General features: G+C 54.3%; 52 protein-coding genes (2 of these 52 only partly in view). 7 read left to right on the top strand and 45 right to left on the bottom strand.

From position 1 onward, the window contains the following. The 7 genes in view from KP806_RS09060 to KP806_RS09090 are tightly spaced (at most 35 nt apart) and all read right to left on the bottom strand, a layout consistent with a single transcriptional unit that may run on beyond the window. A protein-coding gene (locus KP806_RS09060) for an ABC transporter permease (protein WP_224723260.1) crosses the window boundary here: on the bottom strand, positions 1–146 show its 5' portion. 667 nt of this gene lie to the left of the window's left edge; the window shows 146 of its 813 coding nt (coding positions 1–146); the start codon lies at positions 144–146; its stop codon lies beyond the left edge, outside the window. Positions 147–149: 3 nt separating this feature from the next. Further along, positions 150–959 (bottom strand): ABC transporter permease, encoded by an 810-nt coding sequence (locus tag KP806_RS09065; RefSeq protein ID WP_224723261.1) that lies wholly within the window; start codon positions 957–959, stop codon positions 150–152. After that, positions 956–1,939 carry an ABC transporter ATP-binding protein gene (locus tag KP806_RS09070; protein ID WP_224723262.1) on the bottom strand — a complete coding sequence of 328 codons (984 nt, stop codon included), beginning with the start codon at positions 1,937–1,939 and terminating at the stop codon, positions 956–958. The genes KP806_RS09065 and KP806_RS09070 overlap by 4 nt, the downstream gene beginning before the upstream one ends. 35 nt (positions 1,940–1,974) lie before the next feature. Next, entirely contained in the window at positions 1,975–3,144 is a 1,170-nt protein-coding gene (locus KP806_RS09075) for a radical SAM protein (protein ID WP_224723263.1), read from the bottom strand. Beyond that, positions 3,125–4,228, bottom strand: a complete 1,104-nt coding sequence (locus tag KP806_RS09080) for a hypothetical protein (RefSeq protein WP_224723264.1) — start codon at positions 4,226–4,228, stop codon at positions 3,125–3,127. The genes KP806_RS09075 and KP806_RS09080 overlap by 20 nt, the downstream gene beginning before the upstream one ends. Next, complete coding sequence (locus tag KP806_RS09085) at positions 4,221–5,549, bottom strand: hypothetical protein (protein ID WP_224723265.1); 1,329 nt, start codon at positions 5,547–5,549, stop codon at positions 4,221–4,223. The genes KP806_RS09080 and KP806_RS09085 overlap by 8 nt, the downstream gene beginning before the upstream one ends. Then, positions 5,542–5,790, bottom strand: a complete 249-nt coding sequence (locus tag KP806_RS09090) for an acyl carrier protein (RefSeq protein WP_224723266.1) — start codon at positions 5,788–5,790, stop codon at positions 5,542–5,544. Before KP806_RS09090 ends, KP806_RS09085 begins: the two co-directional genes overlap by 8 nt. Positions 5,791–5,879: 89 nt before the next feature. Here KP806_RS09090 and KP806_RS09095 point away from each other — a divergent pair, with 89 nt between their 5' ends. Then, entirely contained in the window at positions 5,880–6,701 is an 822-nt protein-coding gene (locus tag KP806_RS09095) for a PIG-L deacetylase family protein (RefSeq protein WP_224723267.1), read from the top strand. A 32-nt stretch (positions 6,702–6,733) separates the two neighbouring features. On the opposite strand, the gene KP806_RS09100 is transcribed toward KP806_RS09095, so the two are convergent. The 6 genes from KP806_RS09100 to KP806_RS09125 all read right to left on the bottom strand — a co-directional run bounded on the left by KP806_RS09100 (position 6,734) and on the right by KP806_RS09125 (position 15,113). After that, positions 6,734–7,000 carry an acyl carrier protein gene (locus KP806_RS09100; RefSeq protein WP_224723268.1) on the bottom strand — a complete coding sequence of 89 codons (267 nt, stop codon included), beginning with the start codon at positions 6,998–7,000 and terminating at the stop codon, positions 6,734–6,736. 36 nt (positions 7,001–7,036) lie between these two features. Further along, on the bottom strand, positions 7,037–8,062 hold the full coding sequence (locus KP806_RS09105) for a hypothetical protein (protein ID WP_224723269.1): 1,026 nt from the start codon (positions 8,060–8,062) through the stop codon (positions 7,037–7,039). A 557-nt stretch (positions 8,063–8,619) separates the two neighbouring features. Further along, positions 8,620–10,236, bottom strand: a complete 1,617-nt coding sequence (locus tag KP806_RS09110; protein ID WP_224723270.1) for a response regulator — start codon at positions 10,234–10,236, stop codon at positions 8,620–8,622. 5 nt (positions 10,237–10,241) lie between these two features. Then, the gene (locus tag KP806_RS09115) at positions 10,242–12,026 is read right to left on the bottom strand and encodes a cache domain-containing sensor histidine kinase (RefSeq protein ID WP_224723271.1); all 1,785 of its coding nucleotides are present in this window, start codon (positions 12,024–12,026) and stop codon (positions 10,242–10,244) included. A 29-nt stretch (positions 12,027–12,055) separates the two neighbouring features. After that, positions 12,056–13,390: an ABC transporter substrate-binding protein gene (locus KP806_RS09120; protein WP_224723272.1), complete on the bottom strand. Its 1,335-nt coding sequence runs from the start codon at positions 13,388–13,390 to the stop codon at positions 12,056–12,058. A gap of 457 nt (positions 13,391–13,847) precedes the next feature. Beyond that, a complete protein-coding gene (locus KP806_RS09125; RefSeq protein ID WP_224723273.1) occupies positions 13,848–15,113 on the bottom strand; it encodes an MFS transporter in 1,266 nt (421 codons plus the stop codon). 531 nt (positions 15,114–15,644) lie between these two features. On the opposite strand from KP806_RS09125, the gene KP806_RS09130 reads away from it, so the two are divergent. Continuing rightward, positions 15,645–16,256, top strand: a complete 612-nt coding sequence (locus KP806_RS09130) for a 3'-5' exonuclease (protein ID WP_224723274.1) — start codon at positions 15,645–15,647, stop codon at positions 16,254–16,256. Between the two features lie 27 nt (positions 16,257–16,283). On the opposite strand, the gene melA is transcribed toward KP806_RS09130, so the two are convergent. From melA to KP806_RS09200, 14 genes are all read right to left on the bottom strand, one after another. Further along, complete coding sequence (melA, locus tag KP806_RS09135) at positions 16,284–17,795, bottom strand: alpha-glucosidase/alpha-galactosidase (protein ID WP_224723275.1); 1,512 nt, start codon at positions 17,793–17,795, stop codon at positions 16,284–16,286. Between the two features lie 124 nt (positions 17,796–17,919). Next, a complete protein-coding gene (locus tag KP806_RS09140) occupies positions 17,920–18,840 on the bottom strand; it encodes a helix-turn-helix domain-containing protein (RefSeq protein WP_224723276.1) in 921 nt (306 codons plus the stop codon). Further along, positions 18,837–19,568, bottom strand: a complete 732-nt coding sequence (locus KP806_RS09145; protein WP_224723277.1) for a YwaF family protein — start codon at positions 19,566–19,568, stop codon at positions 18,837–18,839. Before KP806_RS09145 ends, KP806_RS09140 begins: the two co-directional genes overlap by 4 nt. 112 nt (positions 19,569–19,680) lie before the next feature. Then, on the bottom strand, positions 19,681–20,574 hold the full coding sequence (locus tag KP806_RS09150) for a carbohydrate ABC transporter permease (RefSeq protein ID WP_224723278.1): 894 nt from the start codon (positions 20,572–20,574) through the stop codon (positions 19,681–19,683). Positions 20,575–20,598: 24 nt separating this feature from the next. Next, the gene (locus KP806_RS09155) at positions 20,599–21,510 is read right to left on the bottom strand and encodes an ABC transporter permease (protein WP_224723279.1); all 912 of its coding nucleotides are present in this window, start codon (positions 21,508–21,510) and stop codon (positions 20,599–20,601) included. Between the two features lie 102 nt (positions 21,511–21,612). After that, on the bottom strand, positions 21,613–23,244 hold the full coding sequence (locus tag KP806_RS09160) for an ABC transporter substrate-binding protein (protein WP_224723280.1): 1,632 nt from the start codon (positions 23,242–23,244) through the stop codon (positions 21,613–21,615). A gap of 311 nt (positions 23,245–23,555) precedes the next feature. Next, positions 23,556–25,823 carry a helix-turn-helix domain-containing protein gene (locus tag KP806_RS09165; RefSeq protein ID WP_318153537.1) on the bottom strand — a complete coding sequence of 756 codons (2,268 nt, stop codon included), beginning with the start codon at positions 25,821–25,823 and terminating at the stop codon, positions 23,556–23,558. Positions 25,824–25,931: 108 nt separating this feature from the next. Next, the gene (locus KP806_RS09170; protein WP_224723281.1) at positions 25,932–26,405 is read right to left on the bottom strand and encodes a MarR family winged helix-turn-helix transcriptional regulator; all 474 of its coding nucleotides are present in this window, start codon (positions 26,403–26,405) and stop codon (positions 25,932–25,934) included. A 153-nt stretch (positions 26,406–26,558) separates the two neighbouring features. Continuing rightward, on the bottom strand, positions 26,559–27,440 hold the full coding sequence (locus tag KP806_RS09175) for an urease accessory protein UreD (protein WP_224723282.1): 882 nt from the start codon (positions 27,438–27,440) through the stop codon (positions 26,559–26,561). Next, positions 27,440–28,168, bottom strand: a complete 729-nt coding sequence (ureG, locus tag KP806_RS09180; protein WP_224723283.1) for an urease accessory protein UreG — start codon at positions 28,166–28,168, stop codon at positions 27,440–27,442. The genes KP806_RS09175 and ureG overlap by 1 nt, the downstream gene beginning before the upstream one ends. Before the next feature lie 42 nt (positions 28,169–28,210). Then, entirely contained in the window at positions 28,211–28,903 is a 693-nt protein-coding gene (locus KP806_RS09185; RefSeq protein ID WP_224723284.1) for an urease accessory protein UreF, read from the bottom strand. Positions 28,904–28,938: 35 nt separating this feature from the next. After that, positions 28,939–30,654 carry an urease subunit alpha gene (gene ureC, locus KP806_RS09190; protein WP_224723285.1) on the bottom strand — a complete coding sequence of 572 codons (1,716 nt, stop codon included), beginning with the start codon at positions 30,652–30,654 and terminating at the stop codon, positions 28,939–28,941. Then, positions 30,638–31,021, bottom strand: a complete 384-nt coding sequence (locus tag KP806_RS09195) for an urease subunit beta (protein WP_224723286.1) — start codon at positions 31,019–31,021, stop codon at positions 30,638–30,640. Before KP806_RS09195 ends, ureC begins: the two co-directional genes overlap by 17 nt. A gap of 40 nt (positions 31,022–31,061) precedes the next feature. Continuing rightward, complete coding sequence (locus KP806_RS09200; protein ID WP_224723287.1) at positions 31,062–31,367, bottom strand: urease subunit gamma; 306 nt, start codon at positions 31,365–31,367, stop codon at positions 31,062–31,064. 407 nt (positions 31,368–31,774) lie between these two features. On the opposite strand from KP806_RS09200, the gene ilvD reads away from it, so the two are divergent. Next, positions 31,775–33,460: a dihydroxy-acid dehydratase gene (ilvD, locus tag KP806_RS09205; protein ID WP_224723288.1), complete on the top strand. Its 1,686-nt coding sequence runs from the start codon at positions 31,775–31,777 to the stop codon at positions 33,458–33,460. A gap of 118 nt (positions 33,461–33,578) precedes the next feature. Here the strand turns inward: ilvD and KP806_RS09210 are convergent, their stop codons facing one another. Both KP806_RS09210 and KP806_RS09215 read right to left on the bottom strand, forming a co-directional pair. Continuing rightward, on the bottom strand, positions 33,579–34,646 hold the full coding sequence (locus KP806_RS09210; RefSeq protein WP_224723289.1) for an anti-sigma factor domain-containing protein: 1,068 nt from the start codon (positions 34,644–34,646) through the stop codon (positions 33,579–33,581). Between the two features lie 171 nt (positions 34,647–34,817). Then, complete coding sequence (locus KP806_RS09215) at positions 34,818–36,215, bottom strand: polysaccharide deacetylase family protein (RefSeq protein WP_224723290.1); 1,398 nt, start codon at positions 36,213–36,215, stop codon at positions 34,818–34,820. A gap of 166 nt (positions 36,216–36,381) precedes the next feature. Here KP806_RS09215 and ytvI point away from each other — a divergent pair, with 166 nt between their 5' ends. Continuing rightward, positions 36,382–37,560, top strand: coding sequence for a sporulation integral membrane protein YtvI (ytvI, locus tag KP806_RS09220; protein ID WP_224723291.1), 1,179 nt, complete (start codon positions 36,382–36,384; stop codon positions 37,558–37,560). Between the two features lie 78 nt (positions 37,561–37,638). Here the strand turns inward: ytvI and KP806_RS09225 are convergent, their stop codons facing one another. The 15 genes from KP806_RS09225 to cymR all read right to left on the bottom strand — a co-directional run bounded on the left by KP806_RS09225 (position 37,639) and on the right by cymR (position 53,685). Continuing rightward, positions 37,639–39,573 (bottom strand): peptidoglycan D,D-transpeptidase FtsI family protein, encoded by a 1,935-nt coding sequence (locus tag KP806_RS09225; protein WP_224723292.1) that lies wholly within the window; start codon positions 39,571–39,573, stop codon positions 37,639–37,641. 181 nt (positions 39,574–39,754) lie between these two features. Beyond that, positions 39,755–41,935 carry a methyl-accepting chemotaxis protein gene (locus tag KP806_RS09230; protein WP_224723293.1) on the bottom strand — a complete coding sequence of 727 codons (2,181 nt, stop codon included), beginning with the start codon at positions 41,933–41,935 and terminating at the stop codon, positions 39,755–39,757. Positions 41,936–42,129: 194 nt separating this feature from the next. Further along, positions 42,130–43,392: a peptidase U32 family protein gene (locus KP806_RS09235; RefSeq protein WP_224723294.1), complete on the bottom strand. Its 1,263-nt coding sequence runs from the start codon at positions 43,390–43,392 to the stop codon at positions 42,130–42,132. 21 nt (positions 43,393–43,413) lie between these two features. After that, positions 43,414–44,346 (bottom strand): peptidase U32 family protein, encoded by a 933-nt coding sequence (locus tag KP806_RS09240; RefSeq protein ID WP_224723295.1) that lies wholly within the window; start codon positions 44,344–44,346, stop codon positions 43,414–43,416. A gap of 43 nt (positions 44,347–44,389) precedes the next feature. Next, a complete protein-coding gene (mltG, locus tag KP806_RS09245; RefSeq protein WP_397376373.1) occupies positions 44,390–45,502 on the bottom strand; it encodes an endolytic transglycosylase MltG in 1,113 nt (370 codons plus the stop codon). 272 nt (positions 45,503–45,774) lie between these two features. After that, entirely contained in the window at positions 45,775–46,086 is a 312-nt protein-coding gene (locus KP806_RS09250; protein WP_224723296.1) for a DUF1292 domain-containing protein, read from the bottom strand. Next, positions 46,086–46,382 carry a DUF1292 domain-containing protein gene (locus tag KP806_RS09255; protein ID WP_224723297.1) on the bottom strand — a complete coding sequence of 99 codons (297 nt, stop codon included), beginning with the start codon at positions 46,380–46,382 and terminating at the stop codon, positions 46,086–46,088. The genes KP806_RS09250 and KP806_RS09255 overlap by 1 nt, the downstream gene beginning before the upstream one ends. Positions 46,383–46,390: 8 nt before the next feature. Beyond that, a complete protein-coding gene (gene ruvX / locus KP806_RS09260; RefSeq protein ID WP_224723298.1) occupies positions 46,391–46,807 on the bottom strand; it encodes a Holliday junction resolvase RuvX in 417 nt (138 codons plus the stop codon). A 28-nt stretch (positions 46,808–46,835) separates the two neighbouring features. After that, entirely contained in the window at positions 46,836–47,093 is a 258-nt protein-coding gene (locus tag KP806_RS09265; RefSeq protein WP_224723299.1) for an IreB family regulatory phosphoprotein, read from the bottom strand. Positions 47,094–47,131: 38 nt separating this feature from the next. Beyond that, complete coding sequence (alaS, locus tag KP806_RS09270) at positions 47,132–49,765, bottom strand: alanine--tRNA ligase (protein WP_224723300.1); 2,634 nt, start codon at positions 49,763–49,765, stop codon at positions 47,132–47,134. 348 nt (positions 49,766–50,113) lie between these two features. Next, a complete protein-coding gene (locus KP806_RS09275; protein ID WP_224723301.1) occupies positions 50,114–51,184 on the bottom strand; it encodes an AI-2E family transporter in 1,071 nt (356 codons plus the stop codon). A gap of 148 nt (positions 51,185–51,332) precedes the next feature. Further along, positions 51,333–51,530, bottom strand: coding sequence for a hypothetical protein (locus tag KP806_RS09280; RefSeq protein WP_224723302.1), 198 nt, complete (start codon positions 51,528–51,530; stop codon positions 51,333–51,335). A gap of 3 nt (positions 51,531–51,533) precedes the next feature. Next, the gene (locus KP806_RS09285; RefSeq protein WP_224723303.1) at positions 51,534–52,079 is read right to left on the bottom strand and encodes a PRC-barrel domain-containing protein; all 546 of its coding nucleotides are present in this window, start codon (positions 52,077–52,079) and stop codon (positions 51,534–51,536) included. A 17-nt stretch (positions 52,080–52,096) separates the two neighbouring features. Next, the gene (locus KP806_RS09290) at positions 52,097–53,251 is read right to left on the bottom strand and encodes a cysteine desulfurase family protein (RefSeq protein ID WP_224723304.1); all 1,155 of its coding nucleotides are present in this window, start codon (positions 53,249–53,251) and stop codon (positions 52,097–52,099) included. A gap of 14 nt (positions 53,252–53,265) precedes the next feature. Continuing rightward, complete coding sequence (gene cymR, locus KP806_RS09295; protein ID WP_224723305.1) at positions 53,266–53,685, bottom strand: cysteine metabolism transcriptional regulator CymR; 420 nt, start codon at positions 53,683–53,685, stop codon at positions 53,266–53,268. A gap of 164 nt (positions 53,686–53,849) precedes the next feature. Between cymR and mnmA the strand changes: the two genes are divergently transcribed. Then, entirely contained in the window at positions 53,850–54,980 is a 1,131-nt protein-coding gene (mnmA, locus tag KP806_RS09300; RefSeq protein ID WP_224723306.1) for a tRNA 2-thiouridine(34) synthase MnmA, read from the top strand. A gap of 71 nt (positions 54,981–55,051) precedes the next feature. Here mnmA and KP806_RS09305 read toward each other — a convergent pair whose 3' ends face one another. Further along, positions 55,052–56,395: a hemolysin family protein gene (locus KP806_RS09305; protein ID WP_224723307.1), complete on the bottom strand. Its 1,344-nt coding sequence runs from the start codon at positions 56,393–56,395 to the stop codon at positions 55,052–55,054. A 358-nt stretch (positions 56,396–56,753) separates the two neighbouring features. Between KP806_RS09305 and KP806_RS09310 the strand changes: the two genes are divergently transcribed. Both KP806_RS09310 and KP806_RS09315 read left to right on the top strand, forming a co-directional pair. Beyond that, a complete protein-coding gene (locus KP806_RS09310; protein ID WP_224723308.1) occupies positions 56,754–57,335 on the top strand; it encodes a copper resistance CopC family protein in 582 nt (193 codons plus the stop codon). Next, positions 57,332–57,671, top strand: partial view of a copper resistance D family protein gene (locus tag KP806_RS09315; protein WP_224723309.1) — the 5' portion only. 755 nt of this gene lie beyond the right edge of the window; the window shows 340 of its 1,095 coding nt (coding positions 1–340); it begins with the start codon at positions 57,332–57,334; its stop codon lies off the right edge, out of view. The genes KP806_RS09310 and KP806_RS09315 overlap by 4 nt, the downstream gene beginning before the upstream one ends.

Genomic DNA, 57,671 nt, shown 5'->3' on the forward strand with positions numbered 1-57,671 from the left:
AGCAGCTTGGAGAACAAATAGGCGATTTCAACCGCAATGCCCAAAATAAAATTCGTGCGGTATTCCATTTGCGCGATAAAGCAGTTTTTGATAAACCGCAAATAAATTTGCAGATAGCTTTTCATTGTGCCGTGCCACGCTTTCAACGCTTAGCCCCCCAAGCCCAAATACTTTTTCAAGCCGATCCGCCATACCGCTTTCGAGACGAGCAGCATCGCCGCAATCCAGAACGCCTGCATCAGCATCCCTTCCAGCACTTCATTTATCGCGAGCTTGCCGTTCAAGACGTTGGCCGGAAAATAAATCGTATACTTGAACGGCAGGCAGCTTAAAACCGCATTCGCCGTTTTGCCGAACACCTCGACCGGAAACACGCCGCCGCTTAGTATGATGACAAACAACCCCGTCATCTCGAAAAAATAAGATATTTCAGCCAGCCAAAAGGCGATAGCCGCGATCGTGTACGAAATGAGGAAATTCAGCACGAGCGACAGCGCGAGCACCCCCGCAAAGCAAGCCAAATTCGCCGCCGGAATGCGGATCTCGTACAGAGCGGAACAGTAGAACAGAACGGCGAATAATATGACAAGCATCACGCTGAAAAAGAACATTTTTTGCCCCAGCAGGGAAAAAAGCTTCAGCCCGAAATAGTCGGCCGGCTGCACCAGATGCTTGTTCAGCGAGCCGTTCTTAATGTCGGAGGCGATGACGTGATCCATATTGGTGGCAACGATTTTGGTCACGACGGCCGCCATGATCGTATATAAAATCATCTCTTCGTACGTATAGCCGAAAAACTCGCCGTTATCCGATTGCCCGTAGACGGCCGTCCAGATGTAATATTGGATCATGATTGGAAAAAAAGCGCTGACCAGTGAAAAAATAAAGTCCGTCCGGTACTCCAGCGAAGCCTGAACGCCCAACTTGAATACGCGCGTATATTTCATATAGAAGCTCATACAGGAATCTTCCTGTCGTAAAGCGAGACGATCACTTCCTCGATCGGCTTCTCTTCAATCGTGATGTCCTCAACCGGGAACAGCTCCAGAAGCTCCCTGGATATCGCATTGATTTGCCCCTTGGCGATTTCAAGCGTCGCCTGATAGCCGTCCGACTGCCTGACGGTTCCGAATGCTCCGAGACCGTCCGGATCGACGTAATCGGCGAATTTCAGCTTCACGATTTTGGAGCCGGCCGACGCGCCGTTTACCTGATTCAAGCTGCCGTCGTACACAAGCCGGCCGTCGTTAATAATAAGCGCTCTTTGACATAAATCCTGAATGTCCTTCATGTAGTGGCTCGTCAAAATAATCGTCGTGCGGTGATGCTCGTTATAGTAAGCCAGAAATTCACGGACGCGCTTCTGTGTCACGACATCCAGCCCGATCGTCGGCTCGTCCAGAAACAGCAGCTCCGGCTTATGAATAAGCGCGGCGATCAGCTCCATTTTCATCCGCTCGCCCAAGGACAGTCGCCTGACCTGCACGTTCAGCACATGCGAAACGTCAAGCAGCTCGACCAGCTCATCCAGCGTACGGCGGTAAGCCTGCTCCTCCACCTGATATATATACCGGTTCAGCAGGATCGATTCGGCCGCAGGCAAATCCGCCCACAGCTGGCTCTTCTGGCCCATGACGATCGCAAAACGTTTCTTGAACTCCTTCTTCCTCTCGTAAGGCTTATATCCGAGCACGGACAAATGGCCGCCGGTCGGATGCAGAATGCCGGAGAGCATTTTCAGGGTCGTCGTCTTGCCCGCCCCGTTCGGCCCGAGAAACGCGACCATTTCCCCTTGGCCGATCGAGAACGAGATGTCCCTGACCGCATGCTTCGTCAACGTTTTACGATATACGAGGTTCTTGAGCGAGTTCAGCACCCCCACTTCCTTCGTATAATAAGTGAAATCCTTCGTCAAACCTTCCACTCTGATCGCTTCCAAGCGCCTCATCGCCTCCCTTTGATGGAATTCCGGCATTATCTGCCGTAATGATAGAGCAGGCCGCAGCGCGAGCAGACCGGCATTAAGCCGCAGGACAGCAGCTCGCGGTGCTTGCCGTAATTTTCACCGTGCCAGACCTCTTTGACCGGCGTCTCACTAATATTGCCGACGGCGAGCTCGGGGAAAAACTTGCAAGGAGTCACGCTGCCGCCCGGAAGCACGTCCATTCTCGTCGAAATCGCCAGGCATTCCTTCCGGTTCATTCCCGTCCTCTGGATGCCCAGGACGAAATCCGAAATTTCGTCCTGCTCCAGCGCAGGCATGAACCGGACCCGGCTGCTCCATGTATGCTCCGAGACGCGCCTGACCTCCTCCTTCAGCAGTTCGATATTCTCCGGCGAAATCCGATAAGTGAACGAGTGCCAGCTGCAGCGCCCTTGCGGGAGCGGATCCAGCCAGCTGAATTCCTTCATATACAGCTCGTCCATTTCCGAAGCCGAATCGGGTGAAATATACCACGGATATACAAAGTAGACGGAATCTATACCCAGCTCCTCGAAAAACTTCATGAAGTCAAACAGCTTCGTAGTCATCCCGTCGTTCATCGTGAGGCTGACCGATACCTTCCCTTTGAAAATGCCCTGCCGCTGCAGCTCCAGCAGCCGCTCGACGGCCTGAACGACCTTCCTGTAGGTTCCCTTGCCCCGAATCGCATCGTTCTCCGCTTCGAAGCCCTCCAGGCTGACCAGGATAACGAGCCCTTCGCCGATCTTCAGCAGCGAATCCAGATTCTTCTCCAGCAGAACGGCGTTCGTGCAGATCGTAACTGTACGTTGATCCTTTTCCAGCAAATCCGCAAGCTGCGGAAATTGGCTGTAATAGAGCGGCTCTCCTCCCCAAAGATACAGCTTCGATTTTTTCTCACGGGTGAACGCCAGCAGCTTCTCGATCAGCTCGATCTCGATTTCCTTCTTCTGCTCCTCCTTCGCCATCGCATGGTGGAAGCCGTCCTCGTTCCATTCGTAGCAGTGCTTGCAGCGCAGGTTGCAGCCGTTGTTCAGCTTGATCCCGATATCCTCCGGAACCTCCATCGCGTAACGCTTGTCCGCAGCCCGCTGCCGGCTGGCGCGGGACATGTTCATGATCGTGCGTTTCAGGTCGTGAAACACGCGCTCGTCGAACGTTTTAGTCGTCTTTGGCTGCATCGCCAATCCCTCCGTATTCGATCAAATAATGGTTTGCCCGTACCAGATTTTCGTGCAAGTCCTCGAGCATATCGACCGCAAAGCCCCCGTCCTTCCAATCCTCGTACCGGATGCCGAAGCCCTGTTTGATCCAGTAATCCGCGTTGCTCGCTTCATGCTTGCCGAACGGCTCGAGGAAGACGAGCGGAGTTGCGGCGGCGAGCGATTCCATCAGGGAATAGCCTCCCGGCTTGCTGATAATCGCGGCCGAACGGCGGATGACATCGAATAGGGGCGGGTATTTCTCTTGATTCCCGTAGCTTGGTGCATGTCCGTCCGCCAGCCGGGCAAGCGGCGGGAACTGCATGCGGCCCTCCTCATTCTTCACCCACGGGCTCCAGTCGGGATCGTTTCTGAAATATTGAATCTGCTCGTGCGGAATAATGTCTTCGTCGTAATAGGCGAGCATATCCAGACGTTTGCCTGCCTCCAGCAGCTCGCGGGCGGCCGTCCGGTACGTGCCGATCCCCCAGCCTCCGCCGTGAATCAAATACCGCTCCTCCCGCTCGCCCAACGGGATCGGCGCCTCTTCGGTAATCGCGATGCGCCGGGACATCCCGCCGCCCGAAGGGTCATAGAACCAGACATGTCCGAACCCGCCGCCTCTGTCCCCGTATACCGAATAAGAAGGAGTAAGCGAAGCGTCCAGATGTAAAAAATCAACCGACAGCCGCGTTTCTCCGGCTTCGCGCTCATACTGCTCGAGCACGGGCAGCCAAAAGCCCGTCGCGGAAATGAACCGGGTCCGCTTCTCCCGCTTCCACGTATCCAGCAGCAGCCTGACCTTGGACGGATCCAGGCAATCCGAAATGTCGCGGGCCAACTGGGCTCCTTTCCTGGCCACAGCAAAGCTGTCATGGAACGCTTTTTTGTACACGGCCACCTTTTGTTTAATGGGATCGAAATACAAATCCTCCAGCACGTTTACCTCCGAAGGGATGCCTCTACGGCCGAGCCGGCGGCTCAGCTGTACGACGGGCACATAGACGCCGAGCGAATTGCCGGAGCCGAGCAGGGTGACCGTTTCTGCTGCCCCGTTAGTCATACCATCTCCCCCCTTTACGCTCGAAGCTCATCTTCATCCGCTCCAGGTAAGCGTCCGCTTCCGCGTCGTCATCGGCGACGACCGACATGTACAGCCTGCCTTTGCATAGGCCGCCGCCGGGCTCCGGGAATGCCGGTTCATAGGAATGTGCGTTCACGAGAAGAGTCGCAGAGGACAGCGGAACGATCCCGTTCCCCTTGCGGTTTGGGTACAGCAAATGCTCCCGCTTCAGCTCGCTCAGCCATGCCTCGTAATCAAACGGGAGGCGGAAGCCGAGAGAGCGGAAGGTCAAAAAGCCCTTTTTCCCGCTGTCCGCAAGCACCCTGTCCAATCCGTGATTGATAAAACCCATCGAATGCCGGGCATTGACCTCCACGATCGGCACGACCGTCCCGTCCCGCAGCGACATCGAATCGATGCATACCGGACCGAAATAGCCGTCGCGGTACAAGCCGTCCGCCGCCTGCATCATCACGTCGAAGTACCCCGTCCGCTTCAAGGACTCCAGCTCCTCTTCCGTCGCCGATACCGAGCCCAAATAAGCAAACTGTCTATTCACCATCTTCTGTATACTGACGAACCGGAACCGGCCGTACGCATCGATTTCGAATTGGCAGGAAAAATCTCTTTCCACAGGCAAATAGGGCTCAAGGACAAAGGCGGTGCTGCAGCCCGCTTCTTCCTGCCTCCATATATAAGCGGCCGCACGGTTCAAAGCTTGTATCGATTGAATGAGCATATTGCCTTTGCCCGATACGCCGTAAGGATCCTTAATCAGCAGCGCTCCGTATTGCTGCAGCAGCTCGCCGCCCGCAGCCTTCAGCTCCTGTGAGGAATAGACAGGCTTCCCGCGGGTTTGTCCGAACATCGTAAGGTTCAAGCGGGTCGAATAGATTTTGGAATTGACAAGCTTAACCGCTTCGAGGGAAGGAAGCTCAGGTCCCCATCCGTATTTGGCGGCGGCCTCAAGGGTCCCCGGAACAACCGAGAAAGGGATCAGCCGGCTGTACACCGCAAGCTCCTTCCCGCGAACGTTATCGCTTGCGAGAGCCTCGAACACATGGCCCCCGGTCTCCTCCGCTTTCAAGCTGTAATGCATGAACGGGAAGCCGATGCGCGCCAAATAAGCTTTATGTGCCTCCTCCATCGGGAATCGGGTAACCAGTGCATCGCCTTCGGAGCATAACGGAAACAGAAGCTCGTCCATGGCCGCAACGATCCTCTCCCTCTCCCGGTCATGGAGGGCGGGTAGACGCGACATCCGGACGTCTCTCCAATGAGCTTCCGAATCGAATGTTCCGGCTGCAAGCGCGTTAACCAACCTTTTTCTCCATGCCGTTTAGAAAGGCCATGAACTTGTCTACGGAAAGCAAGCAGCTGTAGTCCAAATCCTCGTAGACGATTTCCACGTTGAAGCGGTCCTCTACCTCAAGGATAAAATTGATCATTTGCAGCGAATCCAGCCCGACCTCGTTAATCAAGTCGCTAGCCGGCGTAAGGGTTTCCCGGTAAGCTTCGTTTTCCTTTACGCTTACAATAATGTCTTTAATAATTTCAAACATAATGATTATTCCTCCTAGGAAAATATTATTTTTCATATTAAAGTCAATATAGTATATTATTAGAAATTAAAATTCATAGAGGTGTTCGAATGAATCATCATTATTTGTTTATTTCCGCGCATTTAGATGATGCTGTGATAAGCTGCGGCGACTATATTTACGGGCTTGTTCAACATGGGAGCAAGGTTACGATCGCAACGGTATTCACGGGCATGGGCTCGGAATTATCTATGCTGGCCAGAATCATCCACAAAAAATTCGGGCTCGGAGCGGATACGATGGGCGTACGTCGATTGGAGGATATTCGTGCTGCGGAAGCGCTCGGCGCAAGCGTCCTGCATTTGGGATTGCTGGAATGCATCTATCGGAAAAACAAGGATGGCAGCCCCGTATACGGCAAGCTGCACAATCTCTTCGATACGGATTGGAGGAATGAAGCCGGGGTGCTGGAAGAGATCGTTAAGGTCATGACGGAACAGATTGGCTTTAATCGCTATGATGCCGTCTTCGTGCCGCTTGGCATCGGCAGGCATGTCGATCACCGCCTGGTGCGGGAGGCTGCCGAGCAGGCCCGGCTCAGATCGGGATTCCATGCGCAAATCGACTTTATGTACTATGAAGATTTGCCCTACTTGTGCTACAAACGGGACATAAGCTGGCAATCCGAGCTTGCCGGCGGTCTGCATGCCAGAAATGTCTTGCTGACAAGAAACGGCCTGAAGGCGAAGATCCATGCCGTTCTGCACTACCGCTCCCAGATCGGCCTGCTGTGGCCGTCAAAATATGGCATGCTGAAGATGCTGGCGGGACATGCCAGGTCCAAAAGAGAGAACGAATCCGGTTCCTATTGGATGACCTTATACGCCTCAGGCGCCGGGGATCCCGTCCCTCATTTCGGGAGCGTTAAGTAATCGGATCGGACGTCTCCCTTACAATGCTCTCGTTATGTGGGCTGTTCATTCGACTCCCTCGCGATTGTCTCGGCCAGAGTCGCTGCCGTTATCCCGTCATCGTCGATATGGCCGAGCAGCTCGTCCGGCAGCGTAATTCCGAAGCGCCCTTCGAGCTCGACGATCAGCTCGACGACCTGGACGGACTCCAGCTTCAGCCATACTTCGCGGAGCGGAGTATCCGGCTTGACGGACGCTCCGTCTGCAGCCTTACTCTCTATCATGCGGATTACCTCCCCGATAACGTTTAAGTCTCCCATGAATGCGTCACCTCCTTTTTTTCATAGACTCGGAATCTAGCCTACCACTAATTTGGATAATAAAATTTCAATTAGCTCTCTTTCGTTGTTTATGATATTTCTTATGTTTGCCATCATTTTGTCAATGATGGCGGTCTGATTCGAGAGCGTATATTTAATCAGCAGGTTCCGGCAGAGAAGAGCGTCGTTCTCCAAACGCTGGTACCGCTCCGCCAGCCCCGAGTCCCCCTCCAAATAACCTTGACGCTCCAAATACAGGATGCGGCGCACCATCAATGCCTTATGGTCGCAAATGACGTGAAAGGGCCTGTAATCGGGCTCGTGCCCGCCGGCCTTAATGCGGACCAGATCCTCGATCAGCTTCTCATAAACGGCAAGGCCGGATACATAAGGACGGGTCCGATACGACATTTCGCGCATTTTCTCGAAGCAGTTGCGGCCGGTCAGGAAGCCCTCCAGCTGTTCGATCACATTCCCGAGGTTGAAATCATAGCCGGCGGAGGCGTTAAAGCTGAGCAGCGACAAGCCTCCCCTGCCCAAATACAGCCAGTCATCCCACGGCTGAATCGCCCGGTAAGCCTTTTCCAGCTGATCGAACGAAACCTCCGCGAACGAATATTTTCCCGTAAACGTAAAATCGGCCGCATGGAATACCTTACGCTCCAGATCATAGCCGTAAATAAAGAGATCGTGAGGCAGCCAGTCATGCCCCTCCAGAAAATGAGCCTGGTTGAACACTCCGTACACGTAGCTGCCTTGATGAATGGCGTCCGTAATAAACGAGCATATATCCGGATTGAAGTACTGGACCGTGTCCCTCTTCAGATGCTGATGGAACAGCCACGGGCAAAACTCGAACGTCGGCGTGCGGTAAAAATCCACATAGGAGCTGCCTTGATTCAAGGTGAGCTGAAGCTGGATAAAGTGGCTCATGATCCACGGCTCCGTCTCCGGGTAACATTCGAGCACGGCGAACGCATTGGCCTGCCACTGCCACGACGTCACGGTCGGATATTGCATTGGCAGTATTTTTTTGCTGAGCTTAACCTCAAGAATACGCATCGCTTCCCTTCGCTTTGGTTTCGTCCAAGTCCGTCAGTTTTGTTCACTGACGTTTTGTAAACGCTTGCTAAATGCTGAAGACCAGCACCTCCTTATATCATATTTTGGACATTACAGGTTACCGTACGTTTTAATTATTATGCAAACGATTAAGCAAACGTTTACGTGGAATAGTTTAACATATGCCCCGGTGGCCAGCAAGACAATATAGGACGGCAAAGCTCTCATCCTTCAAAGATCTAAAAACCCGTCTCAACAGATGATTGCATCCTATATCCTCCTGGTCATTCAACTGGATTACGTGCTGTTGTTCTCCAATATTGGATATCATCTTGTAAAATAACTGGAATTACTGCAGATAAACTGGCGGTTCTCCCCTCAACCGGCCTGATCCTGCGAAATAGATACAACAATTCCAGTTATTTCTCGTAAAAGCTGCATGCTGCAGGAAATAACAGCATTAATTTCATCTATGCTCAGCACAGCCGCCACTATAACTCTCTCGGCTGTACTCTTACGGCTGTTTTCCCGCCGAGCTCGACATCGCTCACCGCGCATCAAACCTGCGACTGCCGGCGCTCGCGGTACTCCTTCGGGCTCATGCCGTAAAATTTTTTGAACGAGGTGCTGAAGTAGCTCGAGCTCGAAATGCCGACCAGCATCGCGATATCGGTCAGCTTTAGCCCGCTTTCCGCCAGCAGCTCCCCCGCCTTCTTCATGCGCAGGCTCGTAATATATTCGCTAAAGGTGACGCCGGCATGCTGCTTAAACAGGCCTGACAAGTAAGTCTCGTTCAGGTGGAACATCGAAGCCAGGGAGGCCAGCGTCAGCTCGTAAGCGTAATTCTCGTCGACGTATTTGCGTACGGCCGTCACGATCGGCTGGCCGCTTGCGCTCCGCGTCTTGAGCGCCTCCTTCATGACGAGCCGGGCCAGCTCGTCCAGCTGCCCGATAATTTGTTCGCGCGAATGGAAGTCGCCGATCGTCATTTGGCAGTCCCAAAGCCGCTTTTGCAGCGAGGTATCGCCGGACTCGTATTTTTTTGCGACGGAATACAGCAGCAGCAGGATGCGGGAGGCGATAAACGTGAACGAAAACATCGGGTAATCGACTCCGCCCGGCACGATCCGCTCCATTAAAGCGGCATAACCTTTGGCATCCCCATTCTCGAGAGAAACGGCGAGCTGCCTTTCGACATCCGGGGAGAACGCCGCCATCAAATCCTGTACGGATACCTCGGCCGGCGCATTCGGTCCGTGTGCCGTGCTCCGGCTCCACGCGAGCATGCTGGAGGAATATCCGTTCTTATATTGCCGGATTCCCCTGACCGCCTCGCCTGCCCCGATGACGCAATCCAGGTTCAGGAAATGCCTGATATTGTGCCGCACCTTCCGGGAGAATGCGTCGGCTTCAACCGTGCTGCTTCCCGGTACATCCCCGCCGAGCAGAAAATGCATCATCGCCGGATGGCTCGCATCGTAAAACGGGTGGATGCTGCCGGTGCCCTCCGCCGTTTCCCGGCATACCATCCGAAACGCCATTTGAAGCAGATCGAGATGCTCGCGCTCTTTGCCCAAACGCCCCGCCGGTACCCGCATTTCCACGGTAAGGAACCGTACCGGCCTCTCTTCGTCCAGCAGATCAGCAAGCTGCAGCTGCTCAAGCCTTTCCTTCATGATCAGCAGGCTGTGATGATCCTCTTTGACCAGACGGAGCAGCATTTGCTCCTGTGCCTCCTGCAGCTGCCGCTCCCGCTGGAGCCGTTCGGCCATTTGCCGCTGCTCGCCGCTTTGCTCCGCCGCAATTTCGCCGGACAGCCTCTCGAGCAGCGCGTTCAGCTCTCTGCGGCCGACCGGCTTAAGCAAATAATCTTTGACGCCTGCCTGAATGGCTGCCTGCATATAAGCATAATCCGAATATCCCGACAGGACGACGAGCTTCAAGCCGGGAAACTCCCGCTTGCATTCGTTGATCAACTCGATGCCGTCCATCTGCGGCATACGGATGTCAGTGAGCAGAACGTCGGGAAGCGGCTGCCCGCGCAGCAGCGACAGCGCTTCCTCGCCGTTCCCCGCTTCCGCCGTCACGCGAAAACCGGCGGCCTGCCAATCGATTTTTGCCTTAATGCTGTTTCTTACGCCCGCTTCGTCATCGACAATCATGATGCTGTACATTTCTCTCACCCTTTCGATGCCGGAATGCTTAACGAGATTTTTGTACCCTTGCCGCGTTCCGATTCGATGCCGACCTTCAGCTGCTCGCCGTAATAGAGCCGGCAGCGCGACAGCACGTTGCGGAGGCCGATGCTGTCCCCGCCGCTGTTCAGGATGTCGACGGAATCGCTGTTATGAAGCTCGGACAGCAGATGTCCGATGAGCTCTTCGTCCATGCCGATTCCGTTGTCGGCTACGGAAATATGCAGCCGCTCCCCGTCCGTATGAACCTTGAGCGACAGCTTCGCAACGCCGCTCTCCTCAAAGCTGTACTTGACCGCATTCTCGACGATCGGCTGCAAGATGAACTTGGCGATCGTCAGCCTGCCCGAAGCGGCATCCTCTTCGATCTCGACCTGCAGCCTGTCCTCGTAGCGCAGCTGAAGAATAAACAAATAATCGCGGATATAATTCATTTCCTCTTTCACCTTGACCAAATCGCTGTTCAAATTAAGCGAATACCGCATCATTTGGCCGAGCGCCTCCGTCGCGTCCATGAGCTCCTCTTTGCGGTTCATCGCTGCAAGCCCGCCTATAATCTCTAAAGTATTATTGAAAAAATGCGGGTTGATTTGCAGGAGCAGCGCTTTGTATTCCGCGTTTTTGCGGCGCAAATTCGTTTCGAACTCCGTTTCGATCAAACGCCTCAGCCTCATGGTCATCGTCTCGAACACTCTGGTTACGTATCCGACCTCGCTGTGACCGGCGCGCACGGCCGGCATCATGGCAAGCGCCTGCGCAAATTCGCCGCGCTCGACATGCTTCATCGCGCGGGCCATCGACGACAGCGGCCTCGTAATGCCATAGGACAGCCAATAGGCGGCCCCGATGATCAGCAGCAGCAGCACCAGGCTGATGAGCAGCATCGTGCGGCGGATCTGATCGATTTTGACAAACAGCTCCTTCTCCGGCACTTCCCCGATCACATACCAGTCCTGCGCCTCGAAATACCGGTAGAACAGCAAGTAGGTTTCGCTGCCGCTTTCGATCGGGAATACGCCGCTTGTGCCCGCCCGGCCGGAAGCCTTGATCCGCTCCAGTCCTTCCTGCAAAATCGGGGAGCCGTCATCCGGAATCTGCTGCTTCAAAATGCTCGTCCCGTCGGACGCGAGCAGAAACGCCCGGCCGGTTTTGCCAAACCGGATTTTCTCGATCGCATCGCGCAGGACGGAAGTCGGATAGTTGATTTTGACGAAGCCTGCTTTCGTAAACGACTGCAGTTGAACAAGGGGCAGCATATAGCTGTTCACCAGTCTGGCCTTCATGATCGCATCCGCCTGATCCGGATCCGAATGCGCCTTCGTAAAGCGGATATCCTCGTCGGTAAACCGCTTGTACCATTCCTGCTTCAAATACGAGCGGTCCTGCGTCCATAAGCCTCCTCCGTAATCGGAAAAAACGCCGATCGAGATGCCGCTCGAATTGTTGATCGAATAGGAAGATACGTATTCCACCAGCTTTTGCTTAGCCAGCAGCCGCTCCTCCATCGTGCTCTCCGGGCTCATTTGCGAAGTAATCCATTCCTGCGTAACCCGGTTGCTCATCACCTGATTGCCGATTTCCTCCACCTGAGTCATGAACGTATTCACGTGCGAGCCGAACTGCTCGATCGTCTGCGAAGTGGAAGTCTCGATCGATTGCCGGATCAGCTTGGCCGACTCTTCACTGATGCCGAAGACGAGAGCGATGAACGGAACGACGAGCAGCAGGGAGAAAGCCGCCATCAGCCGGCTCCGCAACGAAAAAAACATAAGGCAGCTCCTCTCTCTCGCAAAAACGATTATTGGCTTATCGCCTTCGAATCCGCATACGCCTTGTCTATTTTGCCGATCGCATCCTCCAGCGCGTCATCGAGATTGCGCTTCTCCAGCGTCACATCCTCGAACAATTCCTTGATGACCTCCGACACCTGCGGGAAAATCGGCGTAATCGGGCGCGGCCGGCCGTACTTCTGGTTTTGGACGACAAAAATATTTTTCGGATATTCGTTCAGCTCCGAAAATTCCTTCGCCACCGAATATCTGGCGGGAATGTCGCGCGTAATGCTGCTGTACAGCTTCAAGCCCTCGTAGCCGGTCACGTAATGAATGAACTGCCACGCTTCCACCGGATGCTGCGTTTTGGCCGATATGCCAAGCCCCCAGCTGCCGTTCGCAACGGCCTGCCGGACGCCCTTCGGGAGCGGCGCAACGTCGTAATCCTCGCCCAGCTTGAAATCCGGGAAATTTTCCGCCAGATGCGCCAGTGTCCAAGTACCGTCGATCGTAATGCCCAATTTTCGGTTAGGAAACGCGTCGACCGGATACTCGAAGGAAGCCACTTTATATTTCGTAAACAGCTCCTTGTAAAAGATCAGCGCGCTCCTGGTTTCGGGAGAGTCCAGGTATCCCCTGGCCGAGGTGCCCTCCGGGTTCATCACGTCCCCGCCGAACTGCCAAATGATCGGATACTTGAAGTATGCGGTCGCGCCCGCATTCTGGAAGCCTTGCGCCGGATCGATGCCGTAGACGCCTTTCTCCGGATCGTTGATTTTGACCGCCGCATCCAGCACCTGTTCCCAGGTCCATGCTTTGTCCGGATCGCTCGGGGGCAGCGGAAGGCCGGCGGCCTCAAACATTTTTTTATTATAAAACATGGCGATCGACGATTCGGTCATCGGCGCCAAATAAATGTCGTTTTGATACGTATAACCCTCGATCGTCGTCTTCGGAATATCGTCAAGATCGCCGTTTTTCTGGAAATTATCCGTCAATGGCAGCAGCGCATCCGCCGCAGCATAGGAGGCAAGGTTCGGCGCGTCGATCGTCATCATATCGGGAGGATCGCCGGCCGCAACCGACGTGCGCAGCTTCGTGTCGTAATCGCTGTAAGGGAACGGCGTCATCTGAATTTTGATATGCGGATGCTTGTCCATAAAAGAGGAGATCAATCGGTCGTAGGCGGCATTCTCCGCATTGTTGCCGGAATTCCGCCAAAAAGTAAGCGTAACCGTTTCTTCGGCTTCAAAGTCTTCATCCGGTACCTGATCGTCAGCACCGCCGCCGCCCTTCATGCAGCCTGTAAGAAGCAGCAAAGCCGCCATGATGATGAAACGTTTGGACTGTTTTTTTCTCACGCCCGTCTCTCCTTTCAGTTTATAAGTGTGGCGAGCCCGCCGCTCAGATCATTTGATTCTATCGCCCATCGTTCAGCAACGAGCTCCCTCTGCCAATTACCTTCCACACGGCTTACGAACTCAGTAACTCTTATATGCTCAAAACATACGGTTTTGAAAGTGTAAGGAACTCCTTAATCGCTATTTCCAGTTTTGGAACGTACTTCGACCTCATTCAAGCGCAATAAGGCCGATCGAGTTCGTTAAAGTGACAATAGGTCCATTTTCTCGCTAATAAGCAGGGTAGGATTCGTTAGAAATAACCTATCATGAATCAACTTTTCATCCATTCAGAATAACAGAAACCGGCAAGCCGCACTTTCTATTTTTTCTGGTCTTCTTTTTTAAAATTCTCTGGTTTATAAAAATATAACAAAAAAACCGGCGCCGCAACTGCGGGCCGGTAAATGGACGCCGGTTATTCCGGCTGCACTCCCTCTTCCGTCTGTTTTTCCTTGATGCACAGCACAAGCAAATACTGCAGCACGGCCATGCCGAACAGCACGACAGGCAGCCAAACCGACTGCATGTCCTTAGCCAGCGCAATGAGAAGCGTGATCGAAACGACCCTGCCGATATTGAGGAAAAGCTCCCGCATCACGACGGACTCGACGCGCAGCTGCCCTTTCAGCGGCAGCGTGCCGATCAGGCGGTAATAATAGGAGGTCAGCGTGTTAACGGCCAGCGGATTGCAGATTGAGAACAAAATCATGTAGATCGCCACCGACCAGAACTCCACCTGGATAAGCAGCAGCGCCGAGCCCAGTGCGACGCCCGTCGTCGAAAACAGCACATATTTTTGGACATGCTCCTTCTGCGCCTTCCTGGAAATGACATACCCCATCGCTACGGTCAGTGAAGAGAAGAACACCCCCAAATAACCGACCCAGTCCTCGCGCCCGACCGTCTGAAACAGCAAAATGCTGGGCAAAAACAGCATGATGCCCTGGAACAGCCCCAGTATAAAAAAGCTGTACAGCGCCTTCAGCCAGCGTTTGTTCTTGTGCATCACCAGCCCCATAAACTTTAAGTAATAAGCTTTGTGATGCGACTGTACCATCGGAATGCGGAAGCTGACGAGCGCCGCGATCAGAAACATGACGAAGGCCAGCGTAAAAATGAATATATACCCCTGCAGCCCTTCGCTGCGCTGGATGACGAAGCCCGCCAGCGCCGGGCCGGCCAGACCGGCCGAATTGAATACGACCAGATTGATCGCCAAAAACCGGATCCGGTTCGCTTCCGTCGAGACGTCGTATTGAATGACCAGATAGCCGGTCCAATACAGTCCGGCCGCTATACCGTTAAAGATAGCGAACGCTATATAATAAACGGCAACCTGCTCCTGTGCGATAACAACCATCAAATAAAATAATGCGATCATAAAAATGCCGAGCCGGTACGTGACCATCCGGTCCTTCCGCTTCGCGATCCAGCCCCCGAGCGCAAATGCGGGCGGCGTAAGCACAAACACAATAATGTTGTAAATCCCGTTGACGACCAGATCCTCCGTCAGCCGCCACAAATACAAGTTGAGGAATAAGCCTGACATCGATGCGCCGAATTGAAAGCAGCAATGAATGATCAATGCGGTTACCGCATCCTTGCCCAGCCTTTGCTCCGCGGGCAGCGGCGGGCTTTTGAGATAAGCCAGCCTCTCCCTTAACCCGATCCCCGTTCGCATCCTCATCGTCCCCCATTGTCTGTCTACCGGCAATGCTGCCTTTTTGTTCATTTTATCACAGGCGGCGTCAATGTCCGTGCGGAAAGAAAGCGTTCTCTCCCCCAAAATAGCCGCTCTGCTCCGAAATGAAGACTGCCAGGAATCGTATCCTTTGATTTTATCCTTAGTTCGCCCGATTAGGCCTATATTCTGAGCTTGAAGGATTAGGTCGTCCGTGAATAGACAAGTCCCCGTTCTTCACAAACTACAATCACCGCTTATACGAAGGAGGGATTACCGTGGCAAAGCAGCAGGGTCATGCGACCAAAAACACGAAGACGAAGTCATCCGACAAAAAAGGCAACGCATCCGGCAACAACCACTAGCCTAAAGGCAGCCGTACTGGAAAACGCCAAAAAAGACCCGTTATCGCCCAAAAGGAGCGTTAACGGGTCTTTTTGCGTGGTAATAAAGGGTATTGGCGTTATTTATCGAATTATAGCAATCAGAACGTTCATCTAATTTATTTCGAAAAAAGTGGTGAATGCCCTTATGTCCAACCTCTGTTATACCGTAATCGACTTTGAAACGAGCGGCCTCGATCCCGTCAAGGACCGTGTCATCGAAATGGCTGCCATCCGCTGTGTGGACGGTCAAATCGCCAGCGAATTCAGCACGCTTGTGCGCTACGACGGCAAGCTTTCCCCGAAAATAACCGAACTGACTGGCATTACGGATGAGATGACCGCAACCGGCATGGACGAGGATACCGCGTTCCGCATCCTGAACCGGATGATGGGCGATCATATTCTGATCGCGCATAACGCCGCGTTCGATCTCAGCTTTCTTCATTACTCCCTTTTGCGAATCGCCGGCCGTTCGTTCCCGAACCGCTTTATCGATACGCTGACGATAAGCCGCGACCGGCACGTCTATCCGCACACGCTCAAGGATATGAGCGACCGCTACGGCATTCCGCTGACGCGCGGGCACCGGGCGCTGAACGACGTCATCGCCTGCTGGGAGCTGTTCCGCAAGATGGACGAAGAAGCGCCCGTCCGCGATTACATGAACACGCTCGGCTACCTCCGAAAGTTCGGCCCGCCTGCCTGGAGCCCGCCAGATGCGATTTTAACACCGATCGAGCTGAAATATGCTCGTTAACAAGCGTGCATCTCACCCGCTCCGCCGTTATTCGGCAGCCAGCTTTGCGCGTTCCTTCCCCTTGTCCGACTCCCCGGCGTTTTTATTCGCGGCCTCGCGGTCCTGCTGCATTTCCTCGACGGACTTGACCTTCAGGCGGGCCGCCCCCTTGTAATCCCGGGTCGGGAGCAGCGGGCCTTCCTCCAGCCGCTTCCTCGCTTCGGAAATGGCTTCCGTATACTGCGGAAGCCACGCTTCCTGCGCAACCAGCATTTCGTCGACCAGCTGCCAAATCTCCTTCGGATTGCAGACCGCTCCGACGAGCGGATCCATCATGAAAGCCTGGCGGAGCAGCTTGTCATCCCCATGGATTGCCGCTTCCACAGCCAGACGCTGAACGGAAATGCTGACGCTGCAGACGGCTGCGGGGCCAAGCGGGAGGTCGCCTACCAGCGGCATCGAAATGCCGTTCCGATCGACGTAGCCCGGCGCTTCAATAATGGCGTCCGCCGGCAGATTGGCGATCACGCCTTTATTCTCGACGTTAAAGTGCCCCCGGTATACGCGTCCGGTTTCCAGCCCCTCGATAATGTAGGAGCCGTGCTCATGGCTGCGCTTCTCGCTCTTGTATTCAAAAGCCGGGTCCTTCATCCAGTTCGGAAAATCCGTCTCGAACCAGTTGCGCCCCTCCGTGCACACCCGCAAATAACCGCCCGTCTCGCCGTTGATCCAGGAGCCCAAATCGATCCATTCATGGATTTCCTCCGGACGCTTGCGGTACCAGGGCACGTATTCGCTCAAATGGCCGTTGGATTCCGTACTGTAATAGCCGAAGCGGCGCAGCATATCGATGCGTACCTTCTCGGTCCGGCTGAAATCGGCATGGTTCTCGAACGCCTCGAGCAGCTTGCCCGTCAAATCCTCGCCGTTGTGCTTGATCTGGATATACCAGGTTTGATGGTTAATACCGGCGCAAATAATGTCGACTTCCTCCTGCTTCAGGCCAAACGCTTCGGCAATTTGCCAATGTCCGCCCTGAACGCCGTGGCACAAGCCGATCGTGCGGACGCCGCCGTACTTGTTGCAAGCCCAGGTCAGCATCGCCATCGGATTCGCATAGTTCAGCAGCAGGACGTCCTTCGACGCCACCTCGCGGATATCCCGGCAAATATTCATCATTTCCGCGATGCCGCGCTGCCCGTACATGATGCCACCGGCGCTCAGCGTATCTCCGACGCATTGGTCGATGCCGTATTTGAGCGGGATGTCCACGTCCGTGGCGAACGCCTCAAGGCCTCCGACTCTTATCGTGCAAATCACGTATTTGGCGTCCTTCAAAGCCTCGCGCCGATCGGTCGTCGATTGGATCTTGATGGAAAGGCCGTTCTCGTCGATATCCCTTTGGCAAAGAGCCGTAACCATTTCCAGATTATGAGCGTTAATGTCCGTAAAAGCGACCTCGATACCGCGGAATTCTGGCACCGCCAGCAAATCGCGGAGCAGCCCGCGCGTGAACCCGATCGAGCCCGCGCCGATAAACGTTATTTTAAAAGCAGACATGATAAATCGCCTCCGATTGTTCGTTTTGGTGTAAAGTCGTGAGATCTCCTCTACATTGTAGCAACGAAAAATCGGAGGCGTTATCAAAATCGTGACATGATAAGCGACGAGGTGTAAGAAATCGTCACTTTAGTTCAAAGTAACCCTTCTCGGCGTTATCTCCTCTGGCGTTGTTTCCGGCCCGGTATTGGACCGGCGTAACTCCCGCGTTCTTCTTGAACCAGGCGTGAAAATATTCCCGGCTGCCTACGCCGATATATTCGCAGATGTCGGCCGCCGGAATGTCCGTTTGCCGAAGCAGCATCTTCGCTTTCTCCAATCGCAGCTCGGTTAAATATTCGGTGATGCTCTGTCCGAGCCGCGCCCTGAAAATCCGGTGCAAATAACCGTGATTGAGGTTGACCGCCGCAGCGATATCTTTCACCTGAATATCCCGGTCATAGTTGTGGTGGATGAATTGCAGACACTTGTTCATGTACAAATCGTGCTGCTGGGGGCCGTTGTAGGCGGACTGCCGGTAAATGCGGGCAATTAGAACGAACAGCTGGTGAAACAGCAGGCCGACCATGACCCCCGGTTCCTTGCTCAGACTGTCCAGCTCGAGCACGAGCATTTTGAGCGTATGATACACCTCGCTGGAATCCTTAAGCACCAAATACGGGTCCGTTACGCACAGCAGGCTTTGCAAATCCCGGTCCTGCCCGGCCAGCTGCTTGACGGAGGCGGCGCCGTCCGGCTCCTTGCCCGCTTTGAACTCTACGTTCAGCATCCGGCACGGCGAATCGGGTTCGACGATCAATCGGTGCAGGACATTCCCGTTCAAGATGACGAATTCGCCTTTTTTCAGCTCGACCTGCGCGTGCGGAAGATCGTCCCTCTGGATTTCGATCCGGCATACGCCGCTTATAACGTACATAATTTCAACCGCGTCGTGGCGGTGAAAGGGCATATCGAAATTTTCCCATTGCTTGAAGTAGTAAGCGGTGGCAGCTGCGCAAGCATCCCGCTCCAGCCATTCCCGCTTGAACAATCCCGTTTGCGTCATCGTCCGTCCGCTCCTTTCCGCCGTTTAAAGAAGAACGCGTACATCAGCACAAACAGAACAAACGCAAACAGCTCCTCGACAAGCAAATAATACGGATACGGACCGAAATAATCCAGGAAGGAAAAGGAGCCCGGCTTGCGCATCAGAAACATGTAATTGGCATCCAGCACGGAATTGGCCCACCAGACAAAGGCTGCGACAAGGTTAATGCCCAGCATCGAATAGGACAGTGATTTCCAAGTCGGCCTGTAATCCTCGATCCAGGTCATATATAACGAAGCAAGAATAATAGCCGCGTGCGCAACAAAAAATAGAAAAAAGCGGAAATGCGGGAACGCGTAATCCAGGCTGGGCGTCAGCAGCGCGATCGAAGCGCCGGCGATTCCCGCAAAGTAGAGAAACGGATAAAGCAGCCTGCTGCGGGTAGTCAGCATAATGATGGAGAGCAGCAGCGTAATCCCGCAAAGCTCCAAGGGCAGCGACAGCCCGGAGCGCCATATGCCTTCGGACACGTACCAAAGCTGAAGCAGCGCTTCCGAAGCAAGCAGCACGGCGACCAGCGACCAGCGTACGCCCCTGCGCAGGCTCTCCCGCCCGCGTATAGCTTTTCTCGACCGATAGAGCATGAAACATAAGAAAATGACAACGATAAGACCTATCCAATGAGAGGCCGAGAACATGATGAAGGAAGCCTCGTAATCGCTGTCAAAATAAGATCCGAAATGCATAGACGCCTCCTTGGGAGACCAGCGCCTCCTGACGGTATACGTCTATATTCGCTCAAATCGGCCGAAAAGGAAAGACCCGTTTGTTCGCACGTATCCGTGCCTAACTCATGGCTTAACCTTTAACGGAGCCGATCATAACGCCTTTCTCGAAATATTTTTGCAGGAACGGGTACAGCACGAGAATCGGCAGCGTCGATACGATAATGACGCCGTATTTGATCTGATCGGCATACTTCTGCGCGTAGCCGCCCGACGCTCCGCCGGTGCCCGCGCCGCCTGCGAACACCTGGTTCGACAGCAAAATATCGCGCAAAATGATTTGCAGCGGCTTCAAATCGTTATCCCGGATATAAATGAGCGCAGTGAAAAAGTCGTTCCAATGCCCGACCAGGTAATAAAGCCCGACAACGGAAATGAGCGCCTTGGACAAAGGAAGAGCCACCTTCAGGAAATAGACGAAATGGGAGCAGCCGTCCATCGCCGCCGCTTCATACAGCTCGGGCGGCAGGGAGGCTTCGAAAAACGTCCGCGCAATAATCAAATAAAACACGTTCACGCTGAACGGAACGATAAACACCCAAAACGTATTCGTCAGATGCAGATCTTTCATGAGCAGGTAAGTCGGGATCAGGCCGCCGTTAAAAAACATCGTGAATACAAACGCGAACATGATAAAGCGCCTGGCTTTAAATTCCTTCCTCGACAGCACATATGCCGCAGGCAAGGTGAACAGCAGATTGATGAACGTGCCGGCAAACGTATAGAAGAGCGTATTCCGGTACCCCGTCCAAATCCGCTCGTCGCGGAAAATTTCGTTGTACCCGAAGAAGCTGGTCCCTTTCGGAAATAACAATACCTTGCCGGTAGACACCATCGTGGAGTCGCTTATCGAAGCGATAACGATAAAGTAAAGCGGATAAGCGACCGCCAAAAAGATGAGAGCGCATAACGCGAATAATACGGTCCGGAAAACGATTTCGCCGCCGCTGAGCCGATGACGAACCATGGCAACTCCTCCTTCATTAAGCCCCTAGAACAAGCTTGTATTGGAAACCCGCTTGGAAATGGCGTTCATCGCGAACAGGAAAATAAAATTAATGACGGTATTGAACAAACCGATGGCCGAAGCCATGCTGAACTGGTTGGACACGATGCCGATCTTGTACACATACGTCGCGATGACCTCGGACACCGGCAAATTCAGCGCGTTTTGCATCAGGAATATTTTCTCGAAGCCCGTGCTGAGAATGTTCCCCATGCTGAGGATGAACAAAATGATGATCGTCGGAACGAGCGCCGGAAAATCGATATACCGGATCGTTTGCCATCTGTTCGCTCCGTCGATTTTGGCGGAATCATACAGCTGCGGGTCTACGGTCGACAGCGCTGCCAAATAGATGATGCTGTTCCAGCCGCAGTGCTGCCAGATGTCCGAAATGACATAAGTCGGGATAAACGTGGACGTTGAAGCAAGCAGGTTGATGTGCCCGAGTCCTATGGATTTCATCATATGGCCGACGATTCCCGTCTCCGGCGACAGCAGCACGTTCAGCATCCCTACGAGCACGATTACCGAAATGAAGTGAGGCAGGTATACCGTCGTCTGCATAAGCTGCTTCGCCTTTTTTCTGCGGATCTGGTTCAGGATAAGCGCCAGAATAATCGGAGCCGGAAATCCGACAATGATCGTCGTTAAGCTGATGAAAAACGTATTTTTCATCAAATCGCTGAACAAGTAGCTGTCAATGAATTGCTTGAAGTAATACAGGCCCTGCCATTCCCCGCCGGTAAGCCCTTTGCTGAAATTGTAGTCCCGGAACGCCAATTGCACCCCGTACATCGGGATATAGCTGAAAATAAATATGACAGCGATGGCGGGCAGCACCATGATCCACAATTGATAGTCGCGTTTAAGCGTGCTGAGAACCGTTCCAGAGCGCATAGAAATCCCCCCTTGAGGAAGAAGCCGCTTCGCCTGCAAAGTGCGGAGCGGCTTCTTTCTTCATATAATTTTATTAAAATACAGGAGTTTAAGAGTCAGTTATTACTTGCTCTTGTATTCGTCGTAGTACTTCTGCATAATTTCCAGGTTCTTATCCAGGCCGGCCTTTTTGCTTTCATTTACGTAGGAGTCCCACTCGTTCTCGATACCGCCTTTTGTAACCCACTTGGCAAAGCTTGCGTTAGCCAAATTCATAACGTTCGTATTGTTAAGGCTCATCGTGTTATTGTCGGCCGTCTCGTATTTGATGAACATAGCCGGGTAGACGTCGGTTGCCGGATCGACCTGCGCAAGCACATCCTTCAGCGGCTCCGAATGCGTCAGCACCTCCTGCATGTCTTTGCCGAGCGTCAATTGCGTCGAATCGGAAATATAGAATGCGCCGTTATCGGCCCATGTGGAGGTCCACTTCCAGGTGCCTGGGTCCATCTTCGCATCCTGCGGCGGCAGCACGGCATAGGTTCCGTCGCCGTTGTCCTTAATGTTCGGGCCGATCGAGCCGAACAATACTTGAATGCCTACCTTCGGATTGTACAGCTCGTTGATAAATCTCATCGCCGCTTCTTTGTTTTTGGTATTTGCCGACATCACGATATGGTTGGTGCCGAAATTCAAAGAGTAGTAGTCATAGCTCCAGGACAATGGACCCGTATAATCGGCTTTCGCTTTAAGCGGCGGCAGCGATTCGTACTGCGGCGCTACCTGCTCGCCGAAGCGGTCCGACGCAACCCAGCCCCAGGTGAAGCCGACCTTCGCCTTATCCCCTTCGCCGCGGGCAACCGATTGAAATTTTGTATAGTCGTGAGTAAATACCTCGGGGTTGATCAAGCCTGCCTTGTACAGCTTGTTCAGGAACATGACCATTTCTTTGTAGCGGTCGTCGGTAAGGAAGTTTTTTACCTTGCCGTCTTCGACGAAGTAGCCCTGTCCGCTTATTTCCGAAGCAAGCGTAACGCCCATGCCTCCGAGAAGCACGGCCGGATTGAAATACCCGCCGATGCCGCCCGGCCAGTCCATTGGAATTTCGTCGCTCGGATCCCCGTTGCCGTTTGCGTCTTTTTCCTTAAACGCCACCAGTACATCGTACAATTCGTCCCATGTCGTAGGCGTTTTGAGGCCGAGATTATCCAGCCATTGCTGGTTAATGTATTGTCTGTTAACGGTATCCGGCCAGAACGCCTGATATTTCGGCAAGCCGTAAATATGGCCGTCCCTTTGCGTTGCGATCGCTTTCGTCTCCGGCTTTTCCTCGAACATTTTCTGTACGTTAGGCGCTTGCTCGACCAGCTCGGACAAGTCCTGGAACAATCCTTGGAATTGGGCGAAATCGGCATCCGTAATGACGTTAGGCCCGACGAACAAATCCGGGACGTCGCCGCTTGCCAGCATCGTGCCTTTTTTCTGTCCCCAGTCGGCCGTAATTTCCTGCCATTCGATATCGACGCCCGCGGCGTCTTCCACCTGCTGCAGCCATTCCATTTCACCAAGCGGCTTCGTGAGCGCATGCTTCGTAATGACCGCCGTCAGCTTCACTTTTTCGCCGCTGCCTCCGCCGTTGCCGGAAGCTCCATCGGTGCTTTCGTTTACGTTCTCGCCGCTTGAGCCTGAACAGCCTGCCAAAACGGTGGACACTACCATCATGGTCGACAGAAACAAATGAACTCTCTTCTTCATTGCGCTACCCCCATTATTCTTTGGTAAGCAAAATCGATTTGGCCTGATGACGTTGTCCGGATGTTTTTTGTCCGATTTCGCTTTGCCCCCTCACTCTACCCCCTCATCCGGAGCTGCGTAAACGGGCATTTTTTGAGCGGTCGCCAATTTTTGAAAGCGCTTATACGGAATTTATGAAAGCGATTGCAAATTGAGTGTTTTCGCGGCTTCGAAAAACTGTATATGTTCAAAAAATGCCTCTAGTGTGCGTCAAAAAACCGCTGCCGCCTGACGGCTGCGGCAGCGGCCGAGCTTGGATTGAATTATGCCGTTTACGCTTGCCGATGCGTATCCCTGTACTGTCCGGGTGTCGTGCCGACTATTTTCTTAAAGGATCGGATAAAGCTGGACGTGTTCGAATAGCCGACCTGCTGCGCGACCGAATCGAGAGTATCGCCGGTTCCCCGCAACAGCTGAATCGATTTTTGAATGCGCAGCCTGTCGATGTACTCCTTGAAATTTTGCCCCATCGTTTTTTTGAAATGATAGCTGAAGCCGGACAGCGACATGCCGAAGTGATCGGCCATCGTCTGCAGGGAAAAATCGTGGTCCATGCCTTTTTGATCGATAACCGCCAAAATATCCTCCTGCGACGCCGATCCTGAAGACGGCAGCGTAAGACGGATAATGTCGCACAGCTTACCGCAGCTTTCCCGCATGATCCCGGCCATCTGCTCGATCGTATAACGCTTCTGGAAGGCCGCATCCGTCAGCATGATCAGGCTGCCGTCATCGTGGCGGAACCGCTGAAGACCGTTGATCACGACGCTTATCGTGTTCAGATAGACCGTTCTCACCATATGGTGCGGCATCCCGTCGCTGCCGAAATAGTCGATGATCCGGTCCATGACCGATTCGACTACGCTGACGTCGTTTTTCAAAATAGCCATTTCCAGCGATTGCAGCAGCTCGGCGAAATAGGAAACGGTGCCTGCTTGCGAAACCTCGATTTCATCGAACGCCAGTATCGTATATTGCTTCCGTATACGAAGATGCTCGGCCGTACGCACGGCTTGCAAATAAGACAGATGAACGCCCTCCGGGCGGACAGAGCTCTCCGGCGCGCCGATGCCGACCAGGGAGTGAATGCCGTTCCGGGCGGCCAGCTCCCGCTGAAACTCCTCCAGATAAGCTTTTATCGGGAAATCCGCAGCATGGCTGCAAATAAAGATCGTTTCCTGCTTATAAATGCTTTTGAAAAAATAACCGTCAATCCCCTCCGGCAGCCTCTCCTCCGCCATCCGGCAATACTCCGTCACGCCGCCGGCATCCGCGCCGTCCCGCTCAAAGGCGATAACGGCCGCCGTCACAAGCGGTCCGCCGATGGTCACTCCGTATTCGGCGGCTTCCCGCTGAAACGTTTCCCAATCCTCGAAATGGCCGCTTGCGAGCTCGAACAGCAGATTATCCCTCATAATCGGCAGCGTGCGCCTGACGCTTTCGTCCAGCTTGCTGTTGGCGGTGGACAGCCGGTCGAGCGCGTGCTGGATCGTATCGATTTCATTCATCCGTTTCGGCTCCTGCGGCTCGAACACATCCAGCGCAAGGCCGACCAGCCGCTTGATCGGATGATAATTTTTGCGGATGGAAACGTAAATGACGATGCCCTCCGCCAGCAGGATCAGCAGCACCAGCACCACGGTATTCCTTTGGATCGTGCGGATGCTTTCCAGCGAGTCGGACACGGGCAGCAGACTGACGTACTGCCATCCGTTTTTATCCGATACGTTGTAGGATACGATGACGTCCTGCCCGCCGATCTCGTGGATGCCCGAACCCTGACCGCTCTTGCCCAAACGGGACACCAGCGCCTGAACTTCACCCGAATCCCCGTAGGAATCGGCATCCGAAGCAACAAGCCGGTTTCCGTTCTCGTCGAAGATGAAGAAATCCCCGCTGTACGACTCGGATACGGACTTCATCATGCGGATGACCGTTTCCTCCTTGACCAGAATCAGAACCGCCCCGGGCGAGTTTTCCCCGCCGAGCGGAAGCGGAAGCAGGAAAGTGAGCATCCTCAGCCGGTTATTGCCGGGAACGATAACGTCCTCGGCCGGTCTGACGGCAGGCAGATCAAGACGGTCCAGCTGATCAAACATCTCCTCGTGCGGCCAGTTCTCATAATAATAGCCGACCCCGCGCCGGGCGAAATCGTCTACATTGTAAACGCTTCCGGTTTTGGCGAAAAGATAGCCGATACTTTTGACATACAGCAGCGTATTGTCGATAAATGCGTCGGTTGCGTTGTATTTTCTCATTTCGTTTGCAATGACGATCCGCTGGTAGTCGTTTTCCGCCGCCGAATACATCTTGATATCCCGGTTCTGCAGCAGCTCCGACGGCAAATCGTAAACGTAGCTCGTAAAAATGTCCATGGACGTCATGAACTGCTCCGTTACGTGCGCATTCCATTCCATCTCCTTATCCTTCGCAATTTTGGCGGAGTAGGGATAATAATAGACGAGAATAATGATGGTAGGCAGCAGGAGCACCAAAATATAGGAAATCAGAAATTTTGCGAGCAAACTGGACTTTTTCAATGAAGGCCGACTCTCCTTCTGGGTAAGATCGAAATTCATAATGGTCAAAATATACCACAGCTCTCCAAAAAAAGCTTGCCCCTTTGTAGAGAAGCAAGCGATTTTGGACTAACAATTTGCACCAGCACCAGCACCAGCACCCGGTTCCATATTTTTATTCATTTTATCGAAAATGTCGAGCGCCCGCTCCATATCCGCCGCTGTCATGCCGTCGAACAGCTTATGCATCATTTTGGTCCGCACCGTGTCGATCATCTCGACCGTTTTTTTGCCTTCGTCCGTGATGTCGAGCATGACGACGCGCCGGTCGGCCTCTCCCCTCGTGCGTATGACATACCCGAGCTCGATGAGACGGTCCGCGATGCCCGTCACGCCTCCGCATGTAATCAGAAGCTGCTCGGCCAAAGACGATGCCTTCTGCGGGCCCGATTCCGCAAGGATCGTCAGCATCCTGCCGTGCGTCATGCCCAGCCCGTGCACATTGTAGCTGTTCCACTCCGAATTGATAAGTCTTCTAACCTGCCGGAAGGACTCGTCCAGTTTTTTCATCAGCGCCAGCCGGCTCTCATCCGATTCGTTCACGCTCACACCGCCTTGTTATCCCTCTTTTATCGAAATTGTACCACAGGCCAGGCACTTATATAGCTCGTTTCGGATAATTCATTTTTCTTTCATCGAGACAAAAACGCCGTCAAAGCAGCCGGAAAGCTGTTCTTTGACGGCGCCCGCATTCCATCATCCCTGTAAAAGCTTCAGCGGCCGCTTGTTCAGTAGGCCCTCTCTCGCCGCCGCCCAAAGCTCCCGCATCAGCTGCTGAAGGGGCCAAGCCGCCGTCGAGGCCGCAATTACGGCAACACCATAGCGCTGCGTAAGCGACACCCCGGCCGCCACAGGGTGTCCGCCCGGCGCGGCATAGCCGTCCAGCGTCTCCTGCAGCAGCTCGAGCAGCCTGCCGTCCACCCGGTCGGAGAAGACGTAGAAGGCGGCGGAATGCGTCATCTCCTCCCAGCAGCCCGGTGCCCCGAGCATTTGAGAGGCGGGCTCAATCCGCTGCCGCTGCGCGAAAATCAGCTCCTCGCCATATTGGACCGTAAGCTCGTTATGCAGGCTGCGGTAATCGAACTTCTCCCCGCGCAGCGTGCGTCCGGGGCAAAGAACGTCTGCCTGCATCCAGACGGAGCCTGCCTGCAGGCTTACATGCGTCTCGTTGCGCAGCGCCGCATCCTTATAGAGCATCATAGGCTCCGGCATATGCTCCACGACCGCGTGCTCTTCCAAAACAAACGATTGGCGCATGGAGGATCCTCCCGCCGGAAGGCTCGGATGCACCTTCATATAAGACTGATTCGTGATCATGACATGCGAATGCTTGCCGGAAGTCCATTCCAGCTCGTAGCGGTCGCCTTCCAGCAAGCCAGGCGAAACGTCCATGACGATGACCGCCAGCTGTTCGTCTACCGGAAAAGCTTTGGCGATCTTGATCGGAGCCGTATGGTATTTGCCGCCTACCTTCGTTAGCCCGTCCCGGACGGCGAACAAAGCCCGCAGCACGGAGGTGCGCTCGCGTCGTCCGCCTGCCGCGGCTTCCGGCGCCGCTGAAGTGATCGGGTTTTCCATTAAGACGCGGAAGGCCTATGGCCGGAAGGGATATCGGACAGCTGGATCAGATGGGAGTGTTCGATTCCGCGTGCGTGGGCAACCTCATGCGTCAGCCAGCCGATAATGTCATCTAGGCCGTCCTCGCCGCGCAGGTTGGAAAACACATAAGGCCGCTTACCGCGCATTTTCAGCGTGTCCGCCTCCATTACCTCCAGGCTGGCGCCGACATGAGGGGCCAGATCGATTTTGTTGATGATCAGCAGGTCGGAGCGCATAATGCCGGGACCGCCCTTGCGCGGAATTTTCTCGCCCTGCGCAACATCGATAATATAAATGAACCGGTCGACCAGTTCCGGGCTGAACGCAGCCGCCAGGTTGTCGCCGCCGCTCTCGATGAAAATCATGTCCAGCTTCTCGAACCTCCGTTCCAGCTCCTCGATCGCCTCAAAATTCATCGATGCATCCTCGCGGATTGCCGTATGCGGGCAGCCCCCCGTTTCCACCCCGATGATCCGCTCCTCCGGCAGCACGCCCGTATTGAACAAAATGCGCGCATCTTCCTTCGTGTAAATATCGTTCGTAATGACCGCCACGCTGTAACGCTCATGCAGCTCGCGCGTCAGGCGCTCGACGAGCGCCGTTTTGCCGGAGCCGACCGGTCCCCCGATTCCGATGCGGATCGGCCTGGAGCTGTCGATTGACGGGCTTTCCCATTCTTGATGCGTATGTCCTTGACCTTGGCACATAAGTATTCCTCCCTGTCAGCTAATGAATGATTTGTCCGGACTTCAAGACATAAATAATCTGGAATAAAGCCTTTCATGCCGGATCATGGCAAGCTCGGCCAGCGGCATATTCGAATGCGCCTCCTCGGGCTCGAGCGAGAGAGCCGTTTCCATCGCCTGCCCGGTCAGCGGAGCAAGCCTCGCGATAAGTGACTGCCCTTCCGTCTGCCCGATTGGCATCAGCCGCAAAGCGCTGTTAATGCAAGTTACGATGCATGTATACAAATAGCCCTGAATCGCCTGCTCCTCGGACACGCCGAGCAGCCAGCAGGCGTATCCGTGCGCCAGCGGGTGGGAGCCATGGCAGCGCCCTTCCTTCACGGCCGACGCCACCGGCGCCCAGTCCAGCTGCGGATGAATGGCGGCCGCAAGCTGCAGCAGCCTGCGCCCTATCTTCTCCACTCCGATGCGCGTCTCCGATGCAATCCTCTGGCAGTGTACGAGCCGTTCGGCCGCAAACAGCTTCTCCCATGCCTGCTCCGGCGCGTCGCGGTAGACGGCCCTAATGACCATCGCATCCGAGCTGGCCCAGCTCTGCAGCAGCATCGCGGACACATACCGGTACAACTGGTCGGAGCGGTCCATTCTGCCCTCCTGCACCATCGTCTCCAGGCCGAACGAATGGGAGAAACTGCCGATCGGCAGCGCCGAATCGAGCAGCTGCTGCATGGCCAGCCATCTAATCGTATCGTTCACAGGGTGCTCCCTTCCCGAATATACGGCCTCTTTTCTCAAAATAAAAAGTAACGCTGAGCCATCGGCAGCACGTCCGCCGGCTCACAGGTGACATGCTCGCCGTCCACCCTCACTTGGTAGGTTTCCGGGTCGACCTCGAGCTTCGGCGTCGCATCGTTATGGATCATATCCTTCTTCGTCACGGTCCGGCAGCCTTTAACCGGCTCGATGCGCTTCTGCAGGCCGAGCTCCTGAGCGATGCCGCGATCGTAAGCCGCCTGCGAGATGAAGGTGATCGAGCTGCTGTGGACCAGCTTGCCGAACGCCGCGAACATCGGACGGCCGAAGACGGGCTGCGGGGTCGGAATCGAAGCGTTCGGATCGCCCATTTGCGCATAGGCAATGCTTCCGCCCTTCAGCACCAGATCAGGCTTTACACCGAAAAACATCGGGCTCCAAAGCACCAGATCGGCGAATTTCCCGGTCTCGACCGAGCCGACCAGATGGGATACGCCGTGCGTAATCGCCGGGTTGATCGTATATTTCGCGATATACCGCTTAATGCGGAAGTTATCGCCGTACTCGTCATCGGGAGCCAGCGGTCCGCGCTGACGCTTCATTTTGTCGGCCGTTTGCCAGGTACGGATAATGACTTCCCCAACGCGCCCCATTGCCTGCGAATCGGAGCTGATCATACTGAATACGCCCATATCGTGCAAAATATCCTCAGCCGCGATTGTCTCGGGCCTGATCCGGGAGTCGGCGAACGCCACGTCCTCCGGAATGCTGCTGTCAAGGTGATGGCATACCATGAGCATGTCCAGATGTTCTTCGATCGTATTGATCGTGAAAGGACGCGTCGGATTCGTCGAAGAAGGCAGCACGTTCAGCTCGCCCGCCGCCACTATAATATCAGGAGCATGGCCGCCGCCCGCCCCTTCCGTATGGTAGGTATGGATCGTCCTGCCGCCGATAGCAGCCAGCGTGTCCTCGATAAAGCCCGCTTCATTAAGCGTATCCGTATGAATAGCCACCTGCACGTCGTATTGGTCGGCTGCGCTCAGACAGGCGTCGATCGCAGCCGGCGTCGTGCCCCAATCCTCGTGCAGCTTGAGCCCGATCGCGCCCGCTTCGATCTGCTCGATAAGCGGCGCGGTAGACGAGGCGTTCCCTTTGCCCGTAAAGCCGATGTTCATCGGAAACTGCTCCGCCGCCTCGAGCATCCGGCGCATATGCCATGCGCCCGGCGTTACGGTCGTCGCGTTAGTACCCGTTGCAGGTCCCGTGCCGCCGCCGATCATCGTCGTAACGCCGGAAGACAGCGCCGTCTCGATCTGCTGCGGGCAAATAAAGTGAATATGCGAATCGATGCCGCCCGCCGTCACGATTTTGCCTTCGCCTGCTATGACTTCCGTGCTCGCGCCCACGATCATATTCGGATGGACGCCGTCCATAATGTCCGGGTTGCCGGCTTTGCCGATCCCGACGACCAGGCCGTCCTTCAAGCCGATATCGGCTTTGACGATCCCCCAGTGGTCGATGATGACCGCATTGGTAATCAGCGTGTCCAGCACGCCTTCCGAGCGCAGCGCGCCGCTCGACTGCCCCATTCCGTCGCGGATGACCTTTCCTCCGCCGAATTTGCATTCGTCGCCGTAGACTGTATAATCGTGCTCGATCTTCGCCCAAAGCTCCGTGTCCGCAAGCCTGACCGCGTCGCCGGCCGTCGGGCCGAACATGGCGGCGTAGCTTTTTCTATCCATTTTGCCCATTGCCGGAGGCTCCTTTCCAGGCGTCCAGCCTCTTTTTCGTTTCATCCGGCAGCTGGTCCATTTCCGCTTTGCCCCTGCTGAGGCCGTTCAGCCCGTACGACAGCTTGGAGCCGCCAAGCTCTACAAGCGTAACGGGCTTCTCCTCGCCCGGCTCGAAGCGGACGGCCGTTCCCGCCGCGATATGGAGACGCATGCCGAACGCGGCCTCCCGGTCGAATGCCAGCCCGCGGTTCGCTTCGAAAAAGTGAAAATGGGAGCCGACCTGCACCGGCCGGTCTCCGGTATTGACGACGATAAGCTGCCGCGTTCTGCGGCCGGCGTTCAATTCGATCTCGCCCGCGCCAACGCGGTATTCCCCTGGTATCACCGTTGCCAACTCCTCCTTTAATATGTATGAAAGCTTATAATTACTGACTGATCGGATGGTGGATGGTGACCAGCTTCGTCCCGTCGGGAAACGTCGCCTCCACCTGCACTTCATGGATCATTTCGGGAATGCCGGACATCACCTGTTCCCGCTTCAAAATCGTCGTTCCGAATTCCATCAGCTCCGCCACCGTCATCCCGTCCCGCGCGCCCTCCATGATTTCGGAGGTAATAAGCGCCACGCTTTCGGGATAATTCAGCTTCACGCCGCGATTCATCCTGCGCCTGGCCAAGTCGGCGGCGACCGTGATGAGCAGCTTTTCTTTCTCGCGTTCGGTCAACTGCATTTTTCCACCTCTTTGCCCTTAATACCTACATTATAGTCAGCCGAATCGGGATAGTAAATGAGTCTGCGTCATCTTTTGTGACACAAGTGTATACGATTGTGTTCATTCTTCCGCTTTTGAAGCCAAAACAACTACACTTTATTCGCCGGCCGCCTAAAAATATAACACCTTATTTACATGCCTATACAGGTCGGAATAATCGACTTGCTTCGACGCAATACGACGGCTTGTGCACGAAATGCGGCTTTTACCTGATATAGCCTTTCGGGTCCATGTTTATACTTTTCAAATTGGATTTTCAAGCATTTCCGCCTAACATCCGGCAGCTGTGCCATTATAGCCAACGGTTGTCCATTGTGTTAAACTTGAGTATCGATTATTTTATATCCTTACTAGGAGGCACTTACATGGCGACCAAGAGAATGCGATCAGATATGATCAAAAAAGGTTTCGACCGCGCACCGCATCGCAGCTTGCTGCGTGCCGCAGGCGTTAAAGAAGAAGATTTCGACAAACCGTTCATTGCGGTTTGCAACTCGTATATCGATATTATCCCGGGCCACGTTCACCTTCAGGAATTCGGCAAGCTGGTGAAAGAAGCGATTCGCGAAGCCGGCGGCGTTCCGTTCGAATTCAATACGATCGGCGTAGACGACGGCATCGCGATGGGCCATATCGGCATGCGTTACTCGCTTGCCAGCCGCGAAATTATCGCCGACTCGATCGAAACGGTCGTTAACGCACACTGGTTCGACGGCATGGTCTGCATTCCGAACTGCGACAAAATTACGCCGGGTATGATCATGGGCGCGCTTCGCGTCAACATCCCGACGATGCTTGTCAGCGGCGGACCGATGAAAGCCGGCAAAACGTCCGACGGCCGTTCGATCTCGCTTTCCAGCGTATTCGAGGGCGTAGGCGCCTACCAGTCCGGCAAAATCAACGATGAGCAGCTGCAAGAGCTTGAACAGTTCGGCTGTCCGACCTGCGGCTCCTGCTCCGGCATGTTCACCGCGAACTCCATGAACTGTCTGGCCGAAGGCCTTGGACTCGCTCTGCCTGGCAACGGCACGATTCTTGCCGTTTCGCCTGAGCGCAGGGAGTTCGTCAAAGAAGCTGCCCGCCAGCTGATGAAGATCATCGACCTTGGCATCAAACCTCGCGACATCGTAACGAAGGATGCCATCGACAACGCCTTTGCTCTTGATATGGCGATGGGCGGCTCGACAAACACCGTGCTTCACACGCTTGCGATCGCGCATGAAGCAGGCATCGAATATCCGATCGAGCGCATTAACGAAGTCGCTGAGCGCGTGCCTCACTTGGCCAAAATCGCTCCAGCCTCCGACTGGCACATTGAAGACGTGCACGAAGCGGGCGGCGTAAGCGCCGTTCTCAACGAGCTGTTCAAAAAAGAAGGCGCGCTGAAGGGCGATACGATCACCGTTACGGGCAAAACGCTGCGCGAAAACGTCATCGGCTGCGAAATCCAGAATACGGACGTGATCCGCACGATCAACAATCCGCATACGGAGCGCGGCGGCCTTGCCGTCTTGTTCGGCAACCTGGCTCCTAACGGTGCGATCATCAAGACAGGCGCGGTCGACAAATCGGTTGGCGGCTACCACAAAGGGCCTGCCATCTGCTTCGATTCCCAGGATGACGCACTGGCCGGCATCGCAGGCGGCAAGATCAAAGAAGGCCACGTCGTTGTCATTCGTTATGAAGGACCGCGCGGCGGCCCTGGCATGCCGGAAATGCTCGCGCCTACGTCGCAGATCGTCGGCATGGGCCTCGGCGCCAAGGTTGCTCTCGTAACGGACGGCCGCTTCTCGGGCGCATCGCGCGGCATCAGCATCGGACATGCTTCGCCGGAAGCGGCTGAAGGCGGACCGATCGCATTCGTTCAGGACGGCGACATCATCGAGATCGACATGAACAACCGTACGATGGATCTTCTGATCAGCGACGAGGAATTCGAGAAACGCCGCTCCGAATGGAAAGGCTTCGAGCTCAAGATCAAACGCGGCTACCTGGCCCGTTACGCTCATCTCGTCACATCCGCCAGCACCGGCGGCGTCATGAAAATGTAGGAATGTAAATAAAAAGGTTGGCCGGGAGCTCGTCCCGGCCAACCTTTTTTTGTGAGAGTTATGATCGTCATCTTTCATTCATTTCATTTCGTATCATGTAATGAAAACAAATGAATCTTCAGTCCGCAGCCAGACTGCCTGCAAGAACAATCGTTCCGCGCGGCTCCGACCCGTCCATATCCGGCTCATGGGTAATCGCAATCTGGTCGTAGGACTCAGGGGCGAAGGTGTAATACAGCGCTCCGGTGCCTTCATGCGTCAGGAACGTCCCCGCGTTGACAGGCTTGCCGTTCCGGAGCAGCCACACCTGAAAGGCCTCCCCTTCGGCCAGCCTTGGCAGCGATTCCGCTTGAAGGATCAAGTGCATGCCTTTCTCGTCGTTAACGACGGTCGCAAGCCCATTCGCTTTGCTGTCCTTGGCGGTCGGCGATAACGCAATCGCTTGATTGACCTGCACGCCGCTCAAAGGCCTGTCGGTCGATGCGATTCTTTCCTCCAGAGTGATCACCTTTGCGGCAAGGCGCTCCTTCTCCGCCGTCAAGCTGTCGATCTTCAGCAGCAGCGCTCCCGACAAAAGCAGCAGAGCAGCCGTCGCCGCCATAAAGGAGGGCATGATCCATCGTCTAGCCTTAAACGGCTTGACGGTTATCATTTCCGTGATTATGCTGCCTTCCGTCGGACTGGCAGATGCCGCCGTTTCGGTATTCAAGGTCATTAGAGCTGTTTCCGGTCCATCATCAAGAAGGGGCTCCTCTGCCAAGCCCGCCCAAGAAACCGCTCTCATAATTCTGTCCTTCATTCCTTCAGGAGGATGCTCCTCTTCTCCGGAATATTCGAATGCTTGCCCGGACACAGGCGGCTGCTGCAGCGCAGCTTCTTCTTGCATTTCATCAATCTTTTGTCCATGCTCTCTAAGCCAATCCACCGATAAATTGCGCGCATCCGTAAACATCCAGCTGCTGATTTTACCGGCCGACTCTTCCGGTTGTGATCCACCCTCGGCATTCCATACGCGGATGTACAATTCCCGTACGATCGATTCGGCTGCCGTCTCATCCTTCACGATACGGTATACAAATGCATATACCGGGCGTTCATAACGATCGTAGAGCTGTTCCAGCGCGGAACGGTCCCGCAGCGAGATCAAGCGGATAAGCAGCTCGTCCGATGCTGCCGCCTCCCCCATACAGGTCTCCCTCCTCGCATACCTACTGCCATCATCATAACGCGTTCAGGAAAAAAGTCCAACCTTTTCCGACATTTTTTTTGCAATTTCGATAAACTCTTTAAAATTTCAAAAACCAGCCTCAGGTTCATGGTAACCCGAAAGCTGGCTTTGATCATCGGATAAGTCCGGTTAGATGGCTGTTGTTTTCGTACCTAACGGCGCAGCTTCGTCGGCTGCTGCGCTTATATTAATCGATTCGTTCAGACGCTCGCTGTCATTTATTCTGGTCATCAGCTTTGTGGAATAGGTCCTAATCTTCGCCGCGGGCATAAACAGCATGCGCGGAGTGACAGGCTCGCGCCGATTCGTTTTGCCTTTGTCCTTTTTCTGTTTTTGGGTCAGTACGCGGACCAGGATTCTCAAATAGACCTTGGTCGACCTCGCGAACCAGCCGTCCGGCAGCTTATGGATTTCGAAGCCGAGCCGGTCGGCTCCCCGGTGGATCATCGTCACGCCATAGACCGCTTTAATGTCGCGTGCCTGGGCATCCTCCATCAGCTGATCGGCCAGATGAGGCAAAGCCTGCTCCACCTCCCGCAGCATTCGTATGCCGGTGGCGACTGGCGATTTGGAGGTCGCCGCAATGGTAGAGAGCATTTTATTATCGAAGTGAAGCTCGGCAATCCGGTCGCCCTTGTTCACCCGTCCGCCTTCGGCAAGCTCTACCGGCTGTCCATTATACGTCGTAATGCGGTAATGGAAGGAAGGCTGCTCCGTACCGCCGACCGTTTTTAAGCGGAACACGACATGAAATGCTTTCTCGTACATAAGCCATAGCGAAATCAAACATTTCTTCAGGAACGATCTTTCGATCGTGCGCACCGCATCCGTCAGCTTGATCATCTCGTCTATGCCGACAAACCGGTAGCCCCGTCTCCTGCCTTCCTGCAAGTAAGCCTCGAGCGCGGTCAGCATGTTGCGGGGGGCGTCCTTGTCCGCTCCGAAGGTCATCCCGCAATCGTGCAGCAGCATGACCTCGCCCGGCCTGAGCTTCTTCAGCATACGCTTCTTGAGACGCTCCGCGCCTACGCGGATGCGCCAATCGCCGAACATGGCCGACCATAAAATAATTTGCAAATACCCCAGATTCGCGTAGTCGAATACGTTTACGATTCCCCAAGGCGGCCGATAATAAACCGAACGCAAGCCCGTTGCGCGCTCGATTATATCGATCGTCCGCTCGATTTGCTTCTTCACCGTGCGCGGCCGCATCAGCCAGTTGGATTTGTGAACGTAATTATGAATCCCGATAACATGGCCTTCGGCCTGCATCCGTTTTAGCAGCTCTTCCTGCCCTTCGGCATGTGCGCCCACGACAAAAAACGTCGCTTTCGCATCATAGCGGGCGAGCAGATCAAGCAGCTGAGGCGTGTACACCGGGTCCGGCCCGTCATCGAACGTAAGGGAAATTTCCTTCTCTACCCGCCCCTTTTTAAATACGCGGAAGCCGAACGTACGGCTTATGAGGCCCGGAAGAAACGCATAGAAGGTTGCGACGTATAATCCCCATAGAAGCAAATTTTCCATTTTGTTTTCCCCACCGTTATATGATTTAGTCGACGAATATGCAGCGGTACAAAACAACAACGATAGCTTTAATTGTAGCATAATGCAATAAAAAATAGGCATCTTTTTATAAACTATAGTACAATCTTATAGGAATCATGACTTTGGAAAAAGAAGGAGTATACCTATGCTGCCATTTTACAAAAAATATTGGCGAACCGCTTTCGACATTGCGCTGATCGCGTTAACGGTGTTCCTGATCATGTACGCCTTCAGCTTTTTGTACCGGATCGCAACCCCGATATTTTTTTCCTTCCTTATATATCTATGCATCGAGCCCCTGGCAAGAAGACTTAATAAGCTGGGAATGAAAAAATCGATTGCGTCCGGCATATCCGTCCTTGTATTTACGTTAATCATACTCGGCGCTTTCTCGGGCGCCGCTTATCTGCTGACGAAGCAGGGGACGGAGCTCATTCAGAACTTTCCGAAATACCAGGAAATACTGGCCGTCCAGATCGCCAACATTACGAATGAAGTCCAGTCGCGCTTCGGCACCCTGCCGGAAGATCTGGATCTTGTGAACCGATCGAAGGAGCTGATCGAAGGGGCGACGGGAACGCTGGCGGCCTTCGGCCAGACGGTGCTTCTTAATATCGTCGGTTATGTTTCGTCGTTCTCGACGTTCGTATTCAACTTTGTCGTCGGCATTATTTTGGCCTATTTCCTCAGCATCGAAATCAAGTCGTGGAAAAAAACGGCCGACGAGAAGACGCCGAACACATTCAAAAAAGCCTTTTTCTTCCTGCGCAACAACGTATTCAAAGGAATAGCCTTGTATATTAAAGCGCAGGCGAAAATGATCAGCATCACGTTTATCGTCATTCTCGCAGCGCTGCTGCTGCTTGGCGTCGACAATGCTTTCGTAATCGCGGTCGTATCCGCTATTTTCGATATTTTGCCGCTGCTCGGCGTCGGCACCGTGTTTATTCCGTGGATCATTTATTTGATCATCGTCGGCAAAATAACGCTCGCCATCTGGCTGTCCGCGTTGTTTCTCGTCGTCGTGCTGACGCGCCAAATATTGGAGCCGAAAATTACCGGAGATTCGCTTGGCGTTTCAGCTTTTACCATGCTGGCGTTCATGATCGTTTCCTTGTCGCTGTTCGGCGTTGCCGGCGTGATCCTGTCCCCGATCCTGATGATACTCATTAAGGCGCTGTACGATCAAGGTTATTTCCACCGCTGGATTCACGCTCCCGTCGGAGAGTTCGATTCGCCCGACGAAAATTTGCCGTTCGTTGATGCATTAGCGAAGCGCGATGACGGGCGGAAGAATGAGCGTGACGGAAGGCTGCAAAAATAACAAAAACGGCAATGTGGAGGGGGGGTCCCCTTCCTCATTGCCGTTTTTTTGTGTAAATGTTCGGTACGGCGCATCAAGCTAACGCTCCATCCGGGCGGCGATGTCCATCACGCCGCGGAACAGCTTCGTCGCCTGGTTGCTGCTCCCCGGCGGACGGTTTTCCACAAGCACGGCAATGGCGTAGCGCGGCTTTGCAGCCGGGCCGTAGCCCGCAAACCACTGGTGATTGCGGGCGGCTCCGGCCCGGCTAACCTCGGCGGTGCCGGATTTCCCGGCCACCGCCCACAGCCCTTGGCGGATCGACCGGCCGGTTCCGTGGTCGACGACCGCCTCCATGCCGCGCAGCAGCGCACGGGCGGTGGCCGGCCTGATCCGGCCGCCGGTCCCCTGCGCGCGCTGCGCGGGCAGCTTCACCATCCGCTGGCCGCCGGCATAGCGGATTTCGCTCACGAGGCGCGGCTCCATAACGCGCCCCCCGTTCAGCAGCGTGACAATCAAATTGGCCGCCTGCAGGGGCGACATCGTCACATCACGCTGCCCGATTCCGCTCTGCGCCATCACGCCTCCGTCTACGGCTGCCAGCGCCGCTTCCGGCCCGCTAGCATCGCTCCGCTCCGTCTCCCGCACTCCGGCGGGCCTCGCCGCTCCTGCTTCGCGCAAAGCAGCCTCGCGTTTGCCGCTCCGTTTCACGGCAGCCGCTGCCGGGGCCGGAGCGAACAGCGAGCCGGCTTCCTCCTCCCCCAGCAAGCGCAGCGGCTGCGCGAAGGGGCCGAAAGCCTTCTCGCGGTGCCACCCCGCCTGACGGCCGATGCCGAGTGCGTCCGCCGCCCATTTCAGCTCGGAGGGCTTCAGCCGCTCCGCAACCGTCGCAAACGCGATATTGCACGATTGCGCGAGACCCTCCTCAAGCGTCAGCCATCCATGGCCGCCTTCCTTCCAGCAGGACAGCCCGTATTTTCCATACTCCCCATCGCAGTGGAACATCTCTTGTGTACTCGAAACACGAGTTTCAAGTGCGGCCGCTTCCGTCACCAGCTTGAAGATGGAACCTGGAGCGACTGCCCTTATCGCATGGTTTTCCCATTCGCTGCCATCGCCGGACCGGAACTGCCCCGGCTTCAGCTTCGGCCGGGAAACCATAGCGACAATATCGGCATTATGCGCGTCCAGCACAACAACCGCTCCTTCAACTATGCCTAGCTCGTCCAAATATGCTTCAATTTTATTTTGCAGGCGCAAATCGAGCGTCGTAATCGCCTTCAGCGGATAATTGGAATTGCCGGGCTGCGTGAGACGCAGGTCAAGACCGTGCAGCGGCGAGCTGCGTCCATCGATAAAATACGAAACGGAGGTCGCTCCGACACCGCGAAGAAGCTTGTCCAGCGACTTTTCCAGGCCAGCTCCGCCTACCTGCTCCGTAAGCTTGCGCTTCCCTTTCATGAGCTCGTCTGCAAAATGCGCCTGCAGCCACTCGGGATGCTGGCTCGTAAATCCGATCGCATGCTTCGCCTCAAACCCGGAAACATAACGGTTCCGGTAAGGCAGCACACGAACCCCGTTCAAGCCAAGCCGCTTGATGCCTTCCGCCTGCTCGGCGGTTAATTTTACGGGCTCCTTCGCCCCTTCCGCCGTCCAAAAAATCGGCTCGCGCACAGCGTCCCATACACTCATTAGATTCTCAGCACTCACGTTAAGCAAAGCGCCCAGCTTTGACAAATCCTCGGCAGTTCCCCTCTCATCGGAACGTATGGGGAAAAACGCCGCCGTCATATACGTTTCACCCGTAATCGGCAGACCGTTCCGGTCATAGAAATCGCCGCGTCCGGTATCCAGCACGAGACTTCGCTGTCGCTGCTGAACCGCAAGTCTCTGCCAGCCTCCTTGCGCCGCATACCGCGCATTGACGGCGGCAGAAGAGCTGCCGGGCATCAGCTGCAGCCAGGCAAGCCTGCCGATATACAGAAGCATAACGGCGCTTATGACTAAAGCGGCTATCCAAATTCTTTTATACATGTCGGTTCACCATCTTGCTGCCGCCCCTTTTTCAGACCCGATGCTACACCATTATTATTTCCTTATCCGGATACCGTTCAAACCTCCTGGCCTCAGGGACGACAATTCATAAAAAAGAAGTCCTATCAGCAACCGTGTGCTGTAGAACTCCTTTGACCGATAAATTCTATTTGCGTCACACTCAACCGATTTTAAACTGGGACAAGCTGTCTTTAAGCTCTCTCGATACCGCATCCAGCTTCTCGGACAACCCGACCAGCCCGTCGCTTATGCTAAGCTGTTCCGAGCTGAGAGACGCGACCTCCTCCGAAGTTGCCGACGATTGCTCGGCAACCGCGCTAACGTTCGTCATCGCTTCCGAGAGCACGGCCTGCGACTCGTCCAGGTGGCTGATCGCCCCCGTTACCAGCTCCAGCTTCTCGGCAAATTGACCCATTTGCCCTTGAACCGTCAAGAAAATTTGATTGGCTTCCTTCACCGATCCGATCTGCTCCTGGAAGAGCGGATAAGCGTCCGAGAGCACTTTTACCGTCTCGTCGATTTCCCCTCTGATCTTCTCGGTAATTTGGCCGACCACGTCAATCGATTGGCGGGACTGATCCGCAAGCTTGCGGATTTCGTCGGCGACAACCATAAACCCTTTGCCAGCCGCACCCGCGCGTGCCGCTTCGATTGTGGCGTTCAGCGACAAAATGTTCGTTTGCTTCGTCAAGTTATTGAGCACGTCGAGAATTTTCACAATCGAGCCCGTGCTTTCTTTGAGCGCGTCGACCTTCTCCACCATCGACCGGGTCATTTCCTCGGTCATGCCGGTCTTCTGAATAAGAACGCCCATGTAGGCCGTTCCCTGCTCGCTCGCCTTTTCGACCTCGCTGGCCGAGCGCACCATTTCCCTGTTCGCCTCGATGACCTTTTTCATCTGCACGTCAATGCTGCCCGTCAGATCGTTGCCCCGCTCGGCTTCAACCGCCAGACTGGTCGCGCCGCCGGCGATTTCCTCCGTCGCCACGGCAATCTCCTTCGCCGACAGTGCCGTTTTGCGGGACGCCTCCGTCAAATCCGTCGCCGTTAGCAGCACGTCCTCCGCGGAACGAGTTGTCTGAACGGCCAGCGCCTTGATTTGGCTCATCATCCGGTTAAAGCTTTCCGACAGCTCCCCGATTTCGTCCTGGCGCTTCTTCATATCGGACCGTACGGTCAGGTTGCCGCCGGCCCCTTCATTCATGAGGTTCCGAAGCTTGACAAGAGGCTGTGCAATCGTCATGATAACCAGCGCTCCGATCGCGATGGCAATCAGGGCTGCCACCAGAACGGTAATCCATGTCAGCGTCTGGATCGCCTTCGCGTCCCTGACCAGCTCCTTCACCGGCACCGTACCGAGCAGCTTCCAGTTCATCGTTTCAAAGGTCGTGTACACCGCAAGCACATCCGTGCCGTCCGTTGTCATTGTTTTTAAAGCGCCATGTGCGGCGGAATCGCCTTCCGCGGGCAGTCTCACTTTGGCGGGTTTGCCGATCAGCTCCTCCTCCGGCGCCGTAATGTAATTGCCGCTTTCATCGATGATCGCCATTTCGCTGTCCTGCCCCAGCACGACATCGGCATAACGGCTGCTCAGCGAATCAAGCTGGATATCCATTAACAGAACATAGGAAGCCTCATTGGACATACTGTCCTTGAGCACGCGGCTGAGGCCGATAGACGGAGTCCCCGGCGTGCCTGTAAGACCTTCGGGCTGCGGCGGGATCCAATGCGTTTTACCGGCCTTCTCGACCGTCTGCTTGAACCATTCCGATTGCATGAGCTTCTCAACGCTGCTGCCGCTGGCCGAGCCGGCCGTCACTACCGACAGCTTCGGATCGATAGGGAGTAGGAGGAGACCGCTGATCGTATTGTTGCCCATTACATAGTTTTGCATTTTCTCGTTCAACTTTCGCGAGGCTTCGAATTTGCTGTAATCGTCGCCTCCTGCCAGCATGCTGCGGACAATTTCGTGAAAATCCTTGTCGATCAATATTTGCAGCGATAAATCCTCGTATGTTTTATAAATGACGTCCAAATTATTTGCGACCTGATTCACCGTTTGAAGACTGGCATCCGATACTTTGCTCTCGACGATCTGTTTTGATTTCGCATAAGCCATTAGTCCTACTGTCAAAACGCATGCAATAATGCTGCAGAAGATGATTGCGAACAGCTTCATCCCGACGGACTTCAACGGGTTGGATAATTTGGTGTCCTTCACCGCCCCGAGCAGAGCTTTTGAGGCTCCGGCTGCGGCCCGTATATTTGATTGCGCTTTCATGGGGACTTCTGACTTGCTGTTCTTCGGCTTCTTCGCCTGTTTCTCTTCCGAATTTGTCATTAGGAAAGACACCGCCTTTAAAATTGTAAGTCAAAAATTAGTTCTTAGGTTGCAAGCGAATCTTGCCAAAGATAGGTATGTAGAACAATGAGTCTATTATTTTATATCGGCAGACTCTTGTCAATTCTTAATAGAGAATAAAAAAAGCCTTATTTTCAACTAAGTAAAAATAAGGCTTTTTCTTGTTCGTATGTTTATTTGCCGCCTGTTTTCTTCCTCATCATATCCATCGGATGAACCGGCTTCAGCGTACGGATCCGGATTTGCTGGAGCGGATGCCGGGCCGCTTCGAGCGCCGCCCCGTCCCTATCGGTCATTTCGGACACCGTTTGCTTAAAGAAGGTTCCCTTCGGACCTACAAACTCAACCTCTTGGCCAAGCTTGAAATGGTTGCGCTGCTGCACGACCGCAAACCCCGTCTGATCGTCGTACTCGAGTACGACGCCTGCAAAATCGTAAGGCGCCGCCTTTTCCTCCGCCTCGTAAATATGATCCTCCGCACCGGGCGTATCGAGGAAAAATCCCGTATTCAGCGGGCGGTTAGCCGCTTTATTGATTTCCTCCACCCACTCCTGCTTAAGCTCGAACTGCTCGGGATCGGCAAAATACGCGTCAATCGCCTGACGATAGACGTTGACGACCGTTGCCACGTAGTGGATGCTCTTCATTCTGCCCTCGATCTTAAAGCTGTCCACGCCGACTTCAATCAGCTCGGGCAAATATTCGATCATGCACAAATCCTTTGATCCCATCGTGAACTTGTCTTCATCCTCGGAGTAAAGCGGCATGTCGTCGACGAACAAATCGTATTTCCAGCGGCAGGATTGGCAGCAGCCGCCCCGGTTCGAATCGCGGTCCGTAAAGTGATTGGACAAGACGCACCGGCCGGAAAACGAGGAGCACATCGCGCCGTGAATGAAAGCTTCAATTTCGATATCGACATGCTTTTTGATCTCCGCAATTTCCTGAAAGCTCGTTTCGCGCGCCAAGACGACACGGGGCAGACCTTCGTCCTTCCAAAATTGCACCGCCTGCCAATTGAGCGTCGACTGCTGCGTGCTGAGATGCACCTCCAGCTTCGGCGCAACGCGCTGGGCCGTCTCGATAATCGCCGGATCGGCAGCAATAATGGCGGCGATTCCGACTTCCTCCAGCTTGCGCAAATATTCCTCTAATCCGTCAATATCCTCGTTGTGTGCATAAATATTAGTCGCAACGAAGACCTTCGCTCCGTACCGGGCGGCGAATTCGACGCCTTCTTTCATCTCCTCGAAGCTGAAATTGTCCGCATTGGAACGCAAGCCGTATTTTTGCCCGCCGATATAGACCGCGTCGGCTCCGTAATGCACGGCAAATTTCAGCTTCTCCAGGTTGCCTGCCGGGGCAAGCAGCTCCGGTCTATCGAGCCGGTGCCTCTTCCCCTGAAAACGCTGGGTCTTCTTTTCCGCTATCGTCATTTCGTGTTCTACCTCCCGCTATCAATACACTTGCTCTTTGAAAAAGAAACCATAGCTCAGCTCGCGATTCGGATCTTGTACCGCCTGAATCGCCTCCAGCCACTCGTCCTGAAACTCGTAGCCGGCCGGATCAGCTATGTATGCATCGATGGCTTGACGGTAAGCCCGAATAACGGTCTCGTTATAGGCAACGGATTTCATAATGCCTTCTATCTTCAAGCTGTATACGCCTGCCTCCAGCAGCTCGTGCAGATTCTCGATCATGCAAATATCGTCCGAGCTCATCATATGGGTGCCGTTCTTGTCCTCGAAGATCGGATACCGCTCGTCCTTGCGCTCCGCCTCCATCACGTACAAGCCGCGTTCCTTATCCAGGTTCGGCAGCCGGTCAGGCTCCTCCTGATGGTCCATATAGCTGCCGACAAGGGAGCGCTTCGAATGATAGATATTCGTCATGCCGTGTACCTGGACCTGAACCTCCAGCTCCGTGTTCGACGTCGTCTCCGCCACTTGCTCCATGTTAAGCTCGCGTGCGAGCACGTACCGGGTCGCGCCGCGGCGCCCCCAATAATTAGCCGTTACGTAATTGGTCGAGGTCATCTCGGCGTTCCAATGCAAAGCCATCCCCGGCGCATGGACGCGGGCAGCCATCAGCACAGCCGGATCGCCGAATACGATCGCGTCAACCCCCGCCTCCGACAGAGCGGCAATATAGCCGGACAAAGATTCAAGAATTTCATTGCCCATCAAGTTGTTCATCGCTGCATAGATACGGACGCCTTTAGGTTTTGCCAGCTTAACCGCTTCGGCGATCATCCCGATATCGAACTCTCCTGCAAGCCGCATGCCATACTTGGCTTCGCCGATTACGAATGCGTCGGCTCCCGCGGCCATAAGCCTCTCCAGCTCCTCAAGCGAAGCCGCGGTAGCCAGCAGCTCAGGTTTATCCATCATATTTCCAAACCTCCCTGGGGATTAGCCGGCGCGTAAGCCCCTGCTACCCCGCTGTCTGATTGCTCTTGTCAATGTTCCGTAAATGCTCGCTGTATGTTTTCGCGAACAGATGCGTTTGCGTGCCGTCTTTCTTCGTTACATAAAACATGTATTCGGTTTCCTCCGGGTATAAAGCCGCTTGAATCGAAGCGAGGCTCGGACTTGCGATCGGTCCCGGAGGCAAGCCTTCCACTTTATACGTATTATAAGGGCTGTCCACCTCAAGGTCTTTGTTGAACAGCCTTTCCTTCGGCTTATCCAGCGAATACTGAACCGTGGCGTCGATTTGCAGCTTCATGCCGTCTTTAATCCGATTCTGAATCACGCCTGCCACAAGCGCCCTTTCTTCATCCACGACAACCTCTCGCTCTACAAGCGAGGCGATCGTCAGGAGCTCATGGAAAGTCAGGCCGCGCTCCTCCATGTCTTCCTGCCAGCCCTGCGGCAGCTGGCTAAGCTTGCGGTCCAGCTCCGACACCATGCGGACGATGATGTCCTCTTCCGTGCTTTCCTTCTTCATCTCGTACGTCTCGGGAAACAGGTAGCCCTCAAGCCGCTGATGGAGCGTATTGATGTTCGGAATGGAACGGACCGCATCGGCATCTCCCCACGCCGACTTGGAGGCCGCCAGCTTAAGGAACTTGTCCTTGTCGATCAGCTTCTCTTCGGCAAGCTTATCCGCTATTTGCAGTACCGTAAAGCCTTCAGGTATCGTAAAGCGAATCGTCTCGGCCGCTACCGTATCTCCGGCATTCAGCTTTGCGATAATCGCGTCGTTTGCCATTCCCGGGCTCAGTTCATATAATCCGGCTTGGAACCGTGAGCCTTGATTCTCCAGCTTTAAATAATATTTGAAAATGAACGAGTTTTTGATTATTCCGTTCTTTTCCAGCAAATCTGCGACTTGATTGGCGGACGTGCCGGCCGGAATTTCAAGTTTGACCGCGTCGCCTTCTTTCGTCGGCTGCAGGCTGCTCCAGACGTATAATGCCACGCTTCCCGCTCCTACGATCAAAATGCCGAGCAGGCTTAAGATGACCCACATCGTAATGCGGCTTCGCTTCGGACCCGACGACTCGTAGTCGTATGGCTCCGGCTGCCGTAATGAATTGTCCAACCTGTGATCCCCGCTTTCTCTTCTGCTGTCAAGGTGAAACGGCCGGCGCTGCGCACGAACCGATAGCTGCAACTTTGCGCAGCCCGGTTCTGTGCCTTCCTTTGGCGGCGCGGCGCGTTTCATCCGAGAAATATAGACCAAGTATGGAGAAACTTTCCTATATTTTTAATCTTAGCCGCTTCGGGCAGACAAATACGGCTGAACCTCAGACTAAGGGCCAGCCTAGCACAAAAGAGCGGTAGTGAGCCGCCCTTTTGTTCAATACTAAGTATTTATGGCCGTTCATCCTTGGCAAACCACAAATCGTCGTACGCCTCGGATGCCGATTCCCATTCCTCATCGTCCTCGATCGTCTCGAGCTGAGGCTCATCGCCTGAATAGGTAACGCGAAACAGCTCTACCTCGTCCTCGCGGCGCATCGCTTCGGATTGAAGGGCGGCATATACGATATCGCCCAGCTGAAATTCAGCCTTGATGTCGTAGTACTCCGCATTTCCATCCTCCGCAATAAGCTCAATGCTGCTGCCGAAAGCCTTCTGCAGGCCGTTCAGCTTCTTAATGCCTTGCTGCTCTTCCGCAGACATTAGTCCTGCTCCTCCATCTCGCCAAGCAGCGTGTTGAAGGTTTCCTCAACCATACTCCACTCTTCTTCGTCTTCGATGGTATACAGCTTCAGGTCGTCGCCTTCTTCTTCGTAACGGAAGGCATAAACCTCGTCTTCCTCATCGTTTTCGCTGCTCAGCGGAACGACCATCATATATTTCTGATCGGAACCATCAACCTCGAACTTCATGATGACTTCGAATTCCTCTTCATTGCCTTCTTCGTCCGGAATATAAATAATTTCCGGCTCTTCGAATTCCAGATCTTCTTTTGTCATAGCAACCCTCACCTTTTCGATTTAGAATCGAGATAATTTTGCAAAATTAGCGTCGCAGCCATTTTGTCCACGACAAGCTTTCGCTTCTTGCGACTGACATCAGCTTCCAGAAGCGTACGTTCGGCAGCTACCGTTGTCAGCCTTTCATCCCAAAGGTGAACAGGTATATTTAGCTTGTGCTGAAGCTCCTCAGCGAATGCGATGCAAATTTCGCCACGCGGACCAATTGTACCGTTCATGTTCTTCGGCAAGCCGACGACGATTTCGCTGACCTCGTGCTCCCGCACGAGCTCCGCGATGCGGTCGAATTCCCCGCCGTCCCTTCTGCGTTCAACAACCCCGGTTCCTTGCGCTGTCCAGCGAAACGCATCGCTGACGGCTACCCCTATATTGCGGTCGCCGTAATCCAATCCCATCAATCTCATTTCGTGTCCGGCTCCTGACCCTGCGTAATCATTTCTTGTGGTTCAAATAAAACCGGACAAGCTCTTCAATCAGTTCGTCTCGTTCCTTCTTGCGGATCAGACTTCTGGCGTTGTTGTGCCGCGGAATATACGCGGGGTCTCCGGACAGCAAATACCCAACGATCTGGTTGATCGGATTATACTCTTTCTCCAAGAGCGCTTCGTGCACAGACAGCAGAATGTCTTGAGAAGATTCAGCCCCTTCCGCCTTCACGTTAAATTTCATCGTTTGGTCCATAGAACTCATCGCCAGCACCTCTCTTTCCAAACCGATATTCTTTCCTATCATATCACATTTGCTTGTCCGAGAACCAGTTCTTCCGCAAGTTTCAAAGCTTCATCAAGCTTGGACGTGTCTTTGCCGCCCGCTTGCGCCATATCGGGGCGTCCGCCGCCGTTGCCGCCGCAATGAACGGCCGCCTCCTTGACGATTTTGCCCGCATGGAATCCCTTCTTGACCAGATCCGCAGACACGGCCGCCGCCAGGTTGACCTTATCGTCGGCGATCGCGCCCAGCACGATGACGCTGGACTCCAGCTTCAGCTTCAGCTCGTCTACGATGCTGCGCAGCGCATCCATCGTAGGTGCGCTAACTTTGGCGCACAGCACGGTAACGCCGCCGGCCGTCTTCGCGTTAGCCTCCAGGGAGCCCGCCTCAATGCGGCTCAGCTTCGCCTGAAGCGATTCATTCTCACGGGACAGCTCCTTCACTTGTCCGAACAACGCCTCGATCCGTTTCGGGACGTCCGCGGTATTCGATTTCAGCAAAGCGGAAGACTGCTTCAGCAAATCAAGCTGGCCTTCCATGTAATTGTAGGCATGCTTGCCGGTGACCGCCTCGATCCGGCGCACGCCGGAGCCGATGCCGCTTTCGCCCAGCAGCTTGAACAGGCCGATTTGCGACGTGTTGCCAACATGGCAGCCTCCGCACAGCTCCAGGCTGTAACTGCCGACCTGCACGACGCGTACCTCGTCGCCGTATTTCTCGCCGAACAGCGCCATCGCACCCATCGCTTTCGCTTCGCCAAGCGACTTGATATCGATGCTGACAGGAGTGCCGAGCCAGATTTGCTCGTTGACGCGGCGCTCGATCGCAATCAGCTCATCGGCTGTTATGCTGCCGAAATGGGAAAAGTCGAACCGCAGACGCTCCGCTTCCACAAGCGAACCGGCTTGATTGACATGGTCGCCGAGCACTTCTTTAAGCGCTTTGTGAAGCAAATGAGTCGCCGTATGGTTTTTGATAATATCCTCGCGTACCGGACGAGCAACAGCAGCTTCGACCGTTTCGCCCGTGCGGGCCGTGCCGGACACAACGACGGCATGATGAACGCTTTGCCCGTGCGGCGCTTTCGTTACGTCCTCTACCTGCAGGGCAAAGCCGTTTCCTGCAATCGTCCCTTTGTCCCCGATTTGACCGCCGCTTTCCGCGTAGAAAGGGGTGCGGTCGAGAATGACGGCGACCTTGCTGCCTTCCGCAGCCAGATCGACCAGCGCATCATCCTGCACGATCGCGATGATCCGGGAGCTCGTTACCAGTTCATTATAGCCAACAAATTCGCTTTTAACCGTAAATTCGGCCAGCGGGCCGCCCTGTACCTTCATGCTGCCCGTTTCCTGGCGAGCTGCGCGGGCGCGACCGCGCTGCGCTTCCATCGCCGCGTCGAAGCCCTCACGATCGACGGTCATGCCGTTCTCCGCCGCAAAATCCTCGGTCAGGTCAAACGGGAAACCAAACGTATCGTAAAGGCGGAACGCGTCGTCCCCTTTAATTTCCTTCTGGCCTGCCTTGGCTGCAGCTGCAACCAGCTCGGCCAGCATGGCAAGACCGCCCTCAAGCGTCTCGTGGAACCGCTCTTCCTCGGTGCGAATAACGCGTTCGATAAACTGGCGTTTCTCCACAACCTCCGGATAGTAGACGCCCATCACTTGTCCGACGACCTGCGTGAGCTCGAAGAGGAACGGACGGTCGATGCCGATTTTTTTGCCGTAACGGACCGCGCGGCGCAGCAGGCGGCGGATGATGTAGCCTCTGCCTTCGTTGGACGGCATAACCCCGTCGCCGACGGCGAACGCTACCGTACGGATATGGTCGGCGATTACCTTGAGAGCTACATCCTGCTCTTCGTTCGATTTATAAGTAACTTTGGCGATTTCGCAAGTACGGTCAATAATCGGCCGGAACAGGTCCGTATCGAAGTTGGAATCTACGTCCTGCAAAATCGAAGAGAACCGCTCGAGTCCGGCGCCGGTATCGATGTTCTTGTTCGGCAGCGGCGTGTAGCTTCCGTCTTTGTTATGGTTAAACTCCGAGAATACGATGTTCCATACTTCGAGGAAACGCTCATTCTCGCCGCCCGGCCAGCATTCCGGATCGGTCAGGTCGCCGTATTTGTCGCCGCGGTCGTAGAAAATTTCGGTGCATGGACCGCATGGCCCTTCGCCGATATCCCAGAAGTTCTCGTCCAGCTTGTAAATGCGCTCAGCGGGAAGCCCGATTTTTTGATTCCATAGAGCAAAAGCCTCTTCGTCCTCCGGATACACCGTTACGGACAAACGCTCCGGATCGAAGCCGATCCACTGCGGGCTCGTCAGAAATTCCCAACCCCAGGTAATCGCTTCTTCCTTGAAATAATCCCCGATGGAGAAATTGCCGAGCATTTCAAAGAAAGTATGGTGGCGGCGGGTTTTGCCGACATTTTCGATATCGTTCGTACGAATGCACTTTTGCGAATTCGTAATCCGCGGATTGTCGGGAATGACCCTGCCGTCAAAATAAGGCTTGAGCGGCGCCATTCCCGCATTGATCCAAAGAAGAGACGGATCGTTATGCGGCACGAGCGATGCGCTCGGTTCGATTTTGTGGCCTTTGCTTTCAAAAAACGCCAGCCATTTTGCACGGATTTCACTTGCTTTCATTGTGGGAGCCCCCTTCAATCAAATAAAACGCAAAAAAACGCCCCTGTCACGGACAGGGACGAAATCATTCGCGGTACCACCCTGGTTATTACGCCGCAGCTTGTTAAGAGCGCAGACATAATCGCCTTCATCGGACGATAACGGGTCCAGCCGGTGAAGTTCGTTCACGCTCCGAAAATAGCTTTCGGCCATCCTTCGTCATAAAGGCCTTCTCAACCGACGCTTTGGCTCTGACCGAGCAATGCGAAGAGACCTTTTCTCTGGCTGACGGGCTATGGCTTACTTCAATTCGTCAACGCTTTATTCCAGTATAGATACTAAAAATTATAGCGACAGCGTTTTCTTCTGTCAAATAATCTTTCGCCTTACGTAATACGCAAACATGTGCTGTACGATGACTTTGCAGGCCGCAAAAATCGGGACCGCCAAAATCATGCCTACGATGCCCGCGATCTCCCCTCCAACCAGCAAGGCGAAGATGATGGACAGCGGATGCATATGCAGCGTGCGTCCGACAACCTGCGGTGAAATGACGTTGCCTTCGAGAATTTGGCAAAGCGTGTTGATGATCGCCACGAAAATGACCATTTTGAGCGATACGGTCGATGCCATCATAATTGCCGGTGCGGCGCCGAAAAACGGTCCCAGATAAGGGATGACGTTCGTCACCGCAACGATGCCGGCCAGCAGCAAGGCATAAGGCATTCCGATCAGCAAATAACCGCAATACGCTAAAATGCCGATGATGACGCAAACGAGAAACTGTCCGCGGATATAGCTTCCAAGAGCCGAATCGATGTCCTTCAGCAGCCGGACGGTGTTTTTCCGGTGCGATTTCGGCACGTATGTAATGACGGTTCTTTCGAAGACGTCGAAATCCTTCAAAATATAAAACGCCAGAAACGGGATGATAAACGTGATAAACACGGCGTTCAGCATCGAGCCGATATTATTGACAAAGTTAAAGAGGCTTTCGGACAGCTTCTTTTCGATATTGACGAGCGCTTTGTTCAAGCCGCTGCGGATGCCGCCCGGCAGAAACGACGTATTGTTAATGTCCGATACGATATCTTGAGCCCGCATGGACAATTCCGGTACATGCCGGTTCAGCTCCTGTACCTGTTCGATGAACATCGGGATCAGGTTGACGAGCAGGACGGCAAACGCGGCGCAAAATACCGCATAAATTAACAGCACCGCAATCGTTCTCGGCACTTTGCGCTCATGCAGAAGCGTAACGACGGGATTCAGCACGTAAGAGATTATCATCGCAATGATGAACGGCGCCAGCACGGCCTTCAAAAACGTATATATATTGATAATGAGCGGCTTGATCTGAAGCAGCAGATAAACGGCAATCAAGCTTAGAATGAGATAGACCAGCCAGACAAACAGACGGTTCTTTGTAAAGCGCTCCACCGTCTTCACCCCCGAACATGCATTATCCGCCCCGTCCTATAGGACAAACCGGAACTAGTTCAGTATATGTACAAGCGGCGGAAATCATCCTCAAACCGCAAAAAAAGACGGCCGCGAGCCGTCTTTCGGTTTCTTATGCAGCAGTGCGTCAGTTGGCATGCACCTGGGTAATTTCCTCTTCGAAGAACAGATCGTCAAGCGAGCTTAACGTGCCGTCCTCTTCTACCTGGAATACCGACATTTTGTCGCCGTTGACTGTCAGTTCGATAAAGCAGCCCCAGCAGTAAAACTGGTGGGAACCGATTTTTCCGATATCTTTCGAATTGCAATTCGGGCATCTCATCATCTTTCATTTCTCCCTATCCATTGAATTGGAAGCTGCGACAGGCTCCAATTCCGCTTCACTGACAGCAGGAACGATAATCGCGTCTTCCCCGAGTAACACGGTACCCGGATCACTCGGCGCCTTCAGCCATTTGCGCCCCTCCATCAGATCCGAAACAAAACCGTCCGTAAGCTCGTAGCCTACTATTTGTGTACCCTGATTTGGGTAAAAATAAACATCCGATACGCGTCCAAGCTGCAAGCCCTGAACGGTCATGACGGGCAGGTCCTTTAATTTCACCAGTCCGGTGTAAAAGGAACGCAGCAGCTGCTTCGGCTTCATCCTGACGATCGCGTCTTCGTCCGCTATAATCACGGTGTCTTCCCCGCATGATAATACGTTCGACCACTCGACGATCTTCACGGAGGCAGCAAACCAGCGGGCGCTGTCCAGAATAATGCCCTTTAGCATCCAGTGCTCGTCAAACCAGGCATCCTTCACGGTGCCGACAAGCTTACCGGAATGAATCACGATAACCGGAAGCCCAATAAGCTGTTGGAGTTTAATCACGCTCAGCCGGAGTCCTCCTAGTAGTTATTACGAATACGCCTCGCGATCGTTCCGATTTTTTGCGAGGCTTCTTCTAATTCCTCCAAAGTATTCCCCAAACCGAAGCTAAATCTTACAGCCGATTGAATTTGCTCATCCGCCAGCCCCATTGCCCGCAGAACATGCGACCTCTCCAGCGCCCCGGAAGTGCAGGCCGAGCCGCTCGATGCGGCGATGCCCTCCATGTCGAGGTTCATCAGAATCGTCTCCGTGTCCAGTCCGATTAAGCTGACGTTGGCGATATGCGGCAAATAACGCTCCGGATCGCCGTTCACGATGACCGGAACTCCGGCATGCTCCTTCAGCAGCTCTATCCATCTCTTACGAAGCCCGTCCAAAAAAGGTTGCTTCGTTTTTCTTTCGTTCACACAAATGTCAACAGCTTCGGCAAAACCGGCGATTCCTGCGATGTTCTCCGTGCCTGCCCGCCTTTTCCTTTCCTGCGAGCCGCCGTGCTGGACCGCTTCCAGCGGCGTGCCGGCAGCGGCATACAGGGCGCCGACGCCCTGCGGGCCGTTAATTTTATGGGCGGAGAAGCTCATCAGGTCGACCGGAAGGTCGCGTAGCGGCGTTTCCAGGCAGCCGAGCGCCTGCACGGCATCGACATGGAAGAGCGCGCCGCCTGCCTTTACGGCTTGTCCGATCGCGTCGATCGGCTGGACCGTGCCGACTTCGTTGTTCCCGTACATAATGCTTACAAGCCCGGTCTTTTCCGTCATGGCCTCCTTCACTTGCTCCGGAGATGTGCGGCCCGTCCGGTCAACCGGCAGCACGGTGAGCTCGAAGCCTTCTTCTTTGCTTAACCATTCGCAAGTATGCAGAACGGCGTGATGCTCGCCTGCCGAGGTGATAATATGGTTTTTTCTACGCTTTCGCTGCGCCCGTGCCGCGCCGATGAGCGCCGCGTTATCACTTTCCGTGCCTCCCGAGGTGAACAGGAGTTCGGCCGGCTTGCAGCCGAGCGCAGCCGATATGCGGTCCCGGGACCGGTTCAGCTGCTGCTTGGCCGCCCGTCCGAACGCATGCATGCTGGAGGCGTTGCCTGCGGCTCCCGTCATAATGCCGAGCATCGCGGCGGCTACGTCCGGGTGCATCGGAGTCGTGGCGGCATGATCAAAATAAAAGGTTCTCATAGGTCAGCTTCCTTCTAGATATAAAACATGTAATTGTCTGCTTTGCCTTCGTCCTTATACGAAATAAGATCCGACAGCGTCGTGGAATCAAGCACCTCGGCGATGCTGTCGCGAATTTTAAGCCATAGCTGGCGCTTAGCCGGATCGTCTTCTTCCGTGAAATCTACAGGTGATATCGGACCTTCCAGTATACGGATAATGTCGCCTGCCGTAATGCTTTCCGGATCTTTCGATAAAATATAACCGCCGTAGGCGCCTCTAATGCTTTTAACAAGTCCCGCGTTCCGCAGCGGCGCTACTAATTGCTCCAAATAGTGCTCCGAAAGCTGATTCCGCTCCGCGATGCTTTTGAGCGAAGTCGGGCCTTCTCCAAATTTGGCCGCAAGCTCCATCATGATCGTTAAGCCGTAACGGCCTTTCGTCGATATTTTCAAAGTAACACCTCATTAGAAATATTATTAATTCACTGTATTCCCATTTCCCTTATATGTTAACATATCGCGCCATGAACGTGTGCAAAAACGTTGACATCTTCATGAAAAAGTTTTCATCCTATGATACAATAAGAGATGTTTGATTGAACAAGGTGGTGCTTATGATGGAAAAATCCAATGCTTCGACCCGTGTCGTCGTCGGCATGTCCGGAGGCGTCGATTCCTCCGTTACGGCGCTGCTGCTCAAGCAGCAGGGCTACGATGTGGTCGGCATTTTTATGAAAAACTGGGATGACACCGACGAGTTCGGCCATTGCACGGCGGAAGAGGACGCTGAGGACGTCCGACGCGTTTGCGACCAAATCGGCATTCCCTATTATACCGTTAATTTCGAACGGCAATATTACGACAAGGTATTCACCTATTTCCTGGATGAATACAAGCGCGGCCGCACGCCGAACCCCGATGTGATGTGCAACCGGGAAATCAAATTCGGCGACTTCCTGCAGCGTGCGATGGAGCTTGGCGCCGATTATTTGGCGACCGGCCACTATGCGCGCGTCGAACGATCCGGCGGCGTGACGAAGCTGCTGCGCGGCGTCGATTCGAATAAGGATCAGACGTACTTCCTCAGCGCCCTGAATCAGAAGCAGCTGGCGAAGGCGATGTTTCCGATCGGCCATCTCCCTAAGCCGGAGGTTCGCCGGATCGCGGAGGAAGCCGGCCTGTATACGGCCAAGAAGAAGGACAGCACGGGCGTCTGCTTTATCGGCGAGCGCAACTTCAAGACGTTCCTGAGCGGTTACCTTCCCGCCCAATCGGGCGATATGATCGATATCCGCTCGGGCGAGCTCAAAGGACGGCATGACGGGCTCATGTATTATACGCTCGGCCAACGTCAAGGGCTCGGCATAGGCGGCTCCGGCTCCGGCGAGCCGTGGTTCGTCGCCGATAAGGATTTGGAGCGGAATATTTTGTACGTCGTTCAGGGAGAACAGCATCCGAGCCTGTACTCCCAGAGCCTGACGGCGACCGGCATGAATTGGATCGTGCCCGGAGCAGGCAGCGGTCCTGTCCGCTGTACGGCGAAATTCCGGTATCGCCAGCAGGATCAGGGGGTTACCGTAACGATGACGGGTGACGATACCGCTACAATCGTATTCGATAAGCCGCAAAAGGCGGTTACGCCTGGCCAAGCGGTCGTTCTCTATGACGGCGACGTCTGCCTCGGCGGAGGCACGATCGATACCGTTCAGAAAATCGGCTCCGAAGGCTTCACCGCCGTGCAGGCGTAAGTCGAAAGCTAATCAGGCTGTTCCCGCGCAGGATCAAGGCGCGCAGGAACAGCCTTTTTTTAATGTCGAAATTATGATCCAAAAAGCTCTCCCGCCCGTTTCTCCTTGCTTGCAGCTTTCCGCTCAACCATAATGCGGGAGATGCGCAAATGATCCGTCTCCTCGATTACAAACTCGATTTCAGAGGAATAAGGAACGCGCTGCATGCCGGCGGGCGGGATCTCAATTTTCGAATACATCCAGCCGCCGATCGTATCGTAATCGTCCGTTTCGATGTCAAGGCCGAAGAAGCTGTTGACCTCCTCAATAAGCATCATCCCGCTGATCGAGTACGTGTTCTCGTCCTTTTTTTCCAGCTGCTCCCGCTCCTCGTCGAACTCATCCTGGATTTCACCGACGATTTCTTCCATTATGTCTTCCAAGGTAACAAGGCCAGAGGTTCCCCCGTATTCATCGATCAAGATAGCGATCTGCGATTTGCGCTTCTGCATCAGCTTCAGCAGCGTACTGATTTGCATGGATTCGGGAACGGTCGTGATCGGTCTCGTAATTTGTCTGATGTCCTGCAGGCTCTGAGTCGTATCCTTCAGCAGGTCCTTAATATGAACGAAGCCGATAATATTGTCTTTGTCGTTCTCGCATACCGGGTAACGAGTCAGCATTTGCTCGAGGGCGATCGCCTTGTTCCCTTCCAGAGAAAGACTTGTATTCAGGCAGATCATTTCCGTGCGCGGGATCATTATTTCCCTGGCATTCGTTTCGGCAAATTCGAATATATTGTCCACGAGCGTCAGCTCCGTATTGTCGATCAGACCGTTCTTGTGGCTTTCCTTCATTAAAATCCGGATTTCCTCCTCGGTATGCGCGGCATCCTTCTCGGAGGCGGGTTCGATGCCGACTACCCGGAGAAGCTGGTTGGCCGTTCCGTTCAGCAGCCAAATGAACGGGTACATCAATTTGTGAAACGCCATAAGCGGGGCGGCCGTCAGCAGCGTAACAGCTTCCGATTTGCGGATGGCTACGGTTTTCGGGGCAAGCTCGCCCAGAACGATATGAAGAACCGTGATGATCGTAAAGGCGATTACAAACGAAACGGTATGCAGGAGCAATCCTTCGGGAAAGCCGAAATGGACGAACAACGGCTCAAGCGCCTTTGCGACAGCCGGCTCGCCGATCCAGCCGAGTCCGAGGGAAGCAAGCGTTATGCCTAGCTGACATGCCGACAGGTAAGCGTCAAGGTGGTTCGTCAAATGCGTTGCGCGTTTCGCCTGGGGATGTCCTTCGGAGATGAGGGCGTCAAGCCTGCTGCCTCGCGCTTTTACCAACGCAAATTCCGCCGCTACAAAAAAACCGTTCAAAAAAACGAAAAACAAAATAAGCGCCAAGGATAAACCGATCGGAAACGGGTCACTCAACGATCCCCTGCCTGTCGCGCGGGTGGAGCATGCGGGCGATGGCAGGCACACCTCCTTTTGGAACAAAGATACGGCGATCTTTGCGTATTGTGCGCTAACCTGATGCGAGTCCGCCGAGTCAAACGGTAGGTTCGGGGTTTTGCCGATTTTTTTTGACTGTATCTATGTCTATTCGCCATAGGCTATCCTTTATACACGGATTTGTCAGATGCCCCGTTCGATAAATGTTCATAAAGCCGCAACGAAATCATCAACGCAGAGAAAGAAAACAGCCATTCATATCTGCTATAATGCAATTAGCTTACCTAAAGTGAGTCGGATCCGACACTGGGATGAAAATAGCGCAGGAGGACTGGTTATGAAACGGATATTACTTATTTGCTTAGCATTGATTTGGCTGCTGCCTTCGGCAGCACTCGCCCATTCTAAAATGGAGAACGCCGTTCCGGGGCAGGATGCGACGGTTACCGCTTCCCCCGAGAGAATCGAGCTCACGTTCAACACCAAAATCGAAAAGCTGAGCAACTTTAAACTGCTCGATGCCGGCGGGCAGCAGCTCGAAACGGAAAAAGCGGTCGTCGAAGGCGAGAAAATGAGCGGGGCTGTGATCAAACCGCTTACTAACGGAATTTATACGGTAAAATGGACAATCATCGGAGCGGACGGGCATTCGGTGGAAGGCAGCTACACATTCACGGTGGACGTTCCGGACGCAGCCGTGGAGCCGACTCAGGCGCCGGACGCCGTTACGGAAACGGAGGCGCCGCAGACAACGGATGCGCCCGCTGCAGACTCCGGCCCGGACCAGGCTAATGATAGCGCAGCTGAACCGCTTGCCGATCAAGACGGGCAGTCAGCCAATTACACTCCGGCTATTATTATCGGAGCGATCATCGTTGCCGCCGCTCTGATTCTGTTCATGCGGAGGCGCAAGCCATGATTTATGTAAGCGAAGGCCTGCTCTATATTTGCTTCGCCGTATTGACCGGAGCACTGCTGCTCCGGATCGTTCCGGAGGATCGAAGGCCGTCCGTATACGTGCCTAACGGGCTGCTGCTGGCATGCGCGATCGCAATACCCGTATTGTCCTATGTCCCTATCCATAACCTTGCGGTTGTGTTCGGCAAAGAATTTAATATGACTTACCCCGCCGTTCTGAAAAGCATTCTGCTTGATATCAATACCGGTAAAGCGTGGGTTTGGACCGCAATCGGGTCGATCGGCCTTGCTTTTTTGCTCGGGCTGAAAGCGTTCCGTGACGACAAGCATATGCCGA

It is taken from the genome of Paenibacillus vietnamensis, assembly GCF_020169515.1.
GTDB lineage: Bacteria > Bacillota > Bacilli > Paenibacillales > Paenibacillaceae > Pristimantibacillus > Pristimantibacillus vietnamensis.

Coding starts and splice junctions, on each gene's coding strand:
- KP806_RS09095 (WP_224723267.1), top strand. CDS start 5,880: ATGAATCATCATTATTTGTTTATTTCCGCGCATTTAGATGATGCTGTG.
- KP806_RS09265 (WP_224723299.1), bottom strand. CDS start 47,093: ATGAGTTCTATGGACCAAACGATGAAATTTAACGTGAAGGCGGAAGGG.
- KP806_RS09235 (WP_224723294.1), bottom strand. CDS start 43,392: ATGACGATAGCGGAAAAGAAGACCCAGCGTTTTCAGGGGAAGAGGCAC.
- ureC (WP_224723285.1), bottom strand. CDS start 30,654: ATGGGCAAAATGGATAGAAAAAGCTACGCCGCCATGTTCGGCCCGACG.
- KP806_RS09090 (WP_224723266.1), bottom strand. CDS start 5,790: ATGTTTGAAATTATTAAAGACATTATTGTAAGCGTAAAGGAAAACGAA.
- KP806_RS09110 (WP_224723270.1), bottom strand. CDS start 10,236: ATGTACAGCATCATGATTGTCGATGACGAAGCGGGCGTAAGAAACAGC.
- KP806_RS09130 (WP_224723274.1), top strand. CDS start 15,645: ATGTCCAACCTCTGTTATACCGTAATCGACTTTGAAACGAGCGGCCTC.
- KP806_RS09225 (WP_224723292.1), bottom strand. CDS start 39,573: ATGTATAAAAGAATTTGGATAGCCGCTTTAGTCATAAGCGCCGTTATG.
- ureG (WP_224723283.1), bottom strand. CDS start 28,168: ATGTGCCAAGGTCAAGGACATACGCATCAAGAATGGGAAAGCCCGTCA.
- KP806_RS09100 (WP_224723268.1), bottom strand. CDS start 7,000: ATGGGAGACTTAAACGTTATCGGGGAGGTAATCCGCATGATAGAGAGT.
- KP806_RS09105 (WP_224723269.1), bottom strand. CDS start 8,062: ATGCGTATTCTTGAGGTTAAGCTCAGCAAAAAAATACTGCCAATGCAA.
- KP806_RS09155 (WP_224723279.1), bottom strand. CDS start 21,510: ATGCGCTCTGGAACGGTTCTCAGCACGCTTAAACGCGACTATCAATTG.
- KP806_RS09080 (WP_224723264.1), bottom strand. CDS start 4,228: ATGACTAACGGGGCAGCAGAAACGGTCACCCTGCTCGGCTCCGGCAAT.
- KP806_RS09215 (WP_224723290.1), bottom strand. CDS start 36,215: ATGGAAAATTTGCTTCTATGGGGATTATACGTCGCAACCTTCTATGCG.
- KP806_RS09065 (WP_224723261.1), bottom strand. CDS start 959: ATGAGCTTCTATATGAAATATACGCGCGTATTCAAGTTGGGCGTTCAG.
- KP806_RS09175 (WP_224723282.1), bottom strand. CDS start 27,440: ATGGAAAACCCGATCACTTCAGCGGCGCCGGAAGCCGCGGCAGGCGGA.
- KP806_RS09230 (WP_224723293.1), bottom strand. CDS start 41,935: ATGACAAATTCGGAAGAGAAACAGGCGAAGAAGCCGAAGAACAGCAAG.
- KP806_RS09210 (WP_224723289.1), bottom strand. CDS start 34,646: ATGGGGGAGGCGGCAGCATCGGACGAGCTGCTTATCCGCTTGATCTCG.
- KP806_RS09140 (WP_224723276.1), bottom strand. CDS start 18,840: ATGACGCAAACGGGATTGTTCAAGCGGGAATGGCTGGAGCGGGATGCT.
- KP806_RS09255 (WP_224723297.1), bottom strand. CDS start 46,382: ATGACAAAAGAAGATCTGGAATTCGAAGAGCCGGAAATTATTTATATT.
- KP806_RS09290 (WP_224723304.1), bottom strand. CDS start 53,251: ATGAGAACCTTTTATTTTGATCATGCCGCCACGACTCCGATGCACCCG.
- KP806_RS09240 (WP_224723295.1), bottom strand. CDS start 44,346: ATGATGGATAAACCTGAGCTGCTGGCTACCGCGGCTTCGCTTGAGGAG.
- ilvD (WP_224723288.1), top strand. CDS start 31,775: ATGGCGACCAAGAGAATGCGATCAGATATGATCAAAAAAGGTTTCGAC.
- melA (WP_224723275.1), bottom strand. CDS start 17,795: ATGTCTGCTTTTAAAATAACGTTTATCGGCGCGGGCTCGATCGGGTTC.
- KP806_RS09200 (WP_224723287.1), bottom strand. CDS start 31,367: ATGCAGTTGACCGAACGCGAGAAAGAAAAGCTGCTCATCACGGTCGCC.
- KP806_RS09280 (WP_224723302.1), bottom strand. CDS start 51,530: ATGATGAGATGCCCGAATTGCAATTCGAAAGATATCGGAAAAATCGGT.
- KP806_RS09160 (WP_224723280.1), bottom strand. CDS start 23,244: ATGAAGAAGAGAGTTCATTTGTTTCTGTCGACCATGATGGTAGTGTCC.
- KP806_RS09115 (WP_224723271.1), bottom strand. CDS start 12,026: ATGTTTTTTTCGTTGCGGAGCCGGCTGATGGCGGCTTTCTCCCTGCTG.
- mnmA (WP_224723306.1), top strand. CDS start 53,850: ATGGAAAAATCCAATGCTTCGACCCGTGTCGTCGTCGGCATGTCCGGA.
- ruvX (WP_224723298.1), bottom strand. CDS start 46,807: ATGAGATTGATGGGATTGGATTACGGCGACCGCAATATAGGGGTAGCC.
- KP806_RS09125 (WP_224723273.1), bottom strand. CDS start 15,113: ATGCGAACGGGGATCGGGTTAAGGGAGAGGCTGGCTTATCTCAAAAGC.
- KP806_RS09250 (WP_224723296.1), bottom strand. CDS start 46,086: ATGTCTGCGGAAGAGCAGCAAGGCATTAAGAAGCTGAACGGCCTGCAG.
- alaS (WP_224723300.1), bottom strand. CDS start 49,765: ATGAAAGCAAGTGAAATCCGTGCAAAATGGCTGGCGTTTTTTGAAAGC.
- ytvI (WP_224723291.1), top strand. CDS start 36,382: ATGCTGCCATTTTACAAAAAATATTGGCGAACCGCTTTCGACATTGCG.
- KP806_RS09150 (WP_224723278.1), bottom strand. CDS start 20,574: ATGGTTCGTCATCGGCTCAGCGGCGGCGAAATCGTTTTCCGGACCGTA.
- KP806_RS09145 (WP_224723277.1), bottom strand. CDS start 19,568: ATGCATTTCGGATCTTATTTTGACAGCGATTACGAGGCTTCCTTCATC.
- KP806_RS09310 (WP_224723308.1), top strand. CDS start 56,754: ATGAAACGGATATTACTTATTTGCTTAGCATTGATTTGGCTGCTGCCT.
- KP806_RS09075 (WP_224723263.1), bottom strand. CDS start 3,144: ATGCAGCCAAAGACGACTAAAACGTTCGACGAGCGCGTGTTTCACGAC.